We start from the raw sequence: 55,124 nt of genomic DNA on the forward strand, positions 1-55,124 counted from the left end.
CCCGAACCTGCCCCGAGGGGATGGGCCGTGACGCGGTGCGTGCCACGCTGCCGTCGATATGCCGGTCGGTGATATCGTTCCAGGTACATCCCGCCCCGCGCATCAAAAACGCGCCAAGGGCACAGCTTACAAGAATCCAAAGATCAAACCATGTGGCGCGTCCGTCATGCAACATTGCCAGCAGCAGCCCCCACCAGCAGGGCAGCAGCAGCAGCCATGTGCCAATCGGTCGGTCCGCTCGGCTGAGGCGCAGATAGGGCCGTGCGGGTGCTGGCGCCAGCCGATCAACCCAATTGTCCTGAACCGCATCGGCAACCTTGCCTGTGGCCTCTGGCGTCTGGTCATTCCCGGTCATATGTTAGCCCCATGAAAGCAGCAAAGATCAGGCTTTATGTAGAGCACCCTTTGGGGGAAGGGCAAACCATTCCTCTGACGCGTGAGCAGGCACATTATCTGTTCGGGGTGATGCGTCTGAACATCAGCGATGCGGTATCGCTGTTTAACGGGCGCGACGGCGAATGGCGCGCTGAGGTGGCCGAGGCCGGCAAGCGAAATGGCAGCCTGCGCGTCGATATGCGGACACGCCGGTTGCAGATGCCACCTGACCTGTGGCTGATGTTTGCACCGATCAAAAAAGCGCGCACCGATTTCATTGTTGAGAAGGCGACCGAGATGGGCGCCGCGCGCATCTGCCCTGTGCAGACGGATTTCACCAATGCCGAGCGTATCCGTCAGGACCGGTTGCAGGCCCATGCGATCGAGGCCGCCGAGCAATGCGGAGGCACTTATGTACCTGAGGTCTGCGAGCTGCAGCGGCTGGACCGGATGCTGCCGGGCTGGCCAGAGGATCGCCAACTGATGTTCTGCGATGAATCACTGGTTGGCGCGGCGAAAACACTGGGTAAAGCGCAGGGTGAAAAATGGGCGATCCTGATTGGCCCCGAAGGCGGCTTCTCAGACGCCGAACGTCAGCGTCTGCACAGCCTGCCCTTCGCACACGCTGTCAGCCTTGGGCCCCGCATCCTGCGCGCTGACACGGCGGCGGTGGCGGCGATGACGGTCTGGCAGCAGGCCTTGGGGGATTGGGGATGAGCTTTATCCGCCCCGAGGCGCGCGCCGCGCTTTGGCGCTGGCGCGAGGTGCTGTTGGGGGGGGCGGTGCTGTTCCTGGGCAGTTGGTGGGCGTTTGGCACATTTGGCTTGTTGCATTGGCTGGGCTTTGCGGTGTTGGTGATGGGCGCGGTGATGATAGCTGCGGGTATTCAGCGGGCGCGGTTTCGCATGGGGCGTGGTGGTCCGGGCATCGTCAAGGTGACCGAACGGCAAGTCACCTACTACGGCCCTCTGACCGGCGGCGTAGTGGCGATGTCAGAGATGTCCTCGCTCATCCTTGATCCAACCGCCAAACCACCGCAGTGGGTGCTTAGTCAGCCCATGCAGCCCGATTTGACGATCCCACTTACTGCCGAAGGCGCCGAGGCGCTGTTTGATGTCTTTGCGACCCTACCTGGGATTCGCACGGAAAAGATGCTTTCAGAAATGCACCGCGACAGTGATCAACCCGTCGTGATCTGGCAACGTCCCGCCGTTTGGCTGCATTGACAGCAGCCCCGATAAACGCCACTTGTGGCTTCCGTTAAAACCCTGACCAGCCCTGGAGGCCCGAAAAATGTCTATTCCCCAATCCGGCGGCGGGCCGATTGAACACCACGAACAGTTGGCCGGGTATCTGGAAAGCGGCTGCAAACCCAAAGAAGACTGGCGCATTGGCACCGAGCACGAGAAGTTTGGATATTGCAAAGACACGCTGAAACCGATCCCCTATGAGGGGCCACGCAGCATTCTGGCGGTGCTGGAGGGGCTGCGCGACGGCCACGGCTGGGCCCCGGTGGAAGAGGGCGGCAAACTGATCGGGCTGGAAAAGGACGGCGCCAACGTCAGCCTAGAGCCAGGCGGGCAGCTGGAATTGTCAGGCGCGCCTGTTGAGACGATTCACGAGACCTGCGATGAGGTGAACGCACACCTGCGTGACGTCAAGGACATTGCCGACAAGGTCGGCGTTGGCTTCATCGGCCTGGGCGCGGCCCCGATATGGACCCATGATGAGATGCCCCTGATGCCCAAGGGCCGTTACAAGCTGATGGATGCCTATATGCAAAAGGTCGGCACCATGGGCCAGACCATGATGCGCCGCACCTGCACGGTTCAGGTAAACCTTGATTTCTCATCCGAGGCGGACATGGTGCAAAAGTTCCGCGTTGCGCTGGCATTGCAACCTGTGGCGACCGCCCTTTTCGCCAATTCCCCGTTTCTTGAGGGCAAGCCTAATGGCCACAAATCGTGGCGCTCAAGGGTCTGGCGCGATCTGGACGCGGATCGGACAGGCACCTTGCCTTTTGTCTTTGAAGATGGATTCGGGTTCGAGCAATACGCCGAATATGCGTTGGATGTACCGATGTATTTTGTCTATCGCGATGGCAACTATATCGACGCGCTTGGCCAGTCTTTCCGTGACTTCCTGAAGGGTGAGTTGCCCGCGCTACCTGGCGAAAAACCCACGCTGAGCGATTGGGCTGATCACCTCACGACGATTTTCCCCGAGGCACGGATCAAGAAATTCATGGAAATGCGCGGTGCTGACGGAGGCCCTTGGCGGCGCCTTTGTGCACTGCCAGCGTTTTGGGTTGGGTTGATGTATGATCAAACGTCGCTCGATGCAGCATGGGATCTGTGCAAGGAATGGGATACCGAGATCCGCGACAGCCTGCGTATTGCAGCCAGCGTTGACGGCCTGCAGGCCCGTGTGGGTAACATCAGCATGCATGATCTGGCGCGCGAGGCGGTCAAAATCTCAGAATCAGGCCTGAAGGCACGTGCAAGAAGCGGCGCTGGCGGGATGATCCCTGACGAGACGCACTTCCTGAATACCCTGAAGGAAAGTGTGGAAAGCGGCAAGGTCCCCGCAGATGAGCTGTTAGAGCATTACTACGGCGACTGGGACAGGGATCTTAGCCGGATTTACAGCGAATACAGCTATTGAACGCTTTGCACATCAGGCGCGCGATGCAACACGGGTACGGTAGTATTCTCTGATTTCTTCACGGCGCGCCTCGACCATCTCGGGTGTCGGTTCTTCATCGACGCGATCAAGAATGGCATAGGCCTGCATCGGATCGCGGCGCGCTGTTCCTGACCCGCTTGGCCGCGTCGCCCGCAATTGTGCCAGTGGTGGTGGTCCATATATGTTGTCATCTTGTTCTGACGGGGCAACCATCAGGACGATCATGATGATCCCTCCGACAACGGGAACCAGGAAAAGGAAATACCAGAGCCCCGAACGACCACTGTCATGCAACCTGCGAATGGTCACGGTAAACATCGGAATTACCGTCAGCAGTGAAAACCAGACAGATGTGTAACTAAACGGATTCAACGATGATTGGTCTGCGCTGGTAAACTGCAATACATCCATGAAAATGGCGGCTATCAAAGCCAGCGTATAAAACAGGACGAACCACCAGTATTCAGCCCGGCTGGCACGCCCCCGGAGCGTAAAATACTTGAAGAACACCGATTCCAATGCTGCAATAGGTCCAATCATCTTTATTCCTCTCGCCAAATACGTGTATTCGTTTTGCTAGATGATCGTGTCTTGATTTAGGCAAAAACCGCTTGAAAGTTTGGCTGACATCTTTAGCTACGCGGCAAAAAATTTCTGCCCGGGCTGCACGGAAGGAACCCACTAAAAAGCTGATTTCAGAACGATATCTGTGTGAAGCTAAGGCTTATTTGCTTTTTCCATCCGGCACAAAAGATCAGAGAAAATTCAAATGCCTTCTTTTTGCTCTGACATTCCGCAGGGCTTCGGACGTGCGTCAGAGGTTATCTGGTACAGGATGGGGCCAAAGTGCTTTGCACCCTAGCGTGTGTCGCATCGTTCCCTGTTCCGATGCCTACCATCACTTTTGCCCGATCTTTGGCTCTGTTCCAGCGCGAAGGCGTTTAATATTTTCTGCATGCCGGTAAAACACCAGAAGTGTCAGGATCATTCCCAAAAGCATGACCTGCCCAAAGCCCAGCACAAGTATCCACACCGTCGAAGACGCGGCTGCGACGATGGCAGATAGGGATGAAATACGCGTGGTCAATGCAGTTGCCAACCAGGTCAGACAACAAGCAATACCAACCGGCCAGGCAAGTGCCAGCAGAAGACCCAGAAATGTAGCCACACCTTTGCCGCCCTTAAAACCCAGCCAGACAGGAAAACAATGGCCAATAAAAGCCATCAGCCCGGACAATTGCGCCGCGTCCTCTCCGGTGAGCGCCCAGGCCAGAAGGGCCGCTATGGCACCTTTGCCACCATCAAGTAACAATGTCCCGGCGGCTGCCGCCTTGTTGCCGGTCCGCAGAACATTGGTTGCCCCGATATTGCCTGACCCTATCTCGCGCAGGTTTCCCAATCCCATTAGCTTTGACAGCACAATACCAAACGGGATCGAACCCAGAAGGTATCCGACAGCCGCCCATATCAGCAAGATGGATGCAGTGGTTTCGATAGATGGCATGTTCAGGCCTCGAAAACAGGGATTCCGGCAACATAGGTTGCCAGCACCTTACCCTGCATACGAGCGCCGTCAAACGGCGTATTCTTGGATTTTGATTTCAACATTTCCCGGTCCAGCATGAAGGGCGCATCGGGGTCAAAAAGAACCAGATCCGCCGGTGCACCTATTGCCAGACACCCGGCTGCAAGGCCCAGCCGTTTTGCAGGGTTCGTTGCCATGGCGCGGAAAAGCTTTGGCAGGCTCAGATCGTCGGAATGATAAAGGCGCAAAGCTGCCGGCAACAAGGTTTCCAGCGCCACGGCACCGCTTGCGGCCTCTTCAAACGGCAGTCGTTTTGACTCCTCATCCTGCGGTGTATGCATCGAACTGATTGTGTCGATAAGCCCGTTGCGCACGGCCTCGACCACCGCTTGCCGATCCGCCTCTGATCTCAGCGGCGGCTTGACCTTAAAGAAAGTGCGATAATCGGACACGTCCAACTCGTTCAATGTCAGGTGGTGAATCGAAGTGCCCGCGGTGATATCCAGCCCGTTGGCCTTGGCCCTTTCCAGCGCCGGAAGGGCACGCGCGGTCGTGATCTGGTCTGCATGGTACCGCGCACCGGTCATTTCCAGCAGGGCGATGTCCCGGTCCAGTCCCATGCGCTCTGCCATAGAGGGTACGGCAGGCAACCCTCGAAGAGAGGCAAATTTTCCCGATGTCGCAGCGGCACCTGCCGAAAGGCCCGGATCCTGCGGGTGGGCAATTACCAAAGCTCCAAGTGCACGGGCATAGGTCAGCGCCCGGCTGAATACTTTGGTGTCGGAAACCACATGGTCGCAATCTGTAAAGGCCACGGCGCCTGCGTCCATAAGAAAGCCGATTTCTGTCATCTCACGGCCTTCACGGCCCTTTGTCAGCGCCGCCATTGTCAGCACATTGACCGGAGCAGCCTCGTTGGCACGGCGTGCGACAAATTCAAGCGTTTCGGGATTGTCGATCGCGGGCAGCGTATCGGGGCGGGTTACCATGGTTGTGACGCCCCCGGCAGCGGCGGCCATGCCTGCTGAACGATAACTCTCTTTGTGCCGTTCACCTGGTTCGCAAACCTTGACCCCGATATCGACGATACCCGGTGCCAGACATTTTTTACCGCAATCGATTGTATTATCAGCACCGTCAAATGAGCCGCCGTAAATCACCTCTTTGATCAGCCCGTCTTCGACCATCAGCGCCCCGATCTGATCGGTGTCGTTCTCGGGGTCAATCAGCCGGGCATTGGTAAAAAGAATTTTCATGAATCATCCCCTTGCATGTCTTGCACTAAGCCCCACACGCTGCGCATCGCGCCAATACGACCGCACCTGTTTTCGATGCCGGGGTTTCCCACCAAGCCAGGCACTTCCCCGGTTTTGCTCATTCTTGAAAGTAGGCTCATGCCTGACCTCCGGCCATTGCTGCTGTGATCCTGTTTCGCGTTGCATCGCGATCAGGCTGATATTTCAAAAGATGCTTTTCGCCGGATCGGGTAACAACCTGAACGGCGCTTCCAAGAACACGCAAATCTGAAATCTCGCCCAATCGGACCGCACGCGCCTGCGGACCCAGGAGCCGTCTGTTGGTCAGATCCCACCGCGCAGCCAGTTCATCTGAGGCGACGTAGAATGCCCGAACGGCCACTGCGGCCAGCCCACCAACGGCACCTGTCCAGACGTGGGGATTTCCTGCAATCCAGAGCGCCGCCATTCCCAACGCCATGGCCACCGCCGCAAGCAAAGCGTGATCGCGATAATAGGTCGCACGATCGGGATGAAAGCTGGTCAACAGTTCCTCTCCTTCCGCCAGTGGCGTTGTCGGGGTCATACTGTGAAACGTTTCCATACCAGTCATGAAGCCACCCAGACCATCACACCGACTAATGCAAACAGAACCAGCAGAGCGAACATTGCGATGCGCCCTGAAATCGCGGCATTGCTAGGGGCCTTTTTCCCGGAGGCGCCTACCTGGCCTTGTGCCGACGCTTTAGGCAGCGGGACAAAAGAGACCGTTGCATTCTCTTCGGTAAAGGTTCCCACCAATCGAAGTGGCGCGCGCGGGGCCAGGACTTGCTCAACGCCGCCAAAAGCAGGTGATCGCAGGATCAGAACAGCACCTTTCATCGCGGCAAGCTGCGGGCGCAATTCATTGATCTGATCTTTTGGAATACCCAGCCCTTCCTCAAGATACCCGGCAAGTCCCATTTCCGCCAAATCGGACAACGGAAAAAGTTCTATCTGGCTGGCGTCCAGCGTGTCGGCACCAAGCGCTTCAAGTAAAGGCCAACTGCCATTTCTGGTGTTGAATCCCTCCAGCTCGGAAGGTGGAAGATCAACGGTAAAGACGCGTACAACTCCATGCTCAGTCGCTTTGATCGCGATTCGACCAGTCACGCCATGACCTCTTTCACCCGCGCCCGCATGTTACGCGCCAGAAGGTCCATCGCCGCCATACGCACAGCGACACCCATCTCAACCTGTTCCTGAATGACGCTGCGGTTGATGTCATCGGCAATATCGCCGTCAATTTCTACGCCGCGGTTCATAGGCCCCGGATGCATAACAATCGCGTCATCTTTGGCATAACCCAGCTTTTCGGCATCCAGACCATAGCGGTGGTAATATTCGCGTTCGGACGGGATGAAACCACCATCCATCCGCTCGCGCTGAAGTCTAAGCATCATCACCACATCAACGCCTTTCAGGCCTTCGCGCATGTCGTCGAAAACCTCGACGCCAAACTCACTGATCTGGCTGGGCATCAGCGTAGGGGGCCCCACAAGACGTACCCGGTTCTCCATTTTTCCGAGCAGAAGAATATTCGAACGCGCAACACGGCTATGCGCGATATCCCCACAAATCGCGATGCTCAGACGGTGCAAACGTCCCTTGGCGCGCCGGATCGTAAGGGCATCCAGCAGGGCCTGTGTTGGGTGTTCATGCCGCCCGTCGCCTGCGTTCAGAACGGCGCATTTCACCTTTTGCGCCAGCAGGTCCACTGCACCTGAATGCGGATGCCGCACGACCAGCAGATCGGGATGCATGGCGTTCAGCGTCATCGCGGTATCAATCAGCGTCTCGCCCTTTTTGATGCTGCTGGCCTGCATCGCCATGTTCATCACATCCGCGCCCAGGCGTTTGCCCGCCAGTTCGAAACTGGCCTGCGTGCGGGTGGAGTTTTCAAAGAACATGTTGATCTGCGTCAGCCCCGCCAGCGCATCAGAATGCTTTACGTCACGCCGGTTCAGCGCGACATACTGATCCGCCAGATCAAGAATGGTTGTAATATCGGTGGGCGAGAGGGGTTCGATCCCCAGAAGGTGGGATTGTGAAAAGCTCATCCGCCGCTCCGTGCCTGAAATCTGCCCGCTTATAGAAAGGCCTTGGCCCCGGAGCAAGCCGGGGTTTCAATTCGTGATGAAACCTACATTGGCAGGCTTTTGGGTTTTACCCGATTCATCGGATAACAGACAGCCTTTCATCCATAATTTCAAATCATCCCGCAGCATATGAAGTTTGGCATTTCATGTTTATCTTTTTGACATGACGCGGGTTTACCGCGCCCAGGGCAAGAATAGAGACCGGGGAAGGAATGAGTGGTTTTACCCGGCGCGTTGCCAGTCTAGATTTGCCGCATGGAATCGGCCTTAGATTTTCACCACGCGAAGGCACTGCTGGACTGGCAGATCGAACTCGGTGCGACCGAGTCGATTGGCGATGAGCCTGTTAATCGCTATGAGGTGCCAGAAAAGCAGGCCAAACCTGTCTCGACAACCCCTGCCCCCGTGGCGGCCCCGGCCCAAACAATACAGGCCGATCCGGTGGCGGAGGCCAAAACGGCCGCTGCCGGAGCAGATACGCTTGAAGGCTTGCGTGCGGCTATGGCCGGGTTTGAGCATTGCGAGTTGAAGCGTGGGGCGAGAAATCTGGTCTTTGCCGATGGCAACCCCAATGCCCGCGTGATGATCATTGGCGAGGCGCCGGGAAGGGATGAGGATATGCAAGGCAAGCCCTTTGTTGGTCGTGCCGGGCAATTGCTGGACCGAATGTTTGCTGCCATTGATTTGGGTCGCAACGAAGAAAAACCCGAACAGGCGGTCTATATCACCAATGTCCTGCCGTGGCGCCCACCCCAGAACCGTGACCCCAAACCCGAAGAGATCGCCATGTTGTTGCCCTTCGTGCAACGCCATGTCGAGCTGGTGAATCCCGATATCGTGGTGCTGATGGGCAATATCAGCTGTCAGGCGGGGCTTAGCAAACGCGGCATTACCCGGCTGCGCGGCCAATGGGTACAGGCCTATGGCAAACCTGCCCTGCCGATGTTCCACCCTGCCTATTTACTGCGCAGCCCCCACGCCAAACGCGAGGCCTGGGCTGATCTTCTGGATCTGCAGGCGCGGTTGAGGGGCGACACATGAGAATCATGGCGTTTTCGGACCTTCACCACGCTCGCGGCCGGGCGGAAATCCTGGTTGAGGCCAGCCGCGAGGCTGATCTGGTGATTGGGGCCGGGGATTTCTGCGATATGCGGCAACACTTGCCTGAGGCGATGAACCTGCTATCGGGCATTTCCGCGCCACTGGTCGTTGTCCCCGGTAATGCCGAAAGTGATGCCGAGCTGCGCGATGCAGCCCATATCGGCACCCAGGTGTTACACGGGGCGGGCACGACTATTGATGGGCTCACCCTGTTTGGTCTGGGCTACGGGGTGCCAACCACACCTTTTGGGGAGTGGTCCTGCGACCTGTCCGAAACACAGGCCGCCGAGATGCTGGCAAGATGCGAAGCGGCAGACATTCTTATCCTGCATTCGCCCCCCAAAGGCGTGGCCGATATGACATCAACCGGACTGTCCGTCGGCTCGCGCGCAATTTTTGACGCCATCGAACGGATCCAGCCAAAACTGGCGGTCTGCGGCCATATCCATGACAGCTGGGGCATATCCGGTCAGATCGGCAACACAAAAGTGGTCAACCTTGGCCCCAACCCCAACTGGTTTGAGATAAGCCCATGATCGACCCGATTGTTCTGTTGACCTTTATCCCCGCAGCGCTGGCGCTGAACCTGTCACCGGGGGCGGATATGATGTTCTGCCTCGGGCTTGGCCTGCGCTCGGGTCCGCGCGCGGCCATGGCCGCCAGCGCCGGGATTTCCGTTGGCGGCCTGGTGCATGTCACTCTGGCCGGTCTGGGTCTGGGCGCGCTGGTGGCAGCCGTGCCTTGGGTGTTTGATGTGATCCGCTGGATCGGTGTGGGCTACCTGCTATGGCTTGCATTTAATGCACTAACCGCCCGCCCCACAGCCGCCGACACCCCGCCAACCCCTGCAAGACGCGCCTTTCGCGAAGGAGTATTGGTAAACCTCACCAACCCCAAGGTTATCCTGTTTGTCCTGGCTTTCGTGCCACAATTCGTTGACCCTGCAGGCGGGCCCATTCTGCTGCAGTTTCTGATCTTCGGCCTCGTACTGGCCATCGGAGGGTTCGTAATCAACGGCGGCGTGGGTGTTTTTGCCGGCGGTTTGGGGCGCGCACTGACAACCTCGCCCCGGTTTGCCCGCGGTCTGGGTTATGTCAGTGCCGCGATTTTTACCGCTCTGGCCGCCCGGCTGGCACTGTTGGAAAGGGCCTGACACGATGTCGCGCATTGACGAAACCCTTGAATTCATCCCCGTCCGCATCGCGGTGCTGACAGTCAGCGACAGCCGCAGCCTGGCCGATGATCGCTCGGGCGATACGCTGGCAGCCCGGATCACGCAGGCAGGCCATATTATGGCGGATCGCAAAATCATCCGCGATGAACGCACCCTGATTGCGGATCAGCTACGCGACTGGATTGCGCAGGAAAACATAGACGTGATCATCTCGACCGGGGGCACAGGGCTGACGGGGCGTGATGTCACGGTCGAGGCGCACCGCGATGTCTATGAGAAAGAAATCGAGGCTTTTGGAACGGTTTTCACCCTCGTCAGCATGCAGAAAATCGGCACCAGCGCCGTCCAAAGCCGCGCCACGGGCGGCGTTGCTGGCGGTACATACCTTTTTGCCTTGCCCGGCAGCCCCGGTGCCTGCAAGGATGCCTGGGACGAAATCCTGAAATTTCAGCTGGATTACCGCCACCGGCCCTGCAACTTTGTGGAAATAATGCCGCGACTTGAAGAACATAAGCGCCGGAAATAGCGCGATATCGCGTATAAGTCCTTAAGCTTGGCATTTCGTGCGACCTGCTTACATTAAGACAGACCGATTTCGGTCATGATCAAGGGTTGGAAACACATGCGGTTTCTACGCAATAGTCTGACCGGCCTGTTCCTGCTGTCCGTGACACTGGGATTGTTCGTGTATGCCGGATTCACTGTGGTTTCGGCAATTAATGAGCGTTTGGCACAAGAATCCAAAGTGCCTGTACGCAACGAACGGGTTTTCGCTGTAACCGTGGTTGAAGCTCGCGAAGAGACCATAGCCCCCACACTTACTGCATTTGGAGAGGTAAAAAGCAGCCGAACTCTTGAAATTCGCGCCAAGGCAAGTGGCACTCTGGTTGAAATTGCAGCAGAGTTCGTCGAAGGCGGGCGCGTTCAGGCTGGCCAGTTGCTGGCGCTCGTCGATCCTGCAGATGCTCAGTCGGCACTGGATCGCGCCAAAAGCGACCTGCTGGATGCTGAGGCTGAAAAACGCGAGGCCGCCCGCGCACTGGTGCTGGCGAGGGATGAACTGGCTGCAGCCAGAGCGCAATCGCAATTGCGCGACCGTGCCTTTGTTCGACAGCGCGACCTGGAAGATCGCGGTGTTGGGACAGCTGCAACCGTGGAAACAGCAGAACTTTCGGCAGCGCAAGCCCGACAGGCCGTAATAGCCAGCCGGCAGGGATTGGCAAATGCCGAGGCCCGCGTAGATCAGGCAACGACGCAGCTGCGACGTGCAGAGATTGCCTTGGCCGAGGCCAAGCGCCGGCTGCAAGACACCCGGGTTGTCGCAGGATTTTCAGGTACTCTTAGCAATGTGACCGCGGTTCAGGGGGGCTTGGTGTCCAACAATGAACAACTTGCCAATCTGATTGACGCCAAGACGCTTGAGGTCGCATTCAGGGTATCAACGCAGCAATACGCCCGTTTGCTGGACGAGAGCGGTTCATTGCGTAAAATGCCGGTCGAAATCACCCTGGATGTTTTTGGCGAAGATCTGACCTACAGCGGCATGATCAGTCGTGACAGCGCAATTGTAGGCGAAGGACAAACCGGGCGACTGATCTATGCCACTCTGGGGTTCGCTCCCGGTTTGAAACCTGGTGACTTCGTAACGGTCGAAATTGAAGAACCTCCTCTGAAACGCATGGTAAGATTGCCTGCAACCTCTCTTGGGGCCGATGGCAGCATCCTGATTCTGGACGACACCAACCGGCTGACAGCTATGAAAGTTGATCTGATCCGCCGACAGGGTGACGATATTCTGGTATTTGCCGAAGGGCTGGAAGGACGCACTGTTGTGGCCGAACGCTCGCCCTTGTTGGGTGCAGGTATCAAGGTCCGGCCCTTGCAGCGCCAAGGCCAGGCAAACGCTGCAACGCCTGAAATGTTGGAGTTGAGCCAAACCCGCCGCGCCCGGCTGGTATCATTCGTTGAAACCAGCACCGACCTTCCTGAAGCGGTCAAGTCACGTCTGCTTGGTCAACTGGAGCAGGCACGCGTCCCCGCCAGCATGGTGAAACGGCTGGAACGCCGCATGGGCGGCTGACCTGTGACACGCCCGCTTCCTCATTCGGCCGGTGGTTTGCTGTCCTACTTCACGCGACACCGGACAGCGGCCAACCTGTTGCTGACTGTCCTGATTGTCTTGGGACTTGCCGCGTTGCCACGGATGCGGGCGCAGTTTTTCCCTGATGTCATAGTAGACAATATATCGGTGTCAGTTGTCTGGGATGGGGCCAGCGCAGAAGACGTGGACAACGCGATCATTCAGGCAGTTGAACCGGTGTTGCTGGCTGTCGAAGGCGTAAAAAGCAGTTGGGCCACCAGCCGCGAAAACCGTGCCCATATCCAATTGGAGTTTGAACCCGGCTTGGATATTGGCCGTGCCGCCGATGACGTACAGGCGGCGATTGACACGGTGACCCTGCTACCTGAGGACGCGGAAGAACCCGAAGTGCGGCGCGATGTCTGGGTGGACAGGGTAACCGACATTGTCATCACAGGACCTGTCGCAGCCGAACAGCTTGGGCTTTTTGCAGATGAGTTACTGGTCCGTCTTTTTGATGCTGGCGTGACCCGTACTTCCGTGCGGGGTGTGGCCGCACCCGAAACAATCATCGAAGTGCCATCGACCAACCTGATTGCCCATGACATCACGATGACAGAGATCGCCGACGCCATAGCGCAAGAGGTTGCGACCGATCCCGCAGGCGATGTCAGCGGATCGAATACACGCGTCCGCACCGGTGTTGAAAAGCGCGACCCTGACAAAATTTCTGATATCGTGCTGATTTCCCGTCAGGATGGCACAAAACTTACGGTCGGTGACATCGCAACGGTTAAAGCAAGCAGTATCACCAGTGACTTAAGCTTTTTTGTCGGCGATGCGCCCGCGATGTCGATTAGGGTTGACCGTTCAGATCAAGGTGACGCTCTGAAAATTCAAGCCACGGTCGAAGACATCGCTGCCAAACTGGAAGAAACCCTGCCCGAAGGCGTCAGTATCGAACTGATCCGAACACGTTCGGATGCGATATCGGGGCGTCTTAATGTGCTGCTCAGCAACGGCGCAACCGGTTTGGCGCTGGTTCTTGGCTTGCTGTTCCTGTTTCTGAATGCACGCACAGCATTCTGGGTGGCCGCTGGTATTCCGGTATCCATGATGGCTGCGATTGCAATGATGTATCTGGCGGGTCTGACGATCAATATGGTTTCGCTATTCGCGCTCATCATTACTTTGGGTATCGTTGTAGATGATGCCATTGTCGTGGGCGAACATGCCGATGCACGCGTACGCAAGCTGGGTGAAGGCCCCATCGAAGCATCGGAAAATGCAGCGCGTCGAATGGCGGTTCCTGTTTTTTCCGCCACGCTGACCACACTTATCGCTTTTTTCGGACTGACAGCCATCGGTGGGCGGTTCGGAGATCTGATCATCGATATTCCATTTACCGTGATCGTGGTGCTGACCGCCAGTCTGGTAGAATGCTTTCTTATTTTACCCAATCACATGTCACACGCGTTGCGACATGCAGGCAAGCAGCATTGGTATGACTGGCCCAGCCGTATAGTGAACCGGGGGTTCGTCTGGCTTCGTGATCGGGCATTCCGACGCTTCATGAAATTCGTGATTTGGGCACGATACCCGGTATTTGCCGGCATGGTACTGATTTTGTCCTCGCAGATCGCCGTTTTCATTGGTGGCGATGTGACCTGGCGCTTTTTCAACGCGCCCGAACGCGGAAGTGTCACTGGCAGTTTCGCCATGACCTCTGGGGCGACCCGCGAAGATTCGCTGGAAATGATGCAGGAGATGCAGCGCGCGACCGAAGCCCTGGGGCTCGAATACGAAGAACGTTACGGGCAAAATCCTCTGGACTATGTTTTGGCGCAGGTCGGCGGCACCACCGGGCGGGGACTGGCCGGTGCCGAAACCAAAGACGAGGATCTTTTGGGGGGTATTTCGATCGAATTGATTGATGCCGATCTCAGGCCCTATTCCAGCTTCGCTTTTGTGGGCGAACTGCAGGATAAGGTCGTGCACCATCCACTGGCCGAAACCGTCAGTTTCCGGGGCTGGAGGTCTGGCCCCGGGGGGGATGCACTGGACATCCAGTTTTTTGGCGCGTCCGCAGACGTGCTGAAAGCCGCCTCGCAAGCACTGAAAGAATCGCTTGCGGGTTTTTCCATCGTCTCGGCGTTGGAAGACAATCTTGCATATGACAAACAGGAGTTGATCCTTGAACTGACCCCACAAGGGCAAGCTTTGGGCTTTACAACTGATGCATTGGGAAAAGTGCTCCGAAACCGGATCAACGGCATCGAAGCCGCAACTTACCCCTTGGGGACGCGCAGCGCCGAAATCAGGGTCGAACTTCCGGAAGGCGAATTGGCGGCGGATTTCCTTGAAAGGATGCAGTTGCGCACGCCCGCGGGCGAATACGTTCTGCTTGCAGATATTGTCAGCGTGGAACGACGCACCGGGTTTTCTACAGTAAAGCGAAACAACGGTGTTCGGGTCATCAATATCACCGGTGATATTTCAGAGGACGACCCGGCAGAGGCCGAAAAAGTCATGAAATTGCTGGAAACCGAGATTTTGCCAACGATATCCAGCGAACATCAGGTCGAATGGCGGATGTCGGGCCTATCTGAACAGGAAGATGACTTTATTAAAGATGCGCGGCTTGGGCTTATCCTTACATTGACTGGAATCTATCTTGTTCTGGCTTGGGTATTTGCAAGCTGGACTAGACCCATTGTTGTCATGGCCATCATTCCTTTTGGTCTGGTGGGAACAATATATGGGCACCACCAGTGGGACGTTCCGCTAAGCATGTTTTCGGTCGTCGGTCTGTTGGGAATGACAGGCATCATTATTAACGATTCAATCGTTCTGGTGACGACGATAGACGAATATGCAAAAGAGAAGGGATTGATTGGTTCGATCATTGAGGGAACCGCTGATCGGCTGCGCGCCGTTCTTTTGACGACACTGACCACTGTTCTGGGGTTGGCACCGCTTTTGTTCGAGCGGTCTCAGCAAGCACAGTTTTTAAAGCCCACGGTTATCACGCTGGTTTACGGCCTGGGTTTTGGCATGTTGATGGTTTTGTTGGTTGTACCGGCCCTGATCGCGATGCAACACGATTTCAAAAGATATTTCATGGCACTGCGTCTTGGTTTGAAATTTCGCGCCCGACGAATTCAGATTTCGCTTTTTGTCGCACTGATCGCCATAATGACGTGGATGGCATCAACACTCGGGTTCACGGTTTTCAGAGGTTCATTGCCCGCACTGATCACCAGCGTTTTGCCGATACTGGAGGAATTGTCGCCGGTGCTGTCCGCGCTTGTGGTATTCATCGCCGGATCAGCGTTCATTACCCTGCTTTGCTACATCGTCCTGGCACTGGGCCAGAAATCGAAAAAGGTCTAACCTGACGGGCAACCCTGAATATCCACCGCATGAGACTGCCCTAAAACCGTGATACGCAAACCTGAACGGTTCAACGCGAAAGCACTTCCGTTTGCGTGAAAAAGCTCGGCCTCAGCGGTGAACCGCTTTCCCTCGCGCGTCGTTTTAGGCTGAGATACCCAAATATCGGGGTTATCAGTTTCCACAATGGCGGCTTCGCTCCCACCAACAGAGGGAAGATCAATTTCGGCGGTAAGGCGCAAGCCGCCTTCAATGGGTGAAATTCGACAGGCCACCCGTGTCACCCCCCCTTCTGCCGCAGAATACGGTCGCTCCGCCAGAGCAGCAACAATGCGCGGGTCACGTTTTGAAATACCCATCGGTAATTTCTGGGAAAAGGTCACGGTGACGGGCACACAAATTTCTTTGCAGATTCCCAAATCAATCTGACCTGAAAGTGTGATCGATTGCCCTTTTTTATCTGGCGTCAGTGTAAGCGGGAGAGTTACTGAACGTTCATACCCAATGGCGCGGGCACCATTGGTCGATATCAGCTTTGGCGTTGGCCAACTCACTTCGACAGCCGCAAGATTTTCAGAGCTAAGCCAGTCAAATCTTGGTGGGATGCCTGCCTCGCCCGGCGCACGCCAATAGGTTTTCCAGCCATCATGAAGAATTATTCGAAGCGCAGCAGTATGGGTGCCATTTGCATTTTGCCACCCTGTCAGCACATGCAGATCCAGTAACTCGCCCGGTGACTTGGCAAAGGCACCGTTGGTTGCAAGGAGCAAGGCAGTAAAGCAAAAACTTAAAAGGCGGCTTATCATGCCCTTCACATAGGGGTATTTCAATTGGATTTCCAATTCACATTCAAGCGAGTTTTTTTTCACTTACTACCCATCCTTCGCTTGCACAGCCCTTTGGGCACGCCCATTGTTAAGAAAACAATGCCGGAGCATAGGATTGGCAAAGACCATCGACCTCAACGGAAAACTACTGATCGCGATGCCTGGCATGGGTGATCCGCGATTCGCACATTCCGTTGTTTTCATGTGTGCCCATTCCGAGGAAGGCGCAATGGGCCTGGTGATCAACAAACCAACCGGCGACCTGTGGTTACGTGATTTGCTGGAGCAGCTATCAATCGAGCCCGGAAAGGATGCACCTGATTTGCCCGTCTGTTTTGGCGGCCCGGTGGAACACGGGCGTGGTTTTGTATTGCATAATCGTGGTTACCATTCTGCGATATCGACACTTGATGTGAATGATGAATTCGCGATGACCGCAACCATAGACATTCTGGAAGATCTGGCCGAAGGGCGGGGGCCAGACAAAGTCATCATGGCTCTGGGGTATGCTGGCTGGGGGCCAGGCCAACTGGAAGCAGAAATCGCCCAAAATGGATGGTTGACCTGCGAAGCCGATACGTCACTGGTTTTTGACACGTCCGCTGCCACCAAATGGGAAGCGGCGCTGAAAAAACTGGGCGTCAGCGCTTTGGCGCTTTCTGCAAGCGCAGGCCGGGCCTAAAATCTCAGTTGCTGTCGCTTACAACCTCAAAACCTGCTGGCCTCTGGTCAATCTGCAACCTGTGCTGTTAAGTTTTGGATCATGCCTGGCCTTCGAAGTAAATGGATCGGAATTATCGTACCTTTTCTGGTATTTGTTGCCGTCCTGACAATTGGCGTCTGGCGCTATGGTTACAGTCAGGCCCTTGATCAACTGGCGCGGCGGGGCACAGCGGATATCACCCTTGTCCTGGATGGGCTCTCTTCTGATCTGCAACGATATCGTGATCAGGCCGTACAACTTGCAGAACATCCGACACTCACTCAACTGACAGCGACGCGCCAACGCGACCAGGCGGCGGATGATCTGCTTCTTGCTGCCGCCGACCGTACCGGAGCAGCGATGCTATTGTTCGTCGATTCAAACGGTACGGTGTTGGCGAACTCGCAAGAACAGCAACCAGCGGGCCTTCAACAGTCGCGCTACTTTCAAAGAGCCATGGATGGCGCACTGGGTATAGCGCATGCCACTGACACAGGCTTTGGTAAACGCGTGTTTTATTTTGCGGCCCCATCTTTCGCTGACACCGGTCAAATACAAGCGGCACTGGTGACGGTAGCGGACGTTGAAAATGCCGAAATAGGTTGGCGCGCAGGGCCAACAGCGGTTTTGCTGATAGATTCAGACGATAACATATTCATGTCAAATCGTACTGAGCTACTGGGTTGGGCGCACCCCGCCGGCTCAACGACATTCCTGCACCCAAACGGCGAAAAACACGTTTTCAAGCCTCAATCTTTCGGAAATCATGAAGTGTGGAAGCTCAATCTTGGCCCCTACCTGCCAAGCGAAGCGCTTAGACTTACACAATCACGCCCACAACTGGATATGACCGGTCTAGCTTTGGTCGATGTCGCCCCTGCGCAGAAGATCGCCTTGCTGCAATCCACCGTGGTTGGTGCACTTTTGTTGTTTTTTGGAGCTTTGTTGTTCTTGACACAAGTGCGGCGCCAGACCCTCTCGATTGCCAATGCCAAACTTGAAAGCCGTGTCGCAGAACGCACCCAGAGCCTGACTGAAACCAACAAGATCCTGCGGCACGAAATCCGCGAGCGTAAAGAAGCTGAGGCGGCTTTGAAAAAAGCGCAGGCCGACCTGGTGCAGGCCGGAAAACTAAGCGCACTGGGCCAGCTCAGTGCAGGAATCAGCCACGAATTGAATCAACCTCTGATGGCGATTCAACAATATGCGGCGAATGGCGGCGCTTTTCTTGAACGGAAGCAACCTGACAAAGCGGGTGAGAACCTTTCGCGTATTGATGAGATGGCGCGCCGTATGGGCCGTATCATCCGCAACCTGCGCGCCTTTGTACGAAATGAGAACGAGCCAGTCGGGCAAGTCGATATTGTTCCAGTCATTGAAACCGCGCTGGATTTGACTGGTGCACGTATGCGCCAAAGCGGCATCACCGTAAACTGGCAGCCCCCACCCCACCCGGTCTGGGTGTCGGGTGGCGAGGTGCGGCTGGGACAGGTTTTGGTCAACCTGATCAGCAACGCCGCTGATGCCATGACCGATAGCCCCGAAAAACAGCTGGATATCACGGTGCAAGAAGGCAACCCGGTGGTGCTGCGCCTGCGCGACACGGGTCCGGGAATTGAAGAACCGGAAAAGATTTTCGATCCGTTCTATTCCACCAAACAGGTGGGCGACGGCGACGGCATGGGGCTCGGTCTTTCGATCTCATATGGACTAGTGCAAAGTTTTGGCGGAAATATTCGGGGCATTAACACCGCAAATGGCGCCGAGTTCTCGGTAGAGCTGGAACGCTGGCAGGAGAAAGACAAAGTGGCATGATCCGAAAGGTGCTGGTAGTTGACGACGATAAACCCGTCCGCGAAGCGCTGGCGCAAACGCTGGAACTGGCAGATTACGACGTGCAATCTGCCGGGTCTTTCATTGAGGCGAAAGACCATATCGAGCGTGATTTTGCCGGGGTGATACTGTCTGACATCCGAATGCCCGGACGTGACGGGTTCCATCTGCTGAATCATACCCAAAAGTTAGACGACGAGTTGCCGGTGATTTTGCTGACCGGCGAAGGTGATATTCCCATGGCGGTGCGCGCGATGGGCGAGGGAGCTTTTGATTTTCTGGAAAAACCCTGTGCGCCAGAGGCGTTGACCTCGGTTCTTGAAAGGGCGTTGAAAACCAGGGCGCTTGTGCTTGAAAACCGGCGGCTAAAAACTCAGCTCGAAACAGGTGATCCGGCGGCGCGCATGCTCTTTGGGACCTCTGAACTAGCCGAGGAACTGCGCCAACGCGTGCGTAGCGTTGCCAGAACCCGGGCCGAGGTTCTGGTTACCGGCCCGCCCGGGGCGGGCGTGTCCAAAGTAGCCGAAGTCATCCATTTTTTGTCCCCCGGGGCACCAGGGCCATTTGTCAAACACTCATCTGCCTCACTTGATGCAACCGCACTTGAGACAGCTTTTCAGGCCGCTGCGGGTGGCAACTTGTTCCTTGATGAAATCTCCACCTTGCCGACCGACATGCAATACGCTGTACTGGAGCGGATCGAGCAGGACGCCGAGGCGCGCCTGATCGCAGGCAGCACCGCTGATCTGGAAAACGCAGTTGCTGCGGGCAATTTTCATGCCGAGCTTTATTACAGGCTGGATGTCATGCGCGTGAATGTCCCGCCACTTGCCGACCGCCCCGAGGATATCCCGGTGCTGTTTCGCCACTATGTGGCGCAGGCCGCCGAACAGGCCGGACTGGAGGCCCGCGAAATTACGCCCGATCATCTGGCCGCCCTGATGGCGCAGGACTGGCCCGGCAATGCGCGATCCCTGATGAGTGCGGCCATGCGATTTGTGCTGGGCATGCCCGATGCGACAACCGAAGCAGCCGAACTGGGCCTGACGGAACAGATGGCGCGGGTGGAAAGATCCCTGCTGATTGCTGCCTTGGGGCGGCAGAACGGCCGTGCATCAGCCGCGGCAAAAGCGCTGAAACTGCCGCGCAAGACCTTCTATGACAAGCTGGCCCGTTACGGGTTGCGCCCCGATGACTACCGGCGATAACGCATTGTTTGCCCTGCCAGCAGACGAAAGATTACATGATGAAACATCTCGACGTGGGTAAGGCCCGGCGTTACGCTATCACATAGTGCAACTGACACTGCGGGTTAACTGCAGGTCTTTTTTTCGAGCAGACCGGTTATGAACGACGTGTTACCCGAAGATCAGATGCCCAAAGGCATGCTTGCAGCTGCTCGATGGGCTGCTGAACGCACACCTGCAAATCGTAACCGCGCCGTTGATCTCTATCGCGCAATCGCCATCATGTTTGTGATTCTGGGCCATTGGCTGCTGGTCGCTGCTGTGGTCCGAAATGACGGCGTCAACCTGATAATCCTGCTGGCAGAACAACGCTGGACCCACTATGCGACATGGCTTTTTCAAGTTATGCCGGTCTTTTTCTTTGTCGGTGGCTTTTCCAACAGCCTTTCCTGGGCATCTGCCAGGCGCGATCCCGAAAAGACCCGTACTTGGGCGTCCACCCGTCTGACGCGCCTGCTGAAACCTACCGTGCCAGTGGTATTGGTTTGGGCGATGGCAGCTTTTATCGCGAACCGGATGGGTGTTTCACCTGACCTTATTGGCGCGGCTTCGCAGGCGGCCCTAGTTCCCATCTGGTTCCTGGCCGTTTACATCATCATCACGATGGCCGTCCCGATAACGGCGGCCCTGTGGAACCGGTTTGGTATCCTATCTGTTGCGTTGCTGGCGGCAGGTGCAATCTTGGTCGACACCATTGCTTTTGGTATGGACCTGCAATGGCTACGTTGGGCAAACTACGGTTTTGTCTGGCTTGCTGTGCATCAACTTGGATATTGGTGGCACGTTGCTGAACGCCCAAAAACCTGGGCGTTTGTCTTTATCGCACTTGGTCTCGCGTGGCTTTACATGCTGATCGTACACTACGGGTTCCCGGTTGCCATGGTCAGCGTACCGGGTGCAGAAATGTCCAACACACGCCCTCCGACAACAGCTATGCTGGCTGTTGGATGTGTGCAGATCGGCGTCATCCTGTTACTGACCGGCCCCGCGTCAAAATGGCTGCAAAATACACGGCCCTGGTCATGGGTCATTTTGCTGAATCAGATGATTATGACAATTTATTTATGGCATATGACCGCGATGATTGCTGTGGTTGGTGTTACCGTCTTGCTGGGCGGCATCGGCCTAGGAGTCGAACCAGGCACAGGCCAATGGTGGGCGTTACGACCACTTTGGCTGGGGCTTTATATTGCTGTTCTGGCACCGCTGGTGCTGACTTTCGTCAGATTCGAGGCCGGAAGCCGAGCCACAAATGGTAATCAGCCCGGATCATGGCAGGCTTTTCTGGGCGCGCTGGTAACTTGCGCCGGACTGATCATGATGGCGCTTGGTGGAATTGGCGCCGACAATCTGTTTGGCGTCAGCTGGATTGCCGTAGGGCTTGTCGTAGCCGGGGTCGTTATGGCGACAAAACGCTTCTGATTTTGGGACACCTGCGATACTGAGTCTTGTGCGGTTTTCCGCACAAGCTGGCAAAAAACGTGCGGAATTCCGCACACGCTTACTTGGCGGACACCGCAGAAGCAGAAAAATTTTCTGCAATGACTTGAAATCAAAAATAAAAATATCAAAGCACGGTCGCCACTAAAGAATACTTGAGCGCGACACTGTCTTGTCCAAACATAACTAGGCCGCGCCTACCGGGCGCCGAATGCAATTGTCTCAAGTAATGGGAGGAGACACCACATGAAATTCCTGACAGCAACCGCTGCCGCACTCGCCATGACTGTTTCAGCAGGCACAGCAACCGCTGCCTGTGACGATGGCGAAATCGTCGTCAAGTTCAGCCACGTCACCAACACTGACAAACACCCCAAAGGCATCGCTGCCGCGTTGCTTGAAAAGCGCGTTAACGAGGAAATGGACGGCAAGATGTGCATGGAGGTCTATCCGAACTCCACGCTTTATGACGACAACAAGGTACTCGAAGCGATGCTTCAGGGCGACGTGCAACTGGCTGCGCCCAGCCTGTCCAAGTTCGAACAGTTCACCAAACAGTTCCGTCTGTTTGACCTGCCTTTCTTGTTCAATGACATTAAAGCCGTGGACAGCTTTCAATCCTCCGAGACCGGCCAGGCCATGCTGGACAGCATGCAAAAACGCGGCCTGCAGGGGCTGGCCTACTGGCACAACGGCATGAAGCAGATGTCAGCCAACAAACCGCTGATTGAACCCTCGGACGCCAACGGCCTGAAATTCCGCGTGCAATCTTCGGACGTTCTGGTGGCCCAGATGGACGCCATCGGTGGCAGCCCTCAGAAAATGGCCTTTTCCGAAGTCTACGGGGCCCTGCAACAGGGTGTTGTGGACGGTCAGGAAAACACCTGGTCGAACATCTACGGCAAGAAATTCTTTGAGGTTCAGGACGGCACCACAGAAACCAACCACGGCGTGATTGACTATCTGCTGGTGACCAACATCGACTGGCTGGAAAGCCTGGACAGCGACGTGCGCGATCAGTTCCTTGCCATCGTGGACGAGGTTACCAACGCACGTAATGCCGAATCGACTGCCGTGAACGCCGCCGCCAAAGAGGCAGTCATCAAGGCAGGTGGCGTTGTCCGCCAACTTACGCCTGAACAGCGCGCCAAGTGGGTAGAGACAATGAAACCCGTCTGGGAGCAGTTCAAAGGCGACGTAGGCCAGGAAAACATCGACGCGGCCCAGGCGGCCAACGGCGGCGCCTGATCGGCCTTCTGGTCTGACATGACATCTGGGCGGGCAGTTGATGGAATTGCCCGCCCTGCATGAACGCTGCTTCATGCCCCATGAAATCTGGACCCGGGGGAGGGGAAAAGATGCATCCGCACCCAAGCCAAAGCATCACAGACAAACTGGAAGAGACGCTTATCGCGGTCATTCTGGGCCTGATGACGATGATTACCTTTATCAATGTCATCGTGCGCAAGGCCTTTGCAAATGATCCGCCAGCGCTCATTGAATGGATCAAGCTCGAGAATATCGGCCTTTGGGGCAACGAGCTTACGGTGCTCATGTTTGCCTGGCTGGGATTGCTGGGGGCCTCTTATGCGGTGAAGAAAAACGCGCATCTGGGCGTCGATGCGGTGATCAACATGTTATCTGCCCCGGTCCGCCGTATTCTGGCCCTTGTGGCGGTTGCGGTCTGTCTGGTTTACGCCTTCCTGCTGCTCAAAGGGTCGTGGGATTACTGGGCCAACTTCGCCAATCTGCCCGCCACCGAAGGCCGCTGGTTCCCCACCGGGTTCGAGGACAAATTCCGCGAAAAAGGCTGGTACGCGATGGAAAGCGTGCCAATGCCCGGCATGCTGGCCTGGATGGCAGATGTCTTCAACGACGGCGAACCCTACGAAAAACTGCCCCGTCTGGTACCCTACTTTGCGTTGCCTCTTTCCATGGCGCTGCTGCTGTTTCGCTTTGCTCAGGTGGCCGTAGCAATCTGGCAGGGCAAGATGGACCGCATTGTCGCCAGCCACGAGGTTGAAGACGAAATTCAGGAAATGCGCGAACAACGCGGGGAGTTTGACACATGACCGTAGCCCTGCTTTTCCTGATCATCGTCGGGCTGATGCTGATCGGTGTGCCGATTGCCGTGGCGCTTGGCATGTCGTCTATCCTGTTCCTGCTGGTGTTTTCCGACAGTTCACTTGCGTCAGTGGCGCAGACCTTGTTTGCCGCCTTCGAAGGGCATTCCACCCTGTTGGCGATCCCCTTCTTCATTCTGGCCTCGTCGTTCATGTCGACTGGCGGTGTGGCGCAGCGGATCATCCGATTTTCCATCGCCTGCGTGGGGCATCTGCGCGGCGGTCTGGCAATCGCGGGCGTTTTTGCCTGTATGCTTTTTGCCGCCCTTTCGGGATCATCCCCGGCAACAGTGGTCGCCATCGGCTCGATCGTGATCGCGGCAATGCGGCAGGCGGGCTATACCAAGGAATTCGCGGCAGGCGTGATCTGTAACGCGGGCACATTGGGCATCCTGATACCCCCCAGCATCGTGATGGTGGTCTATGCCGCCGCAGTCGAGGTTTCGGTAGGCCGGATGTTCCTGGCCGGCGTTATCCCCGGCATCATGGCCGGTGTGATGTTGATGATCGCGATTTACGTCATGGCCCGGGTCAAGAACATGCCCAAAGGCGAGTGGGCCGGCTGGGGCGAGATTGGCGCTTCTTTCCGCGATGCGGCCTGGGGCCTAGGGCTGATCGCGATCATCATGATCGGCATCTACGGAATCCCCGGTGTCACCAGCGCGATTTTTACCCCGACCGAGGCCGCAGCCGTGGCGGCAGTCTATGCCTTCCTTATTGCCAGCTTTGTCTACCGCGACATGGGGCCACTGGCCACCGATGGCGACGGGCACAATATCTCGCTTTTGCGCAAGCCGCTGGCGCTGATCAGCGCCTGGGGGCACGTCGACACGCGCCACACCTTGTTCGAGGCCGGCAAACTGACCGTCACGCTGATGTTCGTGATCGCCAATGCCTTGATCCTGAAACATGTGCTGACAGACGAGCAGGTGCCGCAACATGTGGCCAATGCCATGCTCAGCGCGGGTTTTGGCCAGGTCATGTTTCTTGTGGTGGTCAACGTAATCCTGCTGGTTGGTGGGCAGTTCATGGAGCCCTCGGGCCTGTTGGTCATCGTCGCCCCACTGGTCTTTCCCATTGCCATTCAACTGGGCATCGACCCGATCCATTTGGGCATCATCATGGTGGTGAACATGGAAATCGGGATGATTACCCCGCCCGTTGGTCTGAACCTGTTCGTAACCTCGGGTGTGGCGGGCATGCCTATGATGGCCGTGGTCCGCGCCGCCCTGCCCTTCCTGGCGGTTCTCTTCGTGTTCCTGATCATGATCACCTATATTCCATGGATCAGCACTGTCTTGCCCAACGCCATCATGGGGCCTGAACTTATCACCAACTGATTGACAGGTTTGAAAATACATCAAGGCGGAGCCCCCCAGGCCCCGCCTTTTTCTTTTGGCACCTGCGGCGAATGCATCGCTTAAGCAATTCAGCTTGGTTGAAAAATTTAAACTGGGCTCGCTTTCTCATCCAGTTTATGCATGACCATGTTCAATTTTTCTGGCTATTTAAACAGAAAAATTTTACCATTTGGTCAAACATAAAAGAAACCCAACAGTGAGGACATCTTAATGCATCGCAAAAGCACGACCAATTCCAACGCTATTTCACGCCGCCGTTTTATGGCAACAACCGCCGGGGGTGCTCTGCTAGCCGGGGCCGTTAGCCTGCCCAGTCGCCTTCTGGCGGCCGAACCGATTAAATGTGCCGGTATCTATACCGTGCCCGTAGAACAACAATGGGTCAGCCGCATTCACAAAGCGGCCATGACAGCGCAGGACCGCGGCGATATCAGCTATGTCTATTCCGAGAATGTCAGCAACACCGATTATGCCCGCGTGATGCGCGAGTATGCCGAGCAGGGGTATAAGCTGATCATTGGTGAGGCATTTGCAGTAGAACAGGAAGCGCGCGAAGTGGCGGCGGAATATCCTGATATCGCTTTCCTTCTCGGTTCCAGCTTTAAAGAAGATGCTGCGTTGCCGAACTTTGCCGTGTTCGACAATTACATTCAGGATGCGTCGTACCTGTCGGGCATCATCGCAGGATCGATGACCACGTCGGGCAACATTGGTATGGTCGGCGGTTTTCCCATTCCCGAGGTCAACCGCCTGATGCATGCCTTCATGGCCGGCGCACATGAGATGAACCCGGATATCAAATTCCAGGTCAGCTTTATCGGCTCGTGGTTCGACCCGCCCAAGGCCAAGGAAACTGCCTTTGCGATGATCGAGAATGGTGCAGACCTGCTTTATGCTGAACGCTTTGGCGTTTCGGACGCAGCTCAGGAAAAGGGTATCCTGGCCATCGGCAACGTTATTGACACTCAGGCCGACTATCCTGAAACAGTTGTCGCCTCGGCCATCTGGCACTTTGAGCCCACGCTGGACGCGGCTATAGCCGCTGTGCAGGCTGGCAACTTCAAAGCGGCTGACTATGGCGTCTATTCCTTCATGAAAGAAGGCGGATCGTCGCTGGCGCCGTTGGGAACGTTCGAGGGCAAGGTACCGCAATCAGCACTTGATCTGGTCGCCAAACGCACAGCCGAGATCAAGGCTGGCACTTTCGCGGTCGAGATTAACGACGAAGAACCCAAGTCGTCCTAAAATGGGAAATTCTGGAGAGGCGCAGGTTGTTCTGCGCCTCAACGCCATTACCAAAACCTTTGGCGCGCTAACCGCAAACGACGCTGTCAGCCTATCTCTGCACAAAGGTGAGGTGATCGCCCTTCTGGGCGAAAACGGCGCGGGTAAAACCACATTGATGAACATCCTCTTCGGCCAGTATACCGCCGATAGCGGCACGGTTGAGGTGTTTGGCCGCGAACTGCCCCCCGGCAATCCACGCGCGGCACTGGATGCAGGTGTGGGCATGGTGCACCAGCATTTCACGCTGGCCGACAATATGACCGTGCTGGAAAACGTCATCCTAGGCACACAATCTCTTTGGAAACCGGGGCTGAACCGCGCTGTGGCGCGTGATAAAATCAACGAACTGGCCGCCGATTTCCGCCTTTCCGTTGATCCTGACGCGCGTGTTGGCGCGCTGACTGTTGGCGAGCGACAGCGGGTTGAAATACTCAAGGCGCTCTACCGGGATGCGCGGATTCTTATCCTGGATGAGCCCACCGCCGTTCTGACCCCACAGGAAACCGATGATCTGTTTGAGACCCTGCGCAAGGCCGTGGCTCTTGGCCTTTCTGTAGTTTTTATCAGCCACAAATTACACGAGGTCATGGCGATCTCTGATCGTGTGCTGATCCTGCGACATGGCAAAATGGTGGCCGAAAGAAATATCTTGGATGTCGATAAACACAGCCTTGCCGCGCTTATGGTCGGTGCCGAAGTATCCGCGCCCAAGGTCGAACCGGGCACGCCTGGTTCGCCATTACTTAGTCTCCGGAACGTTACCACCCCGGATCAGGGCAACGCACCCGGTCTAAAATCGCTGTCGCTGACCTTGCGCGCGGGAACGATAACCGGCCTCGCCGGTGTCTCGGGCAACGGACAGGCTGCGTTGGCTGATCTGATTGGCGGGTTGACACGGCCCGCCAACGGCACACTGGAACTGGACAGTGCAGACGTCGGGCACTGGTCCCCGCGCGAGGCGGTACACAGTGGCATCGCCCGCATCCCCGAGGACCGCCACAAAACCGGTACCATTGCCGATTTCAACCTGACGGAAAACGCCATTCTTGAGACCTATCATCAGCCACCGATGAGCCGACGAGGCTGGATGAACTGGGGCGAGGCGCAACGGGCTACGCAACATATCATTGATACTTACGATGTTCGCTGTCCCGGTCCCGGGACCCGCATACGTCTGCTGTCGGGTGGTAATATGCAAAAACTGATTCTTGGCCGTGTCCTAGAGGCTGAACCGCGCATTGTTCTGGCCAACCAACCAGTGCGCGGTCTGGACATCGGCGCGGTCAACTATGTGCATTCGGAACTTTTAAGCGCCCGCAAACGCGGCGCGGCGGTGCTGCTGATTTCTGAAGATCTGGATGAAATCATGGCGCTTTCGGATGTAATATACGTGATTTCCGAAGGCCGCCTTTCGCCCGGGTTCGCGCGCGACAGCATGACGCCTGCCGAACTTGGCGTCTGGATGGCGGGCCATGGGTTTGAAGCGGAGCAGGCCCATGCGTCTTGAACCCATCGCCAACCCCACGCTGGCACGCACAACGCTGCCGCCTGCTATCGCCATCGTCGCCACGGTTTTCATCGCCTCGATTCTGGCCATGGTCGCCGGCGCCAATCCGTTTGCTGTTCTGGGGTTGATTATCAAAGGCGCGGCGGGGTCCAAATTTGCGTTGCTGGAAACCCTCAACCGGGCTACTCCGCTGATCTTTACCGGCCTGTCAGTCGCTGTCGCCTTTCGTGCCAAACTGTGGAACATTGGGGCCGAAGCACAACTTTACGCGGGGGCCCTGATCACCGTGGTTCTAGGCACCGGGATGCTGCCATGGGCCAGCCCTGCCTTGTTGCCGGTGATCGCGCTTTGCGCCATGCTGGCGGGCGCCGTTGTTCTTATGGCGCCTGCGCTGCTGAAGGTTCGCTTTGGCGTGGACGAGGTGGTGACGACACTGCTTTTCAACTTCATCTTCCTGCTCTTCATATCGCTGCTGCTGGAAGGGCCCCTGAAGGATCCGATGGGAATGGGCTGGCCCAAATCACAACGGTTGATCGCCGAGGCCCGCCTGCCACGCATCATCGACGGGCTGCGCCTGCACTGGGGTTTTGCCCTGGCGCTGATTGCCGCCGTCGCAGTCTGGGTGATTCAGCAACGTACAACACTGGGGTATGAAATGCGCGCCGTTGGCCTGAATAAGGAGGCCGCCGATTTTGCCGGCATCCCCGTCAACCGCGTGTTGATCAAAACCGCATTGCTGTCAGGCGGTCTGGCCGCCCTAGCCGGTTTTTCAGAAGTCGCGGGGCTCAAGGGCAACCTCACCCTCGATCTTTCGCCTGGCTTTGGCTACACCGGCATAATCGTCGCCATGCTGGCACTGCTCAATCCGCTGGCTGTCATCGCATCGGCACTTTTCATTGCCGGTATATTCGTGGGCGCCGACAGCATGAGCCGCGCAATTGGCGTGCCCACCTATCTGGCCGATATCATGTTGGCCACCGCCCTGTTGCTAATGGTTTTGGCGATCCTGCTAACCCGGTTCCGCCTGGTAAGGGAATAGATCATGGACCTTTTCGATATCCTGCTTTCCGCCAGTTTCTGGACCGCCGCCATACGCATCGCCAGCCCGCTGATCTTTGCCACTTTAGGCGAACTGATCTGTGAACGCGCCGGTGTTCTGAATCTCGGAATCGAAGGGATCATGGTCGCCGGGGCCTTCGCAGGCTGGATGGCTGTCTATTCCGGTATGGGATTGTGGGGTGGTGTGGCCGTGGCGATGCTGGCGGGTATGATGTTTGGTCTGATTCACAGCACTCTCACGGTGCCTTTTGGCTTGTCACAGCATGTTGTGGGCCTTGGCATCACCTTGCTGGCCACATCGCTGACCTACTACGCTTATCGCCTTGCCCTGCCTGAGGTGACAAGCCCCCCCAAAATCACAGCGTTTAAACCCTATGAAATCCCTGTCCTGTCAGATCTGCCTCTGATCGGCCAGGCACTCTTCTCGCAAACGCCACTGACCTATCTGGCATTTGTGCTGGTGGGGCTTGTCTCGGTCGTCCTCTACCGAACACCACTTGGTCTGGCGTTGCGCGCAGCGGGTGAAAATCCATCAGCCGTTGCCGCGCAGGGCCTCTCGGTGACGGGGCTCCGCATGGGGGCCGTCATTTTTGGCAGCGGATTCATGGCCGTAGGCGGCGCGTTTCTGACCATGTCAGCGTTTGACAGTTTCTTCTTCGAGATGGTCAATGGCCGCGGCTGGATCTGCATCGCGCTGGTGGTGTTTGGCGCCTGGAAGCCTGGCAAGGCCCTTCTTGGCGCAATCCTTTTTGCCGCTTTCGATGCGCTGCAAATCCGTATCCAGCAAACGCCTCTGGGGGCCAATATCCCCTATCAGGTCTTTCTGATGATGCCATATTTACTATCCATACTGGCCCTGATCGCTATGTCCCGCCGAGCCGAAGTACCAGCCGCGCTAATGGTGCCGTTCAACAAAGGAGAACGCTGATGTTCGATCTTATCGTCAGAGGTGGCACCCTCCCCGATGGAAGAACTGCCGACATCGGCATCAGGGCCACTAAGATCGCGGCTATTGGCGATCTTTCGGACGCCGAGGCAGGCAAGGTGATCGACGCCGCCGGCGATCTGGTCAGCCCGCCCTTTGTCGATCCACATTTCCACCTTGATGCCACGCAATCCTACGGCATCCCGCGGATCAACGCCTCGGGCACCCTGCTGGAAGGTATCGGCCTGTGGGGCGAGTTGAAAAAGGTCATGACCCAAGATCAGCTGGTTGAACGCGCGCTCACTTATTGCGATTGGGCAGCCAGTATGGGCCTGCTGGCCATCCGCAGCCATGTAGATACCTGCGATGACCGGCTGTTGGGCGTCGAGGCGCTGCTGGAGGTCCGGGAAAAGGTTAAAGACTACATCGACCTGCAGTTGGTGGCTTTCCCGCAGGACGGTTTTTACCGCGCCCCAACGGCACGCGAAAATACCATCCGCGCTTTGGATATGGGTGTAGACGTGGTTGGCGGCATCCCGCATTTCGAACGGACAATGGCCGACGGTGCGGCGTCGGTCAAAGAACTATGCGAGATCGCTGCCGAGCGTGGCCTGATGGTCGACCTGCATTGTGATGAATCCGACGACCCGATGTCGCGCCACATCGAAACTTTGGCATTTGAAACTCAGCGCCTTGGGCTTCACGGCAGGGTTGCCGGATCACACCTGACCTCGATGCATTCGATGGACAACTACTATGTCTCGAAACTGCTTCCCCTGATGGCCGAGGCGCAGGTTGCGGCGATACCCAACCCGCTGATCAACATTATGCTGCAGGGCCGCAACGATACCTTTCCCAAGCGCCGTGGGCTGACACGCGTAAAGGAAATGCTAAGCCATGGAATTACCGTTGGTTTTGGGCAGGATTGCGTACTTGATCCGTGGTATTCGCTTGGCACTGCCGACATGCTGGATGTGGCCTTTATGGGCCTGCATGTCGCGCAAATGAGCAGCCCCGAGGAGATGCGCCAATGCTTTGACATGGTCACCACCGAAAGCGCCCGCATATTAGGCCATCAAGACTATGGCCTGCGAGTGGGAGCACAGGCCTCGTTGGTGGTGCTTGATGCCGGGAACCCGATCGAAGCAGTTCGCCTGCGGCCCGCCCGCCTGTATGTTATCGCAAAAGGCAAGGTGATCAGCAAAACACCCCGGCAGAACGCTGAATTGGCCCTGCCCGCGCGGCCTGAAACCGTACGTCGGCGCCACGCAGCTCATAATTAAGACGTAAACGTTTTGGTCGGGCATAAAGGGCCGTTCAAAGAACCGTCGAAATTTATCACGTTTGAAGGCATATCTATTATGCTGGTCCCAATTTTGCGCAATGAAGCCATTAAATGGAAAATGCCAGATAAAAACAGGAGTCATGAAGAGTGACACGTTATCCCCGTGACATGCGCGGACATGGTGCGCACCCACCAGATCCAAAATGGCCAGGCGGCGCCAGAATAGCGGTGCAGTTCGTGTTGAACTATGAAGAAGGTGGCGAAAACTGCGTGCTGCATGGGGATTCCGCCTCAGAGGCCTTTTTGTCCGACATTCCCGGTGCCGCCCCTTGGCCAAGCCAGCGCCATTGGAACATGGAATCGATCTATGAATATGGCGCGCGCGCCGGGTTCTGGCGTCTGCACCGCCTATTTACCGGGGCCCAAATTCCGCTGACAATTTATGGTGTGGCAACAGCATTGGCCCGCAGCCCGCAACAGGTAGAGGCCATGAAAGCTGCCGACTGGGAGATCGCCAGCCATGGGCTAAAGTGGGTCGAACACAAGGACATGCCCGAGGCTGAAGAGCGCAATGCAATCACCGAAGCCATCCGTCTGCACACCGAGGTCGTGGGCGAGCGCCCGTTGGGTTGGTACACCGGTCGCTGTAGCGCCAATACCGTCCGGCTGGTCGCCGAGGAAGGTGGGTTTGAGTATATTTCAGATACCTATGACGACGATCTGCCCTATTGGCTAGAGGTCGGAAACCACGACCAGCTGATCATCCCTTACACGCTGGAAGCAAATGACATGCGCTTTGCAACAGCACCAGGGTACATCACCGGCGAGCAGTTTTTCCAGTATCTCAAAGACGCTTTTGATGTGCTCTATGCCGAGGGCGAAACCGGAACCGCCAGAATGATGAGTATCGGGCTGCATTGCCGCCTGATCGGTCGCCCCGGAAAACTGGCGGGACTGAAGCGATTCATTGACTACATCCAGGGCTTTGACGGCGTCTGGTGCGCCAGACGCATAGACATAGCACGACATTGGGCAAAAACCCATCGGCCAAAGCGGTGGCGTCGCCCCAGCCAGATGACCAAACAGGAATTTGTTAAAGCCTTCGGTGGCATTTTTGAACATTCCGACTGGATTGCCGAGCAGGCTTTTGATCTTGAAATGGGGCTGGCACATGATTGCGTGGCAGGCGTTCACAACCTTTTATGCCGTGCGTTCCGCTCTGCCACATCTGACGCGCGCCTTGGCGTACTCAAAGCCCATCCGGATCTGTCGGGCAAACTGGCCACAGCAAAGCGCCTGACCGCAGAAAGCACGTCTGAACAGGCAAGCGCAGGGTTAGACGTTTTGACCGATGACGAACGCGCACAATTCACCGCACTGAACAGGGCCTATGTCGCCAAACACGGTTTTCCGTTCATTATTGCAGCCCGTGATCATGGCAAGGCGGGTATCCTTGGCGCCTTCGAAAAACGCTTGGGCAACGATCCTGAAACCGAGTTCGCAACGGCCTGCCGGCAGGTTGAACGAATCGCACGGCTGCGTCTTCAGGATATTTTGCCCGAATGAAGAACATGATTGTCGCCTCCCCGCTTACAGCCAAAGCTTTCGCACCTTATGGCGATGTCATTGAGATTACTGGCAAGCCTGACAAGTTGATAAATCAAGGTAAATGCGGGCGGTGCGACAATCTGGCGGAACTGGACTTCTCTGATGGAATCGCGGGAATCAGCATTTTCGAATCCGAGCCGCAGCAATTTCCCTATGTGGTAGATATGGTCGAAAGGCACCCTTTTGGCAGTCAGACATTTATCCCACTCAACCAAGTACCAATGCTGATCATAGCTGCAGAAGATGCCAACGGGACACCCACCGGTCCAAAGGCGTTTATCAGCGAAAACGGGCAATCGGTTAATATTCGTCGTGGCACATGGCACGGCGTATTGGCCCCTATCGGCAATCCCGGTCAATATGTCGTTGTCGATCGAGTTGGCGAAGGAATGAACCTTGAAGAACACCGGTTCCACATGCCCTATATTGTCACGCATCCCGACCTGTGACAACAGTCAGATCCTGCTTTGGTGCTGGACACCCACGAACAAGGCCTATGGCCGCGTTTTAAACTTGTTTTCCGGAAGTTTGGTAGCGGAGGAGGGACTTGAACCCCCGACACGCGGATTATGATTCCGCTGCTCTAACCAACTGAGCTACTCCGCCAAACCGTGGCGGTTGGTATGACACAGCAAAGCCTGCGTCAAGGCCCAAAAGCCTCGGGCAGCCCGGGTATCTGACCAACGTGACCGGATCGCTGTCGCATAGTTAAGCGGGTGCCGCCAGAAATACAATTGTTCGATGATAGGGCAGTTGCCGGATCTGCACAGATGCAGCATGATCAGTGCCATGTGCACATTCTCTGAAAACCCTGTCGTTGAACGGTTAAGCCACATTGTGGGCGCGCGTTATGTCCTGACAGGTGCAGATGCCAACCCGTGGTCACATGACTGGAGTGGCACTATCACATGGACGCCTCTGGCTGTGGTTCGTCCAGCCAACACCAGAGTAGTTTCAAAAATCGTCAAGCTGGCCAATTTGAACAAGCTCCCAGTTGTACCCGTTTCCGGCAATACTGGCCTTACAAAGGGCACCACAGCCGAGGGTGCCATCATGGTTTCTCTGGATCGTATGTCGGCCATCCGCGACATTCGCCCTGACGGGCGGACAGCCGTTGTCGAGGCGGGCGTTATCCTGTCGAGGTTGCATGAGGCCGCAGCAGAACATGACCTGATTTTTCCGCTAACGTTTGGCGCCCGCGGATCGGCGATGATCGGCGGAGCGATTTCGACCAATGCAGGTGGGTCAAACGTGTTGCGCTACGGCAATACCCGCGATCTGTGCCTGGGGCTTGAAGTGGTATTGCCCAACGGAGAGATAATGAACCTGATGAGTGCCTTGCATAAGGACAACTCGGGTTATGATCTGCGTCACCTGCTTATCGGCGCCGAAGGTACTTTGGGAATCATCACTGCAGCGGTTCTTAAATTGCGCCCGAAACCAAAGGCTTATGCAACAGCTATGGTGGCCGTAGCTTCCGTGGATCAGGCCGTGCATTTACTGAACCGGCTACAGAGCGAAACCGGCGGAGCTGTGGAAGCGTTTGAATACATGCCGCGCAGTTTCATAGAGGCGCATCTCAAGCGTTTCCCCGAGGCGCGAGCGCCGTTTGACGACATGTATGACGTCAATATTCTGGTCGAAGTGGGCGCATTGGCGCCGCGCGATGCCATGCCCAATCCTGATGGTAGCATACCGATCACGATGCATCTGGAAACCGTGCTGGCGGGATCGTTTGAGAAAGGCGACGTGCTGGATGCTGTGGTCGCCCAGAATGACACCCAAAGGGCGGAAATGTGGGCCCGGCGAGAAGCCGCGGCAGAAGTATCACGGTTGCGAGACCCTATTGTCGACAATGACATAGCTGTGCCTGTCGACAAAATGCAGGCCCTTCTGGAGCGTATAAATAAACGCACCCAAGCGCTGGATCCCGGTATGCAGAATATCTCGGTTGCGCATCTTGGTGATGGCAATCTGCATTTTGCCGGTTGGCCTGAAACCCTGGATCCCGAAATTCACCGCGCGATTCAGGACGCTGTTGAGGAAGAGGTCATTGCCCTCGGCGGGAGTTTCTCGGCCGAGCACGGAATCGGTCTGTCGAAACTGCCCGCAATGTCGCGGCGCAAGGATCCGGCCGCATTAGCGGCGATGCGGGCAATCAAACAGGCACTTGATCCAAACAACATCATGAACCCAGGCAAGGTAATACCTGCGCTCTAAGCTATTGTCGCCAATCGAAGAATCCTGAACCGGCTTGCTCCAGCAGCTTGACAGCCATAGCTCTGCCCAGTTCGCACCCATCTTCAATTGGGGCGGTCTGGTCGTCACTCAGGCTTTCACTTCCGTCTGGACGCAGGATTTCTCCGCGCAAGCGCAGGTTTTTACCGTCGAATTCGGCCAGACCCGCAATAGGTGTTTCACAGGAACCGTCCAGCGTGGCCAGAAAAGATCTTTCTGCCGCAAGGCGTTGGCCGGTTTCCATATGATGAATCGCAGTCAGCATATCAGCGGCACGACTATCGCCGGCACGACGTTCAATTCCAATGGCGCCCTGGGCCACGGCGGGTAACATGACATCCGGTGCAATCGCCGATCGGGCCACATCGGCGCGCCCCAAACGATTGAGCCCGGCCATCGCCAAAAAGGTGCAGGCGGCCACACCGTCATCCAGTTTTTTCAATCTTGTCTGCACGTTACCGCGAAATTCGACCACTTCAAGATGGGGATAGGCAACCAGCACCTGCGCCTTGCGCCGTAGAGAAGACGTACCTACCTTAGCCCCCTTGGGCAATTCGGCCAGACACTCAACGCCGGGCGAGACAAAGGCATCGCGCACGTCTTCACGCGGCAGGTAAGTGTCAAGCAATAGGCCCTCGGGTTGCAGTACCGGCATGTCCTTCATCGAATGTACGGCGATGTCGATTTCGCCTGTCAAAAGCGCTTGTTCAATCTCGCGGGTAAACAGCCCCTTGCCGCCAATCTCTTTCAGCGGGCGATCAATGATCCGATCACCCGTTGTTTTTATCACAACAATTTCAAAGGCTTCATGCGGCAGGTCAAAGGCAGAAGCCAACCTGTCTCGAGTCTCGTTCGCCTGCGCCAAGGCCAGCGGAGAGCCACGCGTGCCGATTTTCAAAGCGGTTTTCGGGGTTGGTAAATCAAGTGTCATAACGCAGGTCTAGACGCGGCAAACCGTCGTGGCAAGCGGGGGGTGCTTGACATCTTGTCGCCGTGGGGTGACCACCGACAAAACGGAGGATACCCATGGCCGAGAAGAAAACGATTTTACGGGCACTGGCGGGCGAAACTCAGGATGTGCCGCCGATCTGGATGATGCGGCAGGCCGGGCGCTATCTGCCGGAATACAAGGCCACGCGGGCCCAAGCTGGGGATTTCCTTTCCTTGTGTTATAATAGTGATTTGGCCACCGAAGTCACGCTGCAACCAATCCGGCGTTATGGCTTTGATGCCGCGATTCTCTTTGCCGATATTCTGCTGGTGCCGCAGGCGCTTGGGGCGGATCTGTGGTTTGTGACAGGTGAAGGGCCGCGGTTGTCTACGATCACCTCGCAATCGGAACTGGATCAGCTGAAACCGACGGACGAGATTCACGAAACGCTTAATCCGATCTACCAGACCGTGCGCAATCTGACCGGCGCCCTGCCGCCACAGACCACATTGATTGGATTCGCCGGCGCGCCCTGGACAGTGGCCACCTATATGATTGCCGGGCAAGGCACGCCCGATCAGGGACCGGCCCACGCGCTGAAGGCTGAAAACAAAGCTGTTTTTGAAGGGCTGCTGGACCGCATCACCGAGGCTACAATCGAATATCTTTCGGCCCAGATCACGGCCGGTGCCGAGGTGGTCAAGCTGTTCGACAGCTGGGCGGGATCGCTGAAAGGTGAAGATTTCGACAAATATGCGACCGACCCAACCAAACGCATCATTGGCGCACTTAAAGCCCGCCATCCCGGCATTCCGGTCATCGCTTTCCCGCGTGAGGCGGGGGATAACTACGTGGGATTCCACAAAAAAACCGGCGCTGACTGTGTGGCCATTGATGATTCGGTCAGCGCCGAATGGGCCGCTGAAAATGTTCAGAATGACGGCTGCGTTCAGGGAAATCTTGCGTCTTTCCATATGGTTACAGGCGGCGAGGCGCTGGTGAATGAGACCCGGAGAATTGTGAAGGCGTTCAGCAAAGGCCCGCATATCTTCAATCTGGGCCATGGGATCACGCCCGATGCCGACCCCGACAACGTGCAGCGGATGATCGACACGGTGCGCGGCGGCTGAGCGTACGCATGGTACGAAACGTACGTGGATTTCGTACGCGATTTGGCTGATTTTCAAAGCTGAGCGTACGTTTCGTACGTTTTGACGGCGGTGCGCCATGAAGGCGCCCCAACAGTGCGGTGCGATTATCCGGCCTTAACGCCTTGCCATCACAGTGCCCAGACCCCGGCAATGAGGCAGAGCATGCATATCGAACTTCGCACCAGCAAATTGCGCACCAACCTGAGCGCCTATCTGGATCACCATGCCGCCACCGGTGATCGTATCCTGTTGTTCCGCAATGGCCGTCCGGTGGCCGCCCTTGTAAGCCCCAAGGACATGCACGCGCTGGAAAAGGTCGACGGAAGCCGCGAGGAATTGCTGGAAAGGCGACAGGCCGCGCAGATGCGCGAGTTTCGCATGCTGAAAAACGGGCTGTTGTAACCTGCCTTGTTCTTCTTGCCATAAATATCCCAGAGTATTTGAGGGACAGCGTCCCGTTTTCCAAAACCAAAATGCGCGCCAAAGGCGCCCCGGTATGAAAATCCAACCTTGCCTTGTGAAATGGCGGCAAATCCGTGTCGCAATCGGACAAGCACCCCGCCTGAGCCCCGGCCAGACTGACCCAAAGCCGAGGGAGGCCCGGATGAACACCCATTACCGCGACACGCGCAAGATCGACCCAACGAGGGGTGCCACGCTAGGCGATAACACCCCCAACGATGCCGACCGGATCGAGATCGGGCCGACGCAGCTGGCCTATTCCGAATGGGCGGCGGCGGGGCTGCAATTGCCTGACCTGCAAGCGATGCGCAGGTTCCGGTGGGAACGGCTGACCCGACATATAGTGGATCGCGGCTATGCAGGCCTGCTGATGTTTGACCCGCTCAACATTCGCTATGCCACCGACAGCACCAATATGCAGCTGTGGAACACCCACAACCCATTCCGCGCGGTGCTGGTCTGTGCCGATGGCTATATGGTGATCTGGGATTACAAGAACTCGCCTTTCCTTTCCAAATTCAACCCGCTGGTGCGTGAGCAGCGCAGTGGCGCGGATCTGTTTTATTTCGATCGCGGCGACAAGATCGAAGTGGCCGCAGATGTATTTTCAAACGAGGTGCGCGTGCTGCTGGCCGAGCATTGCCCCGGCAACATGCGGCTGGCGGTGGACAAGCCGATGGTACACGGGCTGCGCGCGCTTGAGGCGCAGGGATTTGAGATTATGGACGGGGAAGAGGTCACCGAGAAATCCCGTTCGGTCAAAGGCCCTGACGAGATTCTGGCGATGCGCTGTGCCAGCCATGCCTGCGAAGTGACCGTCGCCAGAATGGAGCAGTTTGCCCGCGAAAACGTGCCGCTTGGCAATACGTCCGAGGATGACATCTGGGCGGTGATGCATGCCGAGAACATCCGCCGTGGCGGTGAGTGGATCGAGACGCGGTTGCTGGCCTCGGGGCCGCGGTCAAACCCGTGGTTTCAGGAATGCGGCCCAAGGATTGTGCAAAACAACGAGATTGTCAGTTTCGATACCGATCTGATTGGCAGCTATGGCATCTGCGTCGATATCAGCCGCAGCTGGTGGATTGGCGATCAAAAGCCGCGCCCTGACATGATTTACGCGATGCAGCACGGGGTTGAACATATCCGCACCAATATGGAGATGCTGAAGCCCGGCGTTATGATCCCCGAGTTGACGGCCAATACCCATGTGCTGGACGACAAGTTTCAGGCGCAGAAATACGGCTGCCTGATGCATGGCGTGGGTCTGTGTGATGAATGGCCGCTGGTTTCTTACCCTGACAAGGCCGTGGCTGGCGCGTTTGACTATGCGTTGGAGCCAGGCATGACCCTGTGTGTCGAGGCATTGGTGGGTGAGGTCGGCGGCGATTTCTCGATCAAGCTGGAGGATCAGGTGCTGATCACCGAAGACGGCTATGAAAACCTGACGAAATACCCGTTTGATGAAGCGTTGATGGGGCTGACCTAGGCGGGCAGCCCCCTTTTTTCTTTTTTGTCAGCCACTGGACCAAAACGGTCAGTGTGACCGCCGGACGTTGCCGTGCCAGTCTTCGATCTGGGACGGATCGGCGGCTTGAGACGCGCTGATCGGCGGGGTGGTATCCGTTGACGCGACAACAGCCGCCAGCACAAGCAGCGCGCCCAACAAAGCGGCCACCAATGCACCGGAATTCAGGGATGTCGTGTGGGAGTCGAGGCAGAGATCCTGAGGCATTTGTTTATCCTTTCCAAAACACGTTTTCTGATGCTTCAGAGATAGGAAAGATGGATTAATAAAGAAAACGAATATTTATTAACACCACCATCACGATTTGTGATGGTTTAATCGCCATCACGACCGCATAGCACACAGGTGCCCCGCGTCTTGCGGCCCTCGCGGAAATAATCGTGCATACCTTCGCGGTCATCGCCAAGGATCAGGTCGTGATCCAGCCAGGTGATCTCCATATCCAGCGCCTCGGCCATGAAACCGGTGGCGCGCCGGCTGGGGACGCCCACCACCGTGTGGGTCAGCCCGGGGGCATCGGCGGTGGCGTTCAGAGGATTTGCGACCTCTTCCTTCAGCAGTTGAATCATCGCGTTGTCGAGGGTGATGAATTCGCTGTCGATGATGATGATCCGGGGATGCAGGCGTTTGGCCAGCGACAGCAGGCGGAAATGATCCATGATGTGGTAAAAGATGCCGTAGACGGCGATCACATCAAACCGTGCGCCGCCGGCAACCAGCTGTTCCAACTCTGCAAAGAGATCGTTGCACTGCAGGTTGACCCGGGATTTGAAGGGGGTGTCGGGGAAGGCGTTGAACCGGCTGATCAGCTCGGGTCGTGCCTCGACCCCGTGCACATGGGTCGCCCCCGCTGCCGCCAGCGCATAAGACCAGCGCCCATCGTGGCAGGCCAGATCCAGCACACGGGCGCCAGAAATCTGCGGTACAAAGGGGGCGACCAGCAACCGGTGGCGATTGTTGAGGCGACGGATCGTCGTCTCATTCTCGGAATAGGGCGGGATATTTCGCATGAAATCAAAGAATTCAGTCATTTATCCCACCTTTTACCCGGAAGGTTAAAAGCCGTGCTGGACGACGTCAACGACAGGTTGTTTGGAGCAAGCCCCGCTTTTTCCACAAATATGCCGACAATTTCGGACTTGCCTCAATTGCGGGAGTCCGGATCGTCCGTAAACCGACATGACTGCCGTTTCGCGCCCATCCTCTGTCGGAATCAATCTTGACGCGGCCCGTATCGGGCTTCATACCTGACAGTGCAAGGTTCCCCGATGGATGCAAAGCGTTCGGGGGAATAATTGGGAATGACGTGATGGTGGACCCAAACAGGGCGCCCAATCGTCAGCCGCCCCCGCGACTGTAAGCGGTGAGCCCCTGCCATATGCCACTGGGATAGTCAAACCCGGGAAGGCGGCAGTAAGGTGACGACCCGTGAGCCAGGAGACCAGCCTTTGCGTTTCGTTCAACACGCCTCGGGTGAGAGGTGTACAGGAGAAAATAAAATGACTGCACAGGTAAAAACAGCCGCCAAATCCACAGCACGGTCAACCGTGATGCCGTTTTTGGCAGCCATGGTTCTGGGCCTTGGGATCATCACGATCGCCGGCCACGTTCAGGCCTCGGCCCTGCATGACGCGGCTCATGACGTGCGCCACGCCACCGGCTTTCCCTGCCACTAACAATGTTTTGAGTTTGATCTGATCCCTTGGATCAGATCGGGTGCGCGCAGAGCGCGGAAAGGGCGTAGTCCCTTTTCCGTCATTTTGTGCGCTGGAAACACGTGGGAAGGACCTGACTATGTTTTCAAGAATTGTGACCAGCGCACTGCTTGCTGGTTTCTGCGCGGGGCTGCTTGCGGCTCTGTTGCAGTTGATGTTCCTGCAACCTGTGCTGCTGCATGCCGAATTGTTTGAAACCGGAAAACTGGTGCATTTTGGCGGGCAACTGGCCGATGCCCATCCTGATCTGCCCGGTTTCGATCTGATGCGCGACGGGTTGAGCGCACTTTTTTGGACGCTGTTGCAGGTGGGCTATGCCCTGATCCTGGTGGCCTGCATGGCCTTTGCCGCCGAACGCGGCGTTGTTATCGACGCCCGGCGCGGACTGTTGTGGGGGCTGGCAGGGTTCATTGCCGTGCAATTTGCGCCTGCCTTTTCATTGCCCCCTGAAGTACCTGGGGCGGCCTATGTTGATCTGACCGCGCGGCAGGTCTGGTGGTGGGGCACGGCAATTGCGACCGCAGTGGCAATGGCGCTGATTGCCTTTGGCACAGGCGCTGGAATGTGGGGGGCGGCAGTGGTGTTGCTGCTGGCGCCGCATCTGATCGGGGCACCCCAGCCCGAGGCCTTTGCCGGGTCGGTGCCGCCGGAACTGGCATCGATGTTTGCCGCCCGCGCGCTTGGCGTGGGGCTGGCTTCCTGGGCTCTGACCGGGCTTTTGGGAGGATATTTCTGGCAACGCGAAAACGCCGGATCGTGAACATCTTTACCCCGCGGCATGCTGCCGCGGGTATCTGACATGGGAGCATGGCAATGCCCAAACATTTCGTTTTTCTGATTATCGGTCTGTTCTTCGGCTTTGGCGCCGGGGTTCTGGTCAGCGGCACGATGGGCGTGCACATGCAGCAGCACGATCATGGCACGCATGACCATGGGGATACATCAAACTGATGTCTTACGCGGGCACCCGGCCGATCAGACAATGGCGCAACCGGCCTGCAGGTCGGGCATCTTCGATCCAGCCATCGGGGCTGGCGGCGTATAGCGCGGCAAAGGCCAGCGTGTCGGCCATATCGGTGTCAGGATTAATATCGCCAAAAAGATATGTCGCCTTGTCCGGGGCACTGAAGGCCACACTCAGCGGGCGGCCACAGTTTGACATGCAGTCATGGTCCTGCACATCAAATGCCATGCCGCGCCCCGCCAAAGCAGTGCGCAAACGGGCGGCAAAGGCTTTGCCATCCGTGCCGTCACAGGTAGAACAGACCACAATCCGATGCGACATCATCCCGTTCCTTTCACGGGCGGGTTAGGCGATACCCGCAACTCACGCAAGCCTTTCGAGGAGCTTTACAATGCCTGCCAAAATTCCTGCTACCGTCGTGACCGGTTTTCTGGGCGCCGGAAAGACCACGCTTATCCGGCATATGCTGCAAAATGCCGAGGGCCGGCGCATTGCGCTGATCATCAACGAATTTGGTGATCTGGGCGTGGATGGTGACATACTCAAGGGCTGCGGCGACGAGACCTGCACCGAAGATGATGTGATGGAACTGTCCAACGGCTGCATCTGCTGCACGGTGGCCGAGGATTTCATCCCCACGATGCAAAAGCTGCTTGAGCGCGACAATGCCCCCGATCATATCGTGATCGAAACCTCTGGTCTGGCGCTGCCACAGCCGTTGGTGCGGGCCTTTAACTGGCCCGAGATTTCCACCCGCGTGACCGTGGACGGGGTTGTGACCGTGGTCGATGGCAAGGCGGTCAGCGAGGGGCGGTTTGCCCATAATGTCGCCGCCGTGGACGCGCAGCGCAAACTGGATGAAAATCTGGATCACGACACGCCTTTGTCAGAACTGTTCGAGGATCAGGTGGCCTGTGCCGATATGATCGTGGTGAACAAGGCCGACCTGCTGGGAAGCGATGAAGCTGACGCGCTGGTGGGCAGATTGCGCAGCGACAGCCGCGATGGCGTTCAGGTGGTGAAATCGACCATGGGTGTGCTGCCGGTCAATGTGCTGCTGGGGCAAGGCATCGGGGCCGAGTCCGATCTGGAGGCGCGGCACGAGGTGCATCACCACCATCATGATCACGATGACGACGACCATGACGACCATGACGACCATGACGACCATGATGATCACCACCACGATCATGATCATGATGCATTTGAAAGCTTTGTCGTCACACGCTCCGAGATTGACGATGCGGGCGCCTTTGCCCTGCGTGTAGCCGACGTGATCCGGGACCATGACATCCTGCGCCTCAAGGGGTTTGTCGCTGTGACCGGCAAACCGATGCGCCTGACGTTGCAGGCAGTGGGCCCGCGCGTGGATACTTATTTTGATCAGCCCTTTGGTAGCCAGCCACGCGAGACGCGACTGGTGGTGATCGGTCAGGCCGGACTGGACCGGGCGGCCATTGAAGCTGCCCTTGCGGCCTGATGCTGGTTGTCGAAAAAGCCGACCCGCACGCAGCGCAGGCCACGGCGCTGTTGCGCGCCAGCCATGCGCTGATGGACGAGCTTTTCCCGGCTGACGACATTTACGCCCTGTCGATTGACGACCTGTGCGCCCCGGACATCCATTTCTTTGTGGCCCGCGAGGGCGACAGGGTTCTGGGCATCGGTGCGCTGGCCGAGCGCATTGGCTATGGCGAAGTGAAGTCGATGTTCACTGATCCAGGCGCCCGGGGCAAGGGTGTTGCGGCCGCGATCCTGCGTCAGATCGAAGATCAGGCGCGGGCGGTGGGTTTACCATTGTTGCGGCTTGAAACCGGAACACTGCTGGCGGCGGCGGTCAAGCTATATATGCGGCACGGCTTTACCGAATGCGCCCGGTTTGGCGACTATCAGCAAAACGAAACATCGTATTACATGGAAAAGACGTTGTGAGGCTATTCGGGCGCTTTTTTGGTTTCTGCTTTGGCGGCAGCCTTCATCCGTTCCAGCAACTCGGCCTTGGAGGGGCGTTTGCCGAAGGGGTTTTTATCCGAACCCGGCTGGTTATGTTCGCTGTGACGCGGGGCGTTTTTGCCCATTTTCGGCGCGCCGGATGCTTTGTAATTCATGGGTTTGCCCTTTCGGCTTTGCGACAAATCTGCGGTCGCCTTTATCCGGCTCATGCCCTAAACCGGGCTCGCAATCAAGTTAGGATCGCGTGATGCATCTACTTGCCGCTACCCCGGGGAGCATCGATGACGGGAACGAACCCGTTGATCTGGGCCAGAGCCCGGCGGATGTGGTTGTCATTTCGGCAGCGGACACGGAACTGGCAGCACTGAGCGCTGCACGCGCAGAAATGGCAGGCCCCCCTGACCTGCGGCTGGGCAATCTTACCCATTTGCAGCATCCGATGTCGGTGGATCTGCATCTGGATAACTGCGCGACAAAATCCAGACTGGTGATCGCGCGCGTGCTGGGCGGTGTCGGCTATTGGAAATACGGCGCCGAGCAATATGCCGCGCGCTGCCATGAGGCGGGCGTGCCTTTGGCGCTGCTGCCCGGCGACGACAAACCCGATGCGGAATTGCGTGAACTGTCGACGGTTTCCGATGAGGACTACGACGCGCTCTGGGCCTATATGGTTGAGGGCGGCCCCGAAAATTCTGCGAATTTTCTGAGTTACGCGCGGGCGATGGTTGAGAATCTTGAAAAGCCAGCAGCCGCCAGCCCGCTATTGCGCGCAGGCGTCTATTGGCCGGGCGCAGGTGTGGCAGAACTGGCCGCTGCGCAGGCTGCATGGGTTGAGGGGCAGCCGGTGGTACCCCTGGTGTTTTACCGCGCACTGGTACAAGGCGCGGGACTGAATCCGATTAACCGGCTGGTGAAATCGCTGCTGCGTACAGGGCTGAACCCCCTGCCCGTCTTTGTAGCGTCGCTGAAAGATCCGGTCTCGGTGGCCACGCTGGAGCATTTGTTCAGCGCGGCATCGCCGTCGGTCATTCTGAACTGCACGGCCTTTGCCGTGGGCTCGCCTCATATGGAGGATGACAGCCCGATCAATCCCCTAGTGATGGCGGCGGCGCAAAAGGCCCCCGTGTTTCAGGTGGTTCTGGCCGGATCATCCGAAGAGGCCTGGGCCAGCGGGCTGAGCGGCCTGTCGGCGCGCGACATTGCGATGAACGTGGCGTTGCCCGAGGTCGACGGCCGGGTGCTGAGCCGTGCGGTCAGCTTCAAGGGCGAGGCCTATTTTGACGAGGCCACCGAATGCCCGATTGCCACCTATCGCGCGGTGGGCGACCGGGTGGAATTTGTCGCCAACCTGGCAGCGAACTGGGCGCGGCTGCGGCACAGGCCTGTAGGCGAGCGGCGCGTTGCGCTGGTGCTGGCGAATTACCCCAACAAGGACGGGCGGCTGGCCAACGGTGTGGGGCTGGATACGCCTGCGGCGACGGTGCATGTTTTGCGCCTGCTGGAAGAGGCAGGGTATCGGGTGACGGGCGCGCCCGCTGAGTCCGATGCGCTGATGCAGGCGGTGATGGCGGGGCCGACCAACTGGCTGACAGACCGGGCTGAGCGCCAGGGTGGCGTGAAAATGTCGATGGCCGAGTATCAGATCGACTATGGCCAACTGCCTTGGGAACTGCGCGAGGCGGTGGAAAGCCGCTGGGGCAGACCCGAGGCCGATCCGTTCTACACCCCGGGCGAGGTGGATTGCGGGCATTTCAGCCTGTCGGTGCTGGAGTTCGGCAATGTCGTCGTCGGCCTGCAACCGGCACGCGGTTATAACATTGATCCGACCGATACCTATCATTCCCCCGATCTGGTGCCGCCGCATAACTATCTGGCGTTCTATTTCTGGCTGCGCCATCAGTTCCGCGCCGATGCGATTGTACACATGGGCAAGCATGGCAATCTGGAATGGCTGCCGGGCAAGGCGCTGGCCCTGAGCCAGTTGTGCTGGCCCGAGGCGGTACTGGGGCCGGTGCCGCATATCTATCCGTTTATCGTGAATGACCCCGGTGAAGGCACGCAGGCCAAGCGCCGGGCGCAGGCGGTGATCATCGACCACCTGACGCCGCCGCTGACGCGCGCGGAAACCTACGGACCGCTGCGCGATCTTGAGGCGCTGGTGGATGAGTATTACGAGGCGGCAGGGGTTGATCCGCGCCGGATTGCCCATTTGCGGCGCGAGATCCTCACACTGACCTCGGCCACCGGGCTGGACAAGGATGTGGGCATGCACGGCACCGACGAGGATGGTGATCTGGCCAAGCTGGATGCCTATCTGTGCGATTTGAAAGAGGCGCAGATCCGCGACGGGCTGCATATCTTTGGCACATCGCCCGAAGGGGTGCAGGAACGTGACCTTGCCATTGCGCTTTTGCGTGTGCCGCGCGGCAACGGAAAGGGCAGCGATGCCTCGCTGATCCGCGCATTGGCGGCTGATTGTGATGTCGATATTGATCCTCTGGATTGTGACATGTCAGCACCTTATACAGGCCCGCACCACAAGTTTTTGAGTGCCGTCGACAGCGCAGGCTGGCGCAGCAATGGCGACACGGTGGAGCGGCTGGAAAAGCTGGCGCAGCTGGCAGTGGCGTGGCCCGAAACGCCCGAACACCTGCCCAATACGCGCCCGGTTCTGGAAGAGTTGCACAATGTGGTTTTGCCGACACTGCGGGCCTGTGGGCCGGACGAAGGAACGGGCCTTCTCACCGCCCTTGCAGGGCAATTCGTCGCCCCGGCGCCCTCCGGCGCGCCCACGCGGGGACGTTTGGACACGCTTCCAACGGGGCGGAATTTCTTTAGCGTCGACAGCCGCGCGGTGCCGACGCCGACGGCCTGGGCGTTGGGATGGAAGTCAGCCAACCTGTTGATTGAAAAGCACCTGCAGACCCATGGCGACTGGCCACGAACAATGCTGCTGACGGCCTGGGGCACCGCGAATATGCGCACTGGTGGCGATGATATCGCGCAGGCCCTGGCGCTGATGGGGGTGAAGCCCAAATGGGATAGTGCCAATCGCCGGGTCACCGGGTTTGAAGTACTGCCGCAAGGCGTATTGGGGCGACCAAGGGTAGATGTAACGCTGCGCATTTCGGGGTTTTTCCGCGATGCCTTTCCACAGCTGATCGCGCTGGTGGATTCAGCGGCGCGCGCGGTGATGGCGCTGGACGAGCCTGAAGATCTGAACCCGGCGGCGGCGCGGGCGCGCAGCGAGGGCCCGCAGGCGCGGGTCTATGGCGCGAAACCCGGGGCTTACGGTGCAGGCCTGCAGGCAATGATCGACGAGCGGCTATGGGCGGACAAATCCGATCTGGCCGAAGCCTATCTGGAATGGGGCAGCTACGCCTATGGTGCCGGGGATGAGGGGCGTCGCGACCGCGCGGGGTTTGAAACCCGCCTGCGCGAGACCGAGGCGATTGTGCAGAACCAGGACAATCGCGAGCACGATATTCTGGACAGCGACGATTATTACCAGTTCGAAGGCGGGGCCGCGGCGGCGGTGAGCACCCTGCAGGGCCGCGACCGGCCGATTTACCACAACGACCATTCGCGCCCCGAACGCCCGGTGATCCGCACGCTGGAGGACGAGATTGGCCGGGTGGTAAGGTCCCGTGTGGTGAACCCCAAGTGGATCGAAGGGGTCAAGCGGCACGGCTACAAGGGTGCCTTCGAGATGGCCGCGACAGTGGATTACCTCTTTGCCTTTGCCGCCACCACGGGCGCAGTGCGCGGACATCATTTCGATCTGGTCGAAGCGGCGTTTCTGGAAGATGATGATACGCGGGAGTTTATCGCTGAACACAATGCCCCGGCCCTGCGCGAGATGGCCGAGAGGCTGGCCGAGGCGATTGACCGTGGGCTTTGGATGCCACGCTCGAACTCGGCGCGGGCGCGGATTGAGGCGGCAAGGCGGGGGACGCCCCTACCCTGACAGGCGGTGTCTCTAAGGGAGCCATGGGATGATGCGGCGATATACCCCCGAAGATGACCTTGCTGCGGTTCATAACCTGCTGACCCGGGCCTTTGCCTATATGGAGGGGCGGATTGATCCAGCCTCATCGCTCAGCCGGTTGGACACTGAAGGGATGAAGGCACTGGCGGCACATCGCGAGGTCTGGGTGATGGAAGAAGGCAACGGGCCGGTGGGTTGTATGGTTCTGACGCCAAAAGACGATACGCTTTACCTGGGTAAACTGGCCGTGGATTACGCACAGCGCGGCAAAGGGCTGGCGCGGATTCTGGTGGATCAGGCGCTGCGGCGTGCGGGTGACCTGGGGCTGGACAGTGTGACACTGGAGACCCGGATCGAGTTGACAGAGAACCACGCGGCATTCACCGCCCTCGGGTTTCATAAAGCCGACGAAACTGCCCATCCCGGCTATGATCGCCCCACCAGCATCACCATGGTCCGCCCCCTTGGCACGGCGGGGAGGGCGGGTGGGCGGCGTGCCAAGCGGGCGGCACGCAACAGGGAGATTTGACATGATGCGCAAGGGGCATTGCCTGTGCAAAGCCGTTACTTTCGCATTGAGCGGCGCGCATAACTGGGCCGGGCATTGCTACTGCGAAAGTTGTCGAAGAGGCACAGGCGCGGCGGTGGTGACCTTTGTCGGTAACCCCAACGGGCAATGGCGCTGGACCGCTCAAGTGCCGGTCTGTTACACGTCCTCGCCCGGCAACCGGCGGTATTTCTGCGCAACCTGCGGTGCCTCGGTTGCTTACGGCAGTGACCGCTTCCCGGATGAAATGCATTTTCATGCTGCGCTGCTGGACGATCCCGAAGCGTTGACCCCGGATGAGCATTTCCACAAGCAAGAGCGGCTGGGCTGGCCCCTGGACCCGGATTAGGCGGGTTGCCCGGGCAGATATGTTTTGCAGATTATTTAAGGTTCGGACGCGATTTTTATCAGGTCTGGAATAAACTGCGCGCCAACGTGAGAAGGAGCAGGCAGGATGCCTCCGGCGGGAGTATTTTGGGGAAAAATGAAAGCAGGGTTCCGGGCGCCCTTTAGAGGGCGGGCTCGCAGATCAGATCGCCAAAGCCCTCAAATACATGTTCGAACTCGCAGTCGTATTCACCAGAGCGTGGCAGGGGCTGCAACGGGCCGCCGCAATCCAGCCGCGCCAGCAGGACCGCCTGGTCGCCATCAAGTTTGCGCGCCTTGCAGCCGCTGACCGCCTCGATCGCGGCGACACCGCGCGGGGCCACGGCGGCAAGACGCGGGGCCCATTCAGGAGTCAGGCGGATCGCCTGCGCCCGGGTGCCGTCAACACGGACGTCAAAGGTGCTTTTCCCGACGCTGATCCTGACCGGCCTGATGTCACGAAAATCAGGCCCGGGTGTGTTGCACCCCAGCAGAAGCCCTAAAGAGATTGCCATCACCACCCGCATCACGCCAGAGTGGCGCAGAGATGGTTAACAAGGGGTTACCGGGCGCGTAGCAGCCTTTGCAGCGCCCCGCCCGCGCCCTATGCTGCCGAGCAGCACACAAAAGGTAAAACCCATGATCCTGAATCTTGCGCTGATACTTGGCTTTCAATTGACCGGCGAAGTGCTGGGGCGCGCACTGGCCCTGCCCGTCCCCGGCCCGGTTATCGGCATGGGCCTGTTGCTGGCGGCGTTCCTGCTGGTGCCTGGTCTGGCGGCCCGGATGCTTGTGACCACGCAAGGACTGCTGGCGCATCTGTCGCTGCTTTTCGTCCCGGCGGGCGTTGGCGTGATCAGCCACGCCGAAGCGCTTGGCCAGACCGGACCCGCGCTGCTGACGGCCCTGGTTCTGAGCACCGCACTGGCGTTGGTGGCCGGCGCGCTGACTTTTGTCGGGCTTGCGCGGTTAACCGGGTCAAAGGGTACGGAGGCATGACCGCCCTGCCCGACATCTGGTCCTATCTGAGCGAAGAGCCCCTGCTGTGGCTGACGGCCACGCTGGTGGCCTATCTGATTGGCGATGCGGCGTTTCGGGCCAGCCGGGGCAACCCGCTGGTCAATCCGGTACTGGTGGCGATGATCCTGCTGGGTGGCGTTCTGTGGGTCACGCAGACCCCGTACCAGACCTATTTCGAAGGGGCGCAGTTTGTGCATTTCATGCTGGGGCCCGCCACCGTGGCGCTGGCCGGACCGCTTTACAGCAACCTGCACCATGTACGCCGAACTTTGCTGCCGATGCTGGGGGCACTGGTGGTCGGATCGGTTGTCGCCGTGGCCTCGGCCCTGTGGATTGCGCAGGCCCTGGGGGTTGAAGGGGCACAACTGGCCTCGGTGGCACCGAAATCGACCACGGCACCTGTGGCCATTGGCATTTCTGAAAAACTGGGCGGATTGCCAACGCTGACCGCAGCACTGGTCATCCTGACGGGCATCATCGGTGCGGTGATCGTGACGCCGCTGATGAACGCGCTGCGCATCCGCGACTGGCGCGCGCGCGGGTTTGCCGTGGGAGTGACCGCACACGGCATCGGCACCGCACGCGCGTTTCAGGTGAACGAAACCGCCGGAGCCTTTGCGGGTATCGGCATGGGGCTCAATGCCTTGCTAACCGCCCTGATTGCGCCTTATGTGTTATCCCTGTTCAACTAATCCCGAAGGACACCAGCCATGACCGACGACCCCGACCGCCACGCAATGAAGATGGCCAAGAAAAAGGCCGCCCGTGACAAGATCATGGCCACCAAGACCGACGAAAAGGGCCTGATCATTGTGCATACCGGCAAGGGCAAGGGCAAATCCTCGGCCGCGTTCGGGATGATCTTTCGCTGTATCGCGCATGACATGAAATGTGCCGTGGTACAGTTTATCAAAGGCGGGATGAGCACGGGCGAGCGTGATATGATCCTTGATAAGTTTTCGGACACCTGCGCGTTTCACACCATGGGCGAAGGATTTACCTGGGAAACACAGGACCGCACCCGCGACACCGAGATGGCGCAGGCGGCCTGGGAAAAGGCCAAGGAGCTGATCCGGGATGAAAGCAACAAGATGGTGCTGCTGGACGAGATCAACATCGCGCTGCGCTACGATTATCTGGACATCAACGATGTGGTAACGTTTCTGGCGGAAGAAAAACCGCATATGACCCACGTCGTGCTGACCGGACGCAATGCCAAGGAAGAACTGATCGAAATTGCCGATCTTGTCACCGAAATGGAGCTGATCAAGCACCCGTTCCGCTCTGGCATCAAGGCACAGATCGGGGTCGAGTTTTAGAATTCAACCGACTGGTTGCCTTGCTTGACAATCCAACGTCGAAAATCTTCGGAGAGCGCCCAAGGTGTTCTGCGAAGATAATCGTTCTTTCGCCCAAAAAGGAGTTCAGACATACTGCCATATGGCTCACCGGGCCTAAGCAATCCGGTGCCCTCAAGGGCCATGAAGAGAGGTTCAAGCGAGTGCTCATCGGTTGGCGCGCAAACAATACTGTTGGGCGTTCCTATTGGATGTGGTGAGGCAAGACCTTTCTTGACAGCACTCTCGAAATCCCGCCCAAAGAGAAACCCAAAACAAATTCGCTCCATTATCCATGAAGCTGGTTTTTGAAACGGTTCGCCTATTGGTTGATACAAATACTTATCAAAACCTTTTCGCACTTCAAGGTTTGGCTCCCGATCAAACGGCCACGAATCATTGATTTCGGCCCCTGAGAATTCGAATTTCTGAAGCTCAACTTTGCCGCTTAATCCCTCAAGGATGGGTCTGAAATCCTTTTTTTCATGAACCGACAAATTTTCTCTAAGAAGGCGATTCTCTTCCATCAACTCACCTATCTTCAACCGAGAATCCTTATCAGAGATGTCACTCGCCTTTGCCCAACCAATCGCTGGTTTGCTTTTCTTGATCTCCAAGAGTGCGTAAGTGGCTTCTTTTCCCAGTTGATCAGGAGTTTCCTAAAAGGCTACCATCCTGCTTTCGCGCATTTTGTTTCTGAACGTTAAGAGTTTCGCGAGCTTACCATCGTCCTCGTCAGCAATACTTTTGGGGTCCTTATGCAGCAACCGAATTACCGGCTTACCGATCTCCACCGCATAATCATATTCCATCTCGGTATAGCTTAGCATCGTCCCAGGGTGGATTGACCCATACCGCCCCGCCGAGATGATGACGTAGTAATCCGACTGGTCGATCACCGTCTTGATGAACTCGAACTGTTCCTCATCCGCTGCGGGAAACAATTCCATCCCAGCCGGAAAGCAATCGGCGCGCAACAGGGCCTGTGACACTTCCTGTCGGGCATTCTGCAAATCCTGAAATGTCGAACTGATGAAAACCTGATACCGTTTGTCCAAATGCTTGCCCCATAGCGTTAATCTTCTTAAGTGTGGCGTAGATGCAGATCGAGATCAACCAAAGGAAGATCAATGCCGAAAACCCGCGTTTTGACCGAATTTGGCATGGGGACCTCTCTGCGCCGACAAGATTATACGCAAGCTGCGAAACGCGCGCTGCAGGACGCGCTGTGGCACAATTCGATCAACATGGCCGAGCTTTTCGGATTTCCCAAAGAGGCGATGCTGGTCGATGTTGAAATTGCGGTTCAGCAACCGGATCAGGTAGATACAACTGCGTTGAGCGATATCTTTCCCTATGGCCAGATCACTGTCACGGCCACCCATGGGGGTCTTGATATTCCGCGCCCCGACGGCAAACCGACGGTAATTGCCAATGCCGCGATCTCGGTTTCATTTGAGATGGAGCGTGCCGATGGCTGATCAGCGCTTCATCATCGAAATGGGCATGGGTAACGACCTGCACGGGATGGATTACCAAAAAGCCGCACGCCGCGCGATCGAAGATGCGTTTCGCCACTCGACGCTGCCGATATTTGAAACCACCAGACTGGACCATACCGAGATGCGGGTGCAGGTGACGGTGGGGGTGCAGGAACCGGAGCGGCTTGATACCGACACGCTGGCAGCGACCCTGCCCCGCGGCCGCGCCAGCGTGCGCGCGGTCAAGGGCGGGCAGAACGTGACCAACCCCGAAACCGGCGAGACGCTGGTGATTGCCACCGCTGCTGTTGAGGCTTTTTTACCCCTGCAGGCGGACAGGTGGCAGCAGTCACAAGGTTAGTGCCCTCTCCAGCCGCGAATTGGCCTTGCGGCAAATTCACTTGTGCCGACACTTGCGGCGGTCATATAAATTGACCAATGGGTGAAAAAGGATTTGAGCATGCCATTTCAGAAAGTTACGCCTGAGAAGCTTTCAACCGCTGTTACGCGGCAGATTGAAAAGCTGATCCTGCGCGGTATCCTGCGCCCTGGCGAACGTTTGCCGGCCGAACGTGAACTTGCCGAACGGCTGGGTGTTTCCCGCCCGTCGCTGCGCGAAGCTGTGGCCGAGTTGCAGGAAAAAGGGCTTTTGACGACGCGGGCCAGTGCCGGGATATTTGTGGCAGACGTACTGGGAAACGCCTTTTCCAACGCACTTGTGCGGCTCTTTGCCGACCATGACGAAGCGGTTTTCGACTATATCGCCTTTCGCCGCGACCTTGAAGGGCTGGCCGCTGAGCGGGCCGCAAAGCTGGCCTCGGACACCGACCTGAAGGTGATACAGACGGTCATGGACAAGATGGAACAGGCCCACGCCAAGACAAATCCGACCGAAGAGGCCCGGCTGGACGCCGAGTTTCATCTGGCTATCATCGAAGCCAGCCACAATGTGATCATGCTGCATATGATGCGGTCGATGTTCCAGTTGCTGCGCGAAGGCGTGTTTTATAACCGGCAGGTGATGTTCAAACAACGCACCACGCGCGGTGCGCTGCTGGACCAGCACCGCGCCATCAATACAGCCTTGCAGGCGCGCGACCCTTCCGGCGCCCGCGAGGCGGTGATTTCGCATCTTGATTACGTCGAAAACGCCCTGGCCGATCAGCAAAAAGCCGACAAGAACGAAGCTATTGCAAAGCAACGGTTTGAACACGAACAATCGCGTTAAGTCGAACTTGGAAATCGCGCGGCAACTTGAAGGCGGCTGGCACAGACCGCAAGGGTTCACTCAAAATAGGGCGCCGTATACGCCATCGAGCCCCTGAGTAGTCGGTCCAGATCCTCCAAAGTGGCAGGCGATAGGGCAACAGCGTTTTGCTGGAGAATTCTAAGATTCCCCACCAACTGCTGGCATGTGTATGAAATCGTCATGTTACGTGCCGTGCCAACCGCACCATCATTGTAATTCGAACAAGAGCCAAAAACCGAACTGCACGCTTGTTGTGATATCTCGGCACAGCGCGATTGGGACATGCCAATATGTGCTGAAACCGCGCTCTGTAGCCCGGATATTTCGTGTGATTGCGCCAAATTGGCTGTTACCGACAAGGCAAAGCAAAATGCGAATCCGCCCAAAAAATAAGTCCGTTTCAAAGCAGTTCCTTTCTTTTGAAAACTTGTTGCACTTCCGATTTTAGCAAACAGCATCAGACCTGTCTCCTCTGCGCGCCATCTGGTGTAAACCGCAGGCGAGAGCAATTTTCTTGCCCCGATAAATTTTTACCAATTGATAAAATTTTAAAATGTGAAATACTGGGTCAGAGATTTTCCATACCGGAGGACCCCATGAGTGAGAATGCGCTGACCCCCGGCATCATCGCCGGACGCCTTGATGCCGCCAGCCTTGCCGAGAACTTTTCCGACCTGCATCCGCCACTGGATGATCACGAGGCACTGGTGGCCGCAGACCGGTGTTATTTCTGCCATGACGCGCCTTGCATGACGGCCTGCCCCACCACAATCGATATCCCGCTTTTCATTCGTCAGATCGCGACAGGCACGCCTGAGGCCGCAGCGGAAACGATCCTGAACCAGAACATCCTGGGCGGCATGTGCGCCCGGGTCTGCCCCACCGAAACCTTATGCGAAGAGGTCTGCGTGCGCGAAGCCGCCGAGGGCAAGCCGGTACTGATCGGGCAATTGCAGCGCTACGCCACCGATGTTCTGATGGCGACAGGCAAACACCCCTTTGCCCGCGCTGAACCCACCGGCAAAAAGGTGGCCGTCGTGGGTGCCGGCCCTGCCGGGCTCGCCTGTGCCCATCGTCTGGCAATGCTGGGCCACGATGTGGTTGTGTTCGACGGCCGCAACAAGCCCGGTGGGCTGAACGAATTTGGCATCGCGTCTTACAAAAGCGTCGATGGCTTTGCCGAACGCGAGGTGGACTGGCTGTTGCAGATCGGCGGGATCACGATTAAAACCGGCAAGCGGTTGGGACGCGAGGTGGCGCTTGCTGACTTGCGCGCCGCCTATGATGCG

General features: G+C 57.4%; 59 protein-coding genes, 1 tRNA gene and 1 riboswitch (2 of these 61 cut by a window edge). Of the genes, 42 read left to right on the forward strand and 18 right to left on the reverse strand.

Going from position 1 to position 55,124, the window contains the following annotated elements; genetic code table 11:
- Positions 1 to 355, reverse strand: partial view of a 4-hydroxybenzoate octaprenyltransferase gene (gene ubiA, locus PEL8287_RS15850; protein WP_085893414.1) — the 5' portion only. Its footprint begins 611 nt before the window's first position; the window shows 355 of its 966 coding nt (coding positions 1-355); it begins with the start codon at positions 353 to 355; the stop codon falls past the left edge of the window.
- A gap of 11 nt (positions 356 to 366) precedes the next feature.
- On the opposite strand from ubiA, the gene PEL8287_RS15855 reads away from it, so the two are divergent.
- The 3 genes from PEL8287_RS15855 to PEL8287_RS15865 all read left to right on the forward strand — a co-directional run bounded on the left by PEL8287_RS15855 (position 367) and on the right by PEL8287_RS15865 (position 3,039).
- On the forward strand, positions 367 to 1,092 hold the full coding sequence (locus tag PEL8287_RS15855; RefSeq protein WP_085893415.1) for a 16S rRNA (uracil(1498)-N(3))-methyltransferase: 726 nt from the start codon (positions 367 to 369) through the stop codon (positions 1,090 to 1,092).
- Complete coding sequence (locus PEL8287_RS15860) at positions 1,089 to 1,601, forward strand: hypothetical protein (protein ID WP_085893416.1); 513 nt, start codon at positions 1,089 to 1,091, stop codon at positions 1,599 to 1,601. Before PEL8287_RS15855 ends, PEL8287_RS15860 begins: the two co-directional genes overlap by 4 nt.
- A 67-nt stretch (positions 1,602 to 1,668) precedes the next feature.
- Entirely contained in the window at positions 1,669 to 3,039 is a 1,371-nt protein-coding gene (locus PEL8287_RS15865; protein WP_085893417.1) for a glutamate--cysteine ligase, read from the forward strand.
- Positions 3,040 to 3,051: 12 nt separating this feature from the next.
- Here the strand turns inward: PEL8287_RS15865 and PEL8287_RS15870 are convergent, their stop codons facing one another.
- The 6 genes from PEL8287_RS15870 to PEL8287_RS15895 all read right to left on the reverse strand — a co-directional run bounded on the left by PEL8287_RS15870 (position 3,052) and on the right by PEL8287_RS15895 (position 7,919).
- Positions 3,052 to 3,600, reverse strand: a complete 549-nt coding sequence (locus PEL8287_RS15870; RefSeq protein ID WP_085893418.1) for a DUF805 domain-containing protein — start codon at positions 3,598 to 3,600, stop codon at positions 3,052 to 3,054.
- A 358-nt stretch (positions 3,601 to 3,958) separates the two neighbouring features.
- Positions 3,959 to 4,564 (reverse strand): glycerol-3-phosphate 1-O-acyltransferase PlsY, encoded by a 606-nt coding sequence (plsY, locus tag PEL8287_RS15875; protein ID WP_085893419.1) that lies wholly within the window; start codon positions 4,562 to 4,564, stop codon positions 3,959 to 3,961.
- Between the two features lie 2 nt (positions 4,565 to 4,566).
- Positions 4,567 to 5,841: a dihydroorotase gene (gene pyrC, locus PEL8287_RS15880; protein ID WP_085893420.1), complete on the reverse strand. Its 1,275-nt coding sequence runs from the start codon at positions 5,839 to 5,841 to the stop codon at positions 4,567 to 4,569.
- A 136-nt stretch (positions 5,842 to 5,977) separates the two neighbouring features.
- Positions 5,978 to 6,433, reverse strand: coding sequence for a hypothetical protein (locus PEL8287_RS15885; protein WP_085893421.1), 456 nt, complete (start codon positions 6,431 to 6,433; stop codon positions 5,978 to 5,980).
- Positions 6,430 to 6,972, reverse strand: coding sequence for a hypothetical protein (locus tag PEL8287_RS15890; RefSeq protein ID WP_085893422.1), 543 nt, complete (start codon positions 6,970 to 6,972; stop codon positions 6,430 to 6,432). Before PEL8287_RS15890 ends, PEL8287_RS15885 begins: the two co-directional genes overlap by 4 nt.
- Positions 6,969 to 7,919, reverse strand: a complete 951-nt coding sequence (locus PEL8287_RS15895) for an aspartate carbamoyltransferase catalytic subunit (protein WP_085893423.1) — start codon at positions 7,917 to 7,919, stop codon at positions 6,969 to 6,971. Before PEL8287_RS15895 ends, PEL8287_RS15890 begins: the two co-directional genes overlap by 4 nt.
- Positions 7,920 to 8,213: 294 nt before the next feature.
- Between PEL8287_RS15895 and PEL8287_RS15900 the strand changes: the two genes are divergently transcribed.
- From PEL8287_RS15900 to PEL8287_RS15925, 6 genes are all read left to right on the forward strand, one after another.
- Entirely contained in the window at positions 8,214 to 8,999 is a 786-nt protein-coding gene (locus PEL8287_RS15900; RefSeq protein ID WP_085893424.1) for a uracil-DNA glycosylase, read from the forward strand.
- Positions 8,996 to 9,595: a metallophosphoesterase family protein gene (locus PEL8287_RS15905; RefSeq protein WP_085893425.1), complete on the forward strand. Its 600-nt coding sequence runs from the start codon at positions 8,996 to 8,998 to the stop codon at positions 9,593 to 9,595. The genes PEL8287_RS15900 and PEL8287_RS15905 overlap by 4 nt, the downstream gene beginning before the upstream one ends.
- A complete protein-coding gene (locus PEL8287_RS15910; protein WP_085893426.1) occupies positions 9,592 to 10,212 on the forward strand; it encodes a LysE family translocator in 621 nt (206 codons plus the stop codon). Before PEL8287_RS15905 ends, PEL8287_RS15910 begins: the two co-directional genes overlap by 4 nt.
- A 4-nt stretch (positions 10,213 to 10,216) precedes the next feature.
- On the forward strand, positions 10,217 to 10,759 hold the full coding sequence (gene moaB, locus PEL8287_RS15915) for a molybdenum cofactor biosynthesis protein B (protein WP_085893427.1): 543 nt from the start codon (positions 10,217 to 10,219) through the stop codon (positions 10,757 to 10,759).
- Between the two features lie 96 nt (positions 10,760 to 10,855).
- Positions 10,856 to 12,313, forward strand: coding sequence for an efflux RND transporter periplasmic adaptor subunit (locus tag PEL8287_RS15920; protein WP_085893428.1), 1,458 nt, complete (start codon positions 10,856 to 10,858; stop codon positions 12,311 to 12,313).
- A 3-nt stretch (positions 12,314 to 12,316) separates the two neighbouring features.
- A complete protein-coding gene (locus PEL8287_RS15925) occupies positions 12,317 to 15,706 on the forward strand; it encodes an efflux RND transporter permease subunit (protein WP_085893429.1) in 3,390 nt (1,129 codons plus the stop codon).
- Here the strand turns inward: PEL8287_RS15925 and PEL8287_RS15930 are convergent.
- The gene (locus PEL8287_RS15930; protein WP_235862319.1) at positions 15,703 to 16,575 is read right to left on the reverse strand and encodes a protein-disulfide reductase DsbD domain-containing protein; all 873 of its coding nucleotides are present in this window, start codon (positions 16,573 to 16,575) and stop codon (positions 15,703 to 15,705) included. The genes PEL8287_RS15925 and PEL8287_RS15930 overlap by 4 nt on opposite strands.
- A gap of 73 nt (positions 16,576 to 16,648) precedes the next feature.
- Between PEL8287_RS15930 and PEL8287_RS15935 the strand changes: the two genes are divergently transcribed.
- The 14 genes from PEL8287_RS15935 to PEL8287_RS16000 all read left to right on the forward strand — a co-directional run bounded on the left by PEL8287_RS15935 (position 16,649) and on the right by PEL8287_RS16000 (position 33,360).
- On the forward strand, positions 16,649 to 17,215 hold the full coding sequence (locus tag PEL8287_RS15935) for a YqgE/AlgH family protein (protein WP_235862320.1): 567 nt from the start codon (positions 16,649 to 16,651) through the stop codon (positions 17,213 to 17,215).
- A gap of 81 nt (positions 17,216 to 17,296) precedes the next feature.
- Positions 17,297 to 19,051 (forward strand): sensor histidine kinase, encoded by a 1,755-nt coding sequence (locus tag PEL8287_RS15940; RefSeq protein ID WP_085893430.1) that lies wholly within the window; start codon positions 17,297 to 17,299, stop codon positions 19,049 to 19,051.
- Complete coding sequence (locus PEL8287_RS15945) at positions 19,048 to 20,277, forward strand: sigma-54-dependent transcriptional regulator (protein ID WP_085893431.1); 1,230 nt, start codon at positions 19,048 to 19,050, stop codon at positions 20,275 to 20,277. Before PEL8287_RS15940 ends, PEL8287_RS15945 begins: the two co-directional genes overlap by 4 nt.
- Before the next feature lie 138 nt (positions 20,278 to 20,415).
- Positions 20,416 to 21,738, forward strand: coding sequence for an acyltransferase family protein (locus PEL8287_RS15950; RefSeq protein WP_085893432.1), 1,323 nt, complete (start codon positions 20,416 to 20,418; stop codon positions 21,736 to 21,738).
- Positions 21,739 to 22,002: 264 nt separating this feature from the next.
- Positions 22,003 to 23,004 (forward strand): DctP family TRAP transporter solute-binding subunit, encoded by a 1,002-nt coding sequence (locus PEL8287_RS15955; RefSeq protein WP_085893433.1) that lies wholly within the window; start codon positions 22,003 to 22,005, stop codon positions 23,002 to 23,004.
- A 110-nt stretch (positions 23,005 to 23,114) separates the two neighbouring features.
- Entirely contained in the window at positions 23,115 to 23,828 is a 714-nt protein-coding gene (locus PEL8287_RS15960; protein WP_235862321.1) for a TRAP transporter small permease, read from the forward strand.
- Positions 23,825 to 25,219: a TRAP transporter large permease gene (locus PEL8287_RS15965; RefSeq protein WP_085893435.1), complete on the forward strand. Its 1,395-nt coding sequence runs from the start codon at positions 23,825 to 23,827 to the stop codon at positions 25,217 to 25,219. Before PEL8287_RS15960 ends, PEL8287_RS15965 begins: the two co-directional genes overlap by 4 nt.
- Positions 25,220 to 25,450: 231 nt before the next feature.
- Positions 25,451 to 26,485: a BMP family protein gene (locus PEL8287_RS15970; protein WP_085893436.1), complete on the forward strand. Its 1,035-nt coding sequence runs from the start codon at positions 25,451 to 25,453 to the stop codon at positions 26,483 to 26,485.
- A 1-nt stretch (position 26,486) separates the two neighbouring features.
- A complete protein-coding gene (locus PEL8287_RS15975; RefSeq protein ID WP_085893437.1) occupies positions 26,487 to 28,034 on the forward strand; it encodes an ABC transporter ATP-binding protein in 1,548 nt (515 codons plus the stop codon).
- Entirely contained in the window at positions 28,024 to 29,073 is a 1,050-nt protein-coding gene (locus PEL8287_RS15980) for an ABC transporter permease (protein WP_085893438.1), read from the forward strand. Before PEL8287_RS15975 ends, PEL8287_RS15980 begins: the two co-directional genes overlap by 11 nt.
- Positions 29,074 to 29,076: 3 nt before the next feature.
- Complete coding sequence (locus PEL8287_RS15985) at positions 29,077 to 30,021, forward strand: ABC transporter permease (protein ID WP_085893439.1); 945 nt, start codon at positions 29,077 to 29,079, stop codon at positions 30,019 to 30,021.
- The gene (locus tag PEL8287_RS15990; RefSeq protein WP_085893440.1) at positions 30,021 to 31,301 is read left to right on the forward strand and encodes an amidohydrolase family protein; all 1,281 of its coding nucleotides are present in this window, start codon (positions 30,021 to 30,023) and stop codon (positions 31,299 to 31,301) included. Before PEL8287_RS15985 ends, PEL8287_RS15990 begins: the two co-directional genes overlap by 1 nt.
- Positions 31,302 to 31,450: 149 nt before the next feature.
- Positions 31,451 to 32,869, forward strand: a complete 1,419-nt coding sequence (puuE, locus tag PEL8287_RS15995; RefSeq protein WP_085893441.1) for an allantoinase PuuE — start codon at positions 31,451 to 31,453, stop codon at positions 32,867 to 32,869.
- Positions 32,866 to 33,360: an ureidoglycolate lyase gene (locus PEL8287_RS16000; protein WP_085893442.1), complete on the forward strand. Its 495-nt coding sequence runs from the start codon at positions 32,866 to 32,868 to the stop codon at positions 33,358 to 33,360. Before puuE ends, PEL8287_RS16000 begins: the two co-directional genes overlap by 4 nt.
- A gap of 80 nt (positions 33,361 to 33,440) precedes the next feature.
- Here the strand turns inward: PEL8287_RS16000 and PEL8287_RS16005 are convergent.
- A tRNA-Met gene (locus tag PEL8287_RS16005) sits at positions 33,441 to 33,517 on the reverse strand.
- Positions 33,518 to 33,700: 183 nt separating this feature from the next.
- On the opposite strand from PEL8287_RS16005, the gene PEL8287_RS16010 reads away from it, so the two are divergent.
- A complete protein-coding gene (locus PEL8287_RS16010) occupies positions 33,701 to 35,131 on the forward strand; it encodes an FAD-binding oxidoreductase (protein ID WP_139837831.1) in 1,431 nt (476 codons plus the stop codon).
- Between the two features lies 1 nt (position 35,132).
- Here the strand turns inward: PEL8287_RS16010 and hemC are convergent, their stop codons facing one another.
- On the reverse strand, positions 35,133 to 36,080 hold the full coding sequence (gene hemC / locus PEL8287_RS16015) for a hydroxymethylbilane synthase (RefSeq protein WP_085893444.1): 948 nt from the start codon (positions 36,078 to 36,080) through the stop codon (positions 35,133 to 35,135).
- 95 nt (positions 36,081 to 36,175) lie between these two features.
- Between hemC and hemE the strand changes: the two genes are divergently transcribed.
- From hemE to dddP, 3 genes are all read left to right on the forward strand, one after another.
- Positions 36,176 to 37,210 carry a uroporphyrinogen decarboxylase gene (gene hemE, locus PEL8287_RS16020; RefSeq protein ID WP_085893445.1) on the forward strand — a complete coding sequence of 345 codons (1,035 nt, stop codon included), beginning with the start codon at positions 36,176 to 36,178 and terminating at the stop codon, positions 37,208 to 37,210.
- 183 nt (positions 37,211 to 37,393) lie between these two features.
- Positions 37,394 to 37,633, forward strand: coding sequence for a type II toxin-antitoxin system Phd/YefM family antitoxin (locus tag PEL8287_RS16025; protein ID WP_176228670.1), 240 nt, complete (start codon positions 37,394 to 37,396; stop codon positions 37,631 to 37,633).
- Between the two features lie 202 nt (positions 37,634 to 37,835).
- Positions 37,836 to 39,179 carry a dimethylsulfonioproprionate lyase DddP gene (gene dddP, locus PEL8287_RS16030; protein WP_085893447.1) on the forward strand — a complete coding sequence of 448 codons (1,344 nt, stop codon included), beginning with the start codon at positions 37,836 to 37,838 and terminating at the stop codon, positions 39,177 to 39,179.
- Between the two features lie 48 nt (positions 39,180 to 39,227).
- Here the strand turns inward: dddP and PEL8287_RS16035 are convergent, their stop codons facing one another.
- Both PEL8287_RS16035 and PEL8287_RS16040 read right to left on the reverse strand, forming a co-directional pair.
- Positions 39,228 to 39,425: a hypothetical protein gene (locus tag PEL8287_RS16035; RefSeq protein ID WP_085893448.1), complete on the reverse strand. Its 198-nt coding sequence runs from the start codon at positions 39,423 to 39,425 to the stop codon at positions 39,228 to 39,230.
- A gap of 107 nt (positions 39,426 to 39,532) precedes the next feature.
- Entirely contained in the window at positions 39,533 to 40,249 is a 717-nt protein-coding gene (locus tag PEL8287_RS16040) for a class I SAM-dependent methyltransferase (RefSeq protein ID WP_085893449.1), read from the reverse strand.
- 210 nt (positions 40,250 to 40,459) lie between these two features.
- Positions 40,460 to 40,682: riboswitch (cobalamin riboswitch) on the forward strand.
- 35 nt (positions 40,683 to 40,717) lie between these two features.
- On the opposite strand from PEL8287_RS16040, the gene PEL8287_RS16045 reads away from it, so the two are divergent.
- The 3 genes from PEL8287_RS16045 to PEL8287_RS20090 all read left to right on the forward strand — a co-directional run bounded on the left by PEL8287_RS16045 (position 40,718) and on the right by PEL8287_RS20090 (position 41,884).
- The gene (locus PEL8287_RS16045; protein ID WP_085893450.1) at positions 40,718 to 40,894 is read left to right on the forward strand and encodes a CbtB domain-containing protein; all 177 of its coding nucleotides are present in this window, start codon (positions 40,718 to 40,720) and stop codon (positions 40,892 to 40,894) included.
- A 118-nt stretch (positions 40,895 to 41,012) separates the two neighbouring features.
- The gene (locus PEL8287_RS16050) at positions 41,013 to 41,693 is read left to right on the forward strand and encodes a CbtA family protein (RefSeq protein ID WP_085893451.1); all 681 of its coding nucleotides are present in this window, start codon (positions 41,013 to 41,015) and stop codon (positions 41,691 to 41,693) included.
- 53 nt (positions 41,694 to 41,746) lie between these two features.
- On the forward strand, positions 41,747 to 41,884 hold the full coding sequence (locus tag PEL8287_RS20090; protein ID WP_176228671.1) for a hypothetical protein: 138 nt from the start codon (positions 41,747 to 41,749) through the stop codon (positions 41,882 to 41,884).
- A 4-nt stretch (positions 41,885 to 41,888) separates the two neighbouring features.
- Here PEL8287_RS20090 and PEL8287_RS16055 read toward each other — a convergent pair whose 3' ends face one another.
- Positions 41,889 to 42,218 carry a DUF1636 family protein gene (locus PEL8287_RS16055; RefSeq protein WP_085893521.1) on the reverse strand — a complete coding sequence of 110 codons (330 nt, stop codon included), beginning with the start codon at positions 42,216 to 42,218 and terminating at the stop codon, positions 41,889 to 41,891.
- Between the two features lie 70 nt (positions 42,219 to 42,288).
- Here PEL8287_RS16055 and cobW point away from each other — a divergent pair, with 70 nt between their 5' ends.
- Together cobW and PEL8287_RS16065 are read left to right on the forward strand one after the other, a co-directional pair.
- Positions 42,289 to 43,377, forward strand: coding sequence for a cobalamin biosynthesis protein CobW (gene cobW, locus PEL8287_RS16060; RefSeq protein ID WP_085893452.1), 1,089 nt, complete (start codon positions 42,289 to 42,291; stop codon positions 43,375 to 43,377).
- Positions 43,377 to 43,826, forward strand: a complete 450-nt coding sequence (locus tag PEL8287_RS16065) for a GNAT family N-acetyltransferase (protein ID WP_085893453.1) — start codon at positions 43,377 to 43,379, stop codon at positions 43,824 to 43,826. The genes cobW and PEL8287_RS16065 overlap by 1 nt, the downstream gene beginning before the upstream one ends.
- Positions 43,827 to 43,828: 2 nt before the next feature.
- Here PEL8287_RS16065 and PEL8287_RS20095 read toward each other — a convergent pair whose 3' ends face one another.
- Positions 43,829 to 44,002, reverse strand: coding sequence for a hypothetical protein (locus PEL8287_RS20095; RefSeq protein ID WP_176228672.1), 174 nt, complete (start codon positions 44,000 to 44,002; stop codon positions 43,829 to 43,831).
- Between the two features lie 92 nt (positions 44,003 to 44,094).
- On the opposite strand from PEL8287_RS20095, the gene cobN reads away from it, so the two are divergent.
- The 3 genes from cobN to PEL8287_RS16085 are packed head-to-tail and all read left to right on the forward strand — an operon-like array spanning position 44,095 to position 48,731.
- On the forward strand, positions 44,095 to 47,814 hold the full coding sequence (cobN, locus tag PEL8287_RS16075; protein ID WP_085893455.1) for a cobaltochelatase subunit CobN: 3,720 nt from the start codon (positions 44,095 to 44,097) through the stop codon (positions 47,812 to 47,814).
- A 28-nt stretch (positions 47,815 to 47,842) separates the two neighbouring features.
- Entirely contained in the window at positions 47,843 to 48,364 is a 522-nt protein-coding gene (locus PEL8287_RS16080; protein ID WP_306372190.1) for a GNAT family N-acetyltransferase, read from the forward strand.
- Between the two features lies 1 nt (position 48,365).
- Entirely contained in the window at positions 48,366 to 48,731 is a 366-nt protein-coding gene (locus PEL8287_RS16085; protein ID WP_176228673.1) for a GFA family protein, read from the forward strand.
- A gap of 160 nt (positions 48,732 to 48,891) precedes the next feature.
- On the opposite strand, the gene PEL8287_RS16090 is transcribed toward PEL8287_RS16085, so the two are convergent.
- On the reverse strand, positions 48,892 to 49,263 hold the full coding sequence (locus PEL8287_RS16090) for a hypothetical protein (protein WP_235862322.1): 372 nt from the start codon (positions 49,261 to 49,263) through the stop codon (positions 48,892 to 48,894).
- Between the two features lie 124 nt (positions 49,264 to 49,387).
- Here PEL8287_RS16090 and PEL8287_RS16095 point away from each other — a divergent pair, with 124 nt between their 5' ends.
- Genes PEL8287_RS16095 through cobO form a run of 3 tightly spaced genes read left to right on the forward strand, consistent with a single transcriptional unit; the run spans position 49,388 to position 51,087 of the window.
- The gene (locus PEL8287_RS16095) at positions 49,388 to 49,747 is read left to right on the forward strand and encodes a CidA/LrgA family protein (protein WP_085893523.1); all 360 of its coding nucleotides are present in this window, start codon (positions 49,388 to 49,390) and stop codon (positions 49,745 to 49,747) included.
- A complete protein-coding gene (locus PEL8287_RS16100; RefSeq protein WP_085893458.1) occupies positions 49,744 to 50,460 on the forward strand; it encodes an LrgB family protein in 717 nt (238 codons plus the stop codon). Before PEL8287_RS16095 ends, PEL8287_RS16100 begins: the two co-directional genes overlap by 4 nt.
- An 18-nt stretch (positions 50,461 to 50,478) precedes the next feature.
- On the forward strand, positions 50,479 to 51,087 hold the full coding sequence (gene cobO, locus PEL8287_RS16105) for a cob(I)yrinic acid a,c-diamide adenosyltransferase (protein ID WP_085893459.1): 609 nt from the start codon (positions 50,479 to 50,481) through the stop codon (positions 51,085 to 51,087).
- On the opposite strand, the gene PEL8287_RS16110 is transcribed toward cobO, so the two are convergent.
- Positions 51,084 to 51,722 carry a hypothetical protein gene (locus PEL8287_RS16110; RefSeq protein ID WP_085893460.1) on the reverse strand — a complete coding sequence of 213 codons (639 nt, stop codon included), beginning with the start codon at positions 51,720 to 51,722 and terminating at the stop codon, positions 51,084 to 51,086. The genes cobO and PEL8287_RS16110 overlap by 4 nt on opposite strands.
- A gap of 42 nt (positions 51,723 to 51,764) precedes the next feature.
- Positions 51,765 to 52,163 (reverse strand): DUF4062 domain-containing protein, encoded by a 399-nt coding sequence (locus tag PEL8287_RS16115; protein ID WP_085893461.1) that lies wholly within the window; start codon positions 52,161 to 52,163, stop codon positions 51,765 to 51,767.
- Between the two features lie 72 nt (positions 52,164 to 52,235).
- Between PEL8287_RS16115 and PEL8287_RS16120 the strand changes: the two genes are divergently transcribed.
- The 3 genes from PEL8287_RS16120 (at position 52,236) to PEL8287_RS16130 (ending at position 53,814) form a co-directional block, all read left to right on the forward strand.
- Positions 52,236 to 52,586 (forward strand): Lin0512 family protein, encoded by a 351-nt coding sequence (locus PEL8287_RS16120; protein WP_085893462.1) that lies wholly within the window; start codon positions 52,236 to 52,238, stop codon positions 52,584 to 52,586.
- A complete protein-coding gene (locus tag PEL8287_RS16125) occupies positions 52,579 to 52,947 on the forward strand; it encodes a Lin0512 family protein (protein ID WP_085893463.1) in 369 nt (122 codons plus the stop codon). The genes PEL8287_RS16120 and PEL8287_RS16125 overlap by 8 nt, the downstream gene beginning before the upstream one ends.
- A gap of 99 nt (positions 52,948 to 53,046) precedes the next feature.
- On the forward strand, positions 53,047 to 53,814 hold the full coding sequence (locus PEL8287_RS16130) for a FadR/GntR family transcriptional regulator (protein WP_085893464.1): 768 nt from the start codon (positions 53,047 to 53,049) through the stop codon (positions 53,812 to 53,814).
- A 56-nt stretch (positions 53,815 to 53,870) separates the two neighbouring features.
- Here PEL8287_RS16130 and PEL8287_RS19830 read toward each other — a convergent pair whose 3' ends face one another.
- On the reverse strand, positions 53,871 to 54,293 hold the full coding sequence (locus PEL8287_RS19830; protein WP_139837832.1) for a hypothetical protein: 423 nt from the start codon (positions 54,291 to 54,293) through the stop codon (positions 53,871 to 53,873).
- 138 nt (positions 54,294 to 54,431) lie between these two features.
- Here PEL8287_RS19830 and PEL8287_RS16135 point away from each other — a divergent pair, with 138 nt between their 5' ends.
- Positions 54,432 to 55,124: the 5' portion of an NAD(P)-dependent oxidoreductase gene (locus tag PEL8287_RS16135; RefSeq protein ID WP_085893465.1), read on the forward strand. It continues 630 nt past the right edge of the window; only the first 693 of its 1,323 coding nucleotides appear in the window; its start codon is at positions 54,432 to 54,434; the stop codon falls past the right edge of the window.

The sequence above is a fragment of the Roseovarius litorisediminis genome, assembly GCF_900172295.1.
Lineage (GTDB): Bacteria > Pseudomonadota > Alphaproteobacteria > Rhodobacterales > Rhodobacteraceae > Roseovarius > Roseovarius litorisediminis.

Bases quoted from the DNA above. Each gene is read 5' to 3' on its own strand.
- PEL8287_RS15855 (WP_085893415.1), top strand. From the start codon at position 367: ATGAAAGCAGCAAAGATCAGGCTTTATGTAGAGCACCCTTTGGGGGAA.
- PEL8287_RS15860 (WP_085893416.1), top strand. From the start codon at position 1,089: ATGAGCTTTATCCGCCCCGAGGCGCGCGCCGCGCTTTGGCGCTGGCGC.
- PEL8287_RS15865 (WP_085893417.1), top strand. From the start codon at position 1,669: ATGTCTATTCCCCAATCCGGCGGCGGGCCGATTGAACACCACGAACAG.
- PEL8287_RS15870 (WP_085893418.1), bottom strand. From the start codon at position 3,600: ATGATTGGACCTATTGCAGCATTGGAATCGGTGTTCTTCAAGTATTTT.
- plsY (WP_085893419.1), bottom strand. From the start codon at position 4,564: ATGCCATCTATCGAAACCACTGCATCCATCTTGCTGATATGGGCGGCT.
- pyrC (WP_085893420.1), bottom strand. From the start codon at position 5,841: ATGAAAATTCTTTTTACCAATGCCCGGCTGATTGACCCCGAGAACGAC.
- PEL8287_RS15885 (WP_085893421.1), bottom strand. From the start codon at position 6,433: ATGACTGGTATGGAAACGTTTCACAGTATGACCCCGACAACGCCACTG.
- PEL8287_RS15895 (WP_085893423.1), bottom strand. From the start codon at position 7,919: ATGAGCTTTTCACAATCCCACCTTCTGGGGATCGAACCCCTCTCGCCC.
- PEL8287_RS15900 (WP_085893424.1), top strand. From the start codon at position 8,214: ATGGAATCGGCCTTAGATTTTCACCACGCGAAGGCACTGCTGGACTGG.
- PEL8287_RS15905 (WP_085893425.1), top strand. From the start codon at position 8,996: ATGAGAATCATGGCGTTTTCGGACCTTCACCACGCTCGCGGCCGGGCG.
- PEL8287_RS15910 (WP_085893426.1), top strand. From the start codon at position 9,592: ATGATCGACCCGATTGTTCTGTTGACCTTTATCCCCGCAGCGCTGGCG.
- moaB (WP_085893427.1), top strand. From the start codon at position 10,217: ATGTCGCGCATTGACGAAACCCTTGAATTCATCCCCGTCCGCATCGCG.
- PEL8287_RS15920 (WP_085893428.1), top strand. From the start codon at position 10,856: ATGCGGTTTCTACGCAATAGTCTGACCGGCCTGTTCCTGCTGTCCGTG.
- PEL8287_RS15940 (WP_085893430.1), top strand. From the start codon at position 17,297: ATGCCTGGCCTTCGAAGTAAATGGATCGGAATTATCGTACCTTTTCTG.
- PEL8287_RS15945 (WP_085893431.1), top strand. From the start codon at position 19,048: ATGATCCGAAAGGTGCTGGTAGTTGACGACGATAAACCCGTCCGCGAA.
- PEL8287_RS15950 (WP_085893432.1), top strand. From the start codon at position 20,416: ATGAACGACGTGTTACCCGAAGATCAGATGCCCAAAGGCATGCTTGCA.
- PEL8287_RS15955 (WP_085893433.1), top strand. From the start codon at position 22,003: ATGAAATTCCTGACAGCAACCGCTGCCGCACTCGCCATGACTGTTTCA.
- PEL8287_RS15960 (WP_235862321.1), top strand. From the start codon at position 23,115: ATGCATCCGCACCCAAGCCAAAGCATCACAGACAAACTGGAAGAGACG.
- PEL8287_RS15965 (WP_085893435.1), top strand. From the start codon at position 23,825: ATGACCGTAGCCCTGCTTTTCCTGATCATCGTCGGGCTGATGCTGATC.
- PEL8287_RS15970 (WP_085893436.1), top strand. From the start codon at position 25,451: ATGCATCGCAAAAGCACGACCAATTCCAACGCTATTTCACGCCGCCGT.
- PEL8287_RS15975 (WP_085893437.1), top strand. From the start codon at position 26,487: ATGGGAAATTCTGGAGAGGCGCAGGTTGTTCTGCGCCTCAACGCCATT.
- PEL8287_RS15980 (WP_085893438.1), top strand. From the start codon at position 28,024: ATGCGTCTTGAACCCATCGCCAACCCCACGCTGGCACGCACAACGCTG.
- PEL8287_RS15985 (WP_085893439.1), top strand. From the start codon at position 29,077: ATGGACCTTTTCGATATCCTGCTTTCCGCCAGTTTCTGGACCGCCGCC.
- PEL8287_RS15990 (WP_085893440.1), top strand. From the start codon at position 30,021: ATGTTCGATCTTATCGTCAGAGGTGGCACCCTCCCCGATGGAAGAACT.
- PEL8287_RS16000 (WP_085893442.1), top strand. From the start codon at position 32,866: ATGAAGAACATGATTGTCGCCTCCCCGCTTACAGCCAAAGCTTTCGCA.
- PEL8287_RS16010 (WP_139837831.1), top strand. From the start codon at position 33,701: ATGTGCACATTCTCTGAAAACCCTGTCGTTGAACGGTTAAGCCACATT.
- hemC (WP_085893444.1), bottom strand. From the start codon at position 36,080: ATGACACTTGATTTACCAACCCCGAAAACCGCTTTGAAAATCGGCACG.
- hemE (WP_085893445.1), top strand. From the start codon at position 36,176: ATGGCCGAGAAGAAAACGATTTTACGGGCACTGGCGGGCGAAACTCAG.
- PEL8287_RS16025 (WP_176228670.1), top strand. From the start codon at position 37,394: ATGCATATCGAACTTCGCACCAGCAAATTGCGCACCAACCTGAGCGCC.
- dddP (WP_085893447.1), top strand. From the start codon at position 37,836: ATGAACACCCATTACCGCGACACGCGCAAGATCGACCCAACGAGGGGT.
- PEL8287_RS16035 (WP_085893448.1), bottom strand. From the start codon at position 39,425: ATGCCTCAGGATCTCTGCCTCGACTCCCACACGACATCCCTGAATTCC.
- PEL8287_RS16040 (WP_085893449.1), bottom strand. From the start codon at position 40,249: ATGACTGAATTCTTTGATTTCATGCGAAATATCCCGCCCTATTCCGAG.
- PEL8287_RS16045 (WP_085893450.1), top strand. From the start codon at position 40,718: ATGACTGCACAGGTAAAAACAGCCGCCAAATCCACAGCACGGTCAACC.
- PEL8287_RS16050 (WP_085893451.1), top strand. From the start codon at position 41,013: ATGTTTTCAAGAATTGTGACCAGCGCACTGCTTGCTGGTTTCTGCGCG.
- PEL8287_RS20090 (WP_176228671.1), top strand. From the start codon at position 41,747: ATGCCCAAACATTTCGTTTTTCTGATTATCGGTCTGTTCTTCGGCTTT.
- PEL8287_RS16055 (WP_085893521.1), bottom strand. From the start codon at position 42,218: ATGTCGCATCGGATTGTGGTCTGTTCTACCTGTGACGGCACGGATGGC.
- cobW (WP_085893452.1), top strand. From the start codon at position 42,289: ATGCCTGCCAAAATTCCTGCTACCGTCGTGACCGGTTTTCTGGGCGCC.
- PEL8287_RS16065 (WP_085893453.1), top strand. From the start codon at position 43,377: ATGCTGGTTGTCGAAAAAGCCGACCCGCACGCAGCGCAGGCCACGGCG.
- PEL8287_RS20095 (WP_176228672.1), bottom strand. From the start codon at position 44,002: ATGAATTACAAAGCATCCGGCGCGCCGAAAATGGGCAAAAACGCCCCG.
- cobN (WP_085893455.1), top strand. From the start codon at position 44,095: ATGCATCTACTTGCCGCTACCCCGGGGAGCATCGATGACGGGAACGAA.
- PEL8287_RS16080 (WP_306372190.1), top strand. From the start codon at position 47,843: ATGATGCGGCGATATACCCCCGAAGATGACCTTGCTGCGGTTCATAAC.
- PEL8287_RS16085 (WP_176228673.1), top strand. From the start codon at position 48,366: ATGATGCGCAAGGGGCATTGCCTGTGCAAAGCCGTTACTTTCGCATTG.
- PEL8287_RS16090 (WP_235862322.1), bottom strand. From the start codon at position 49,263: ATGGCAATCTCTTTAGGGCTTCTGCTGGGGTGCAACACACCCGGGCCT.
- PEL8287_RS16095 (WP_085893523.1), top strand. From the start codon at position 49,388: ATGATCCTGAATCTTGCGCTGATACTTGGCTTTCAATTGACCGGCGAA.
- PEL8287_RS16100 (WP_085893458.1), top strand. From the start codon at position 49,744: ATGACCGCCCTGCCCGACATCTGGTCCTATCTGAGCGAAGAGCCCCTG.
- cobO (WP_085893459.1), top strand. From the start codon at position 50,479: ATGACCGACGACCCCGACCGCCACGCAATGAAGATGGCCAAGAAAAAG.
- PEL8287_RS16120 (WP_085893462.1), top strand. From the start codon at position 52,236: ATGCCGAAAACCCGCGTTTTGACCGAATTTGGCATGGGGACCTCTCTG.
- PEL8287_RS16125 (WP_085893463.1), top strand. From the start codon at position 52,579: ATGGCTGATCAGCGCTTCATCATCGAAATGGGCATGGGTAACGACCTG.
- PEL8287_RS16130 (WP_085893464.1), top strand. From the start codon at position 53,047: ATGCCATTTCAGAAAGTTACGCCTGAGAAGCTTTCAACCGCTGTTACG.
- PEL8287_RS19830 (WP_139837832.1), bottom strand. From the start codon at position 54,293: ATGCTGTTTGCTAAAATCGGAAGTGCAACAAGTTTTCAAAAGAAAGGA.